Origin of the sequence: Saccharothrix deserti, from assembly GCF_009769385.1 — a bacterium.
GTDB classification, from domain to species: Bacteria; Actinomycetota; Actinomycetes; order Mycobacteriales; family Pseudonocardiaceae; genus Actinosynnema; species Actinosynnema deserti.
Window position 1 is genome coordinate 1 of record NZ_VKAB01000001.1, and the last position, 56,795, is coordinate 56,795.

General features: G+C 69.8%; 55 protein-coding genes and 1 tRNA gene (1 of these 56 running past the window's edge). 31 read left to right on the forward strand and 25 right to left on the reverse strand.

Annotated elements, in window-relative coordinates; translation table 11 throughout:
• Nucleotides 1–105 precede the first annotated feature (105 nt).
• On the reverse strand, nt 106–507 hold the full coding sequence (locus tag FM051_RS11425; protein ID WP_238412325.1) for a DUF5131 family protein: 402 nt from the start codon (nt 505–507) through the stop codon (nt 106–108).
• A 950-nt stretch (nt 508–1,457) separates the two neighbouring features.
• Between FM051_RS11425 and FM051_RS11430 the strand changes: the two genes are divergently transcribed.
• Both FM051_RS11430 and FM051_RS11435 read left to right on the forward strand, forming a co-directional pair.
• A complete protein-coding gene (locus FM051_RS11430; protein WP_158842906.1) occupies nt 1,458–1,916 on the forward strand; it encodes a GntR family transcriptional regulator in 459 nt (152 codons plus the stop codon).
• 52 nt (nt 1,917–1,968) lie between these two features.
• Nucleotides 1,969–2,538, forward strand: coding sequence for an NUDIX hydrolase (locus FM051_RS11435; RefSeq protein WP_158842907.1), 570 nt, complete (start codon nt 1,969–1,971; stop codon nt 2,536–2,538).
• Here the strand turns inward: FM051_RS11435 and FM051_RS11440 are convergent.
• Nucleotides 2,524–3,639 carry an NsdA family TPR-like regulatory protein gene (locus FM051_RS11440; protein WP_238412326.1) on the reverse strand — a complete coding sequence of 372 codons (1,116 nt, stop codon included), beginning with the start codon at nt 3,637–3,639 and terminating at the stop codon, nt 2,524–2,526. The two genes, FM051_RS11435 and FM051_RS11440, sit on opposite strands and share 15 nt — an antisense overlap.
• Nucleotides 3,640–3,863: 224 nt before the next feature.
• Here FM051_RS11440 and FM051_RS11445 point away from each other — a divergent pair, with 224 nt between their 5' ends.
• The 13 genes from FM051_RS11445 (at nt 3,864) to FM051_RS11510 (ending at nt 14,668) form a co-directional block, all read left to right on the forward strand.
• The gene (locus tag FM051_RS11445; RefSeq protein WP_158842908.1) at nt 3,864–4,190 is read left to right on the forward strand and encodes a WhiB family transcriptional regulator; all 327 of its coding nucleotides are present in this window, start codon (nt 3,864–3,866) and stop codon (nt 4,188–4,190) included.
• Nucleotides 4,190–4,603 carry a hypothetical protein gene (locus FM051_RS11450; protein WP_158842909.1) on the forward strand — a complete coding sequence of 138 codons (414 nt, stop codon included), beginning with the start codon at nt 4,190–4,192 and terminating at the stop codon, nt 4,601–4,603. Before FM051_RS11445 ends, FM051_RS11450 begins: the two co-directional genes overlap by 1 nt.
• The gene (locus FM051_RS11455) at nt 4,603–5,052 is read left to right on the forward strand and encodes an RRQRL motif-containing zinc-binding protein (RefSeq protein WP_158842910.1); all 450 of its coding nucleotides are present in this window, start codon (nt 4,603–4,605) and stop codon (nt 5,050–5,052) included. The genes FM051_RS11450 and FM051_RS11455 overlap by 1 nt, the downstream gene beginning before the upstream one ends.
• Nucleotides 5,052–5,429, forward strand: a complete 378-nt coding sequence (locus FM051_RS11460; protein WP_158842911.1) for a hypothetical protein — start codon at nt 5,052–5,054, stop codon at nt 5,427–5,429. The genes FM051_RS11455 and FM051_RS11460 overlap by 1 nt, the downstream gene beginning before the upstream one ends.
• A complete protein-coding gene (locus tag FM051_RS11465; protein ID WP_158842912.1) occupies nt 5,429–5,644 on the forward strand; it encodes a hypothetical protein in 216 nt (71 codons plus the stop codon). The genes FM051_RS11460 and FM051_RS11465 overlap by 1 nt, the downstream gene beginning before the upstream one ends.
• Complete coding sequence (locus tag FM051_RS11470; RefSeq protein WP_158842913.1) at nt 5,641–5,907, forward strand: hypothetical protein; 267 nt, start codon at nt 5,641–5,643, stop codon at nt 5,905–5,907. Before FM051_RS11465 ends, FM051_RS11470 begins: the two co-directional genes overlap by 4 nt.
• Entirely contained in the window at nt 5,904–7,022 is a 1,119-nt protein-coding gene (locus FM051_RS11475) for a hypothetical protein (protein WP_158842914.1), read from the forward strand. The genes FM051_RS11470 and FM051_RS11475 overlap by 4 nt, the downstream gene beginning before the upstream one ends.
• The gene (locus FM051_RS11480; protein ID WP_158842915.1) at nt 7,019–9,211 is read left to right on the forward strand and encodes an FtsK/SpoIIIE domain-containing protein; all 2,193 of its coding nucleotides are present in this window, start codon (nt 7,019–7,021) and stop codon (nt 9,209–9,211) included. The genes FM051_RS11475 and FM051_RS11480 overlap by 4 nt, the downstream gene beginning before the upstream one ends.
• A gap of 139 nt (nt 9,212–9,350) precedes the next feature.
• Complete coding sequence (locus tag FM051_RS11485; RefSeq protein WP_158842916.1) at nt 9,351–9,662, forward strand: hypothetical protein; 312 nt, start codon at nt 9,351–9,353, stop codon at nt 9,660–9,662.
• Between the two features lie 26 nt (nt 9,663–9,688).
• Nucleotides 9,689–10,684, forward strand: coding sequence for a bifunctional DNA primase/polymerase (locus FM051_RS11490; RefSeq protein WP_238412327.1), 996 nt, complete (start codon nt 9,689–9,691; stop codon nt 10,682–10,684).
• 17 nt (nt 10,685–10,701) lie between these two features.
• Nucleotides 10,702–13,053, forward strand: coding sequence for a YfjI family protein (locus tag FM051_RS11500; protein WP_238412378.1), 2,352 nt, complete (start codon nt 10,702–10,704; stop codon nt 13,051–13,053).
• 5 nt (nt 13,054–13,058) lie between these two features.
• Complete coding sequence (locus FM051_RS11505; protein WP_158842917.1) at nt 13,059–13,247, forward strand: helix-turn-helix transcriptional regulator; 189 nt, start codon at nt 13,059–13,061, stop codon at nt 13,245–13,247.
• A complete protein-coding gene (locus FM051_RS11510) occupies nt 13,247–14,668 on the forward strand; it encodes a tyrosine-type recombinase/integrase (RefSeq protein WP_158842918.1) in 1,422 nt (473 codons plus the stop codon). The genes FM051_RS11505 and FM051_RS11510 overlap by 1 nt, the downstream gene beginning before the upstream one ends.
• A gap of 137 nt (nt 14,669–14,805) precedes the next feature.
• Here the strand turns inward: FM051_RS11510 and FM051_RS11515 are convergent.
• Nucleotides 14,806–14,879: transfer RNA gene (locus tag FM051_RS11515), tRNA-Leu, on the reverse strand.
• Between the two features lie 84 nt (nt 14,880–14,963).
• Nucleotides 14,964–15,245 (reverse strand): metal-sensitive transcriptional regulator, encoded by a 282-nt coding sequence (locus FM051_RS11520; protein ID WP_077006260.1) that lies wholly within the window; start codon nt 15,243–15,245, stop codon nt 14,964–14,966.
• Between the two features lie 273 nt (nt 15,246–15,518).
• Between FM051_RS11520 and FM051_RS11525 the strand changes: the two genes are divergently transcribed.
• Nucleotides 15,519–15,860, forward strand: a complete 342-nt coding sequence (locus FM051_RS11525) for a histone-like nucleoid-structuring protein Lsr2 (RefSeq protein WP_015104119.1) — start codon at nt 15,519–15,521, stop codon at nt 15,858–15,860.
• Between the two features lie 65 nt (nt 15,861–15,925).
• Here the strand turns inward: FM051_RS11525 and pabB are convergent, their stop codons facing one another.
• The 3 genes from pabB to FM051_RS11540 all read right to left on the reverse strand — a co-directional run bounded on the left by pabB (nt 15,926) and on the right by FM051_RS11540 (nt 19,521).
• Nucleotides 15,926–17,989 (reverse strand): aminodeoxychorismate synthase component I, encoded by a 2,064-nt coding sequence (pabB, locus tag FM051_RS11530; protein WP_158842919.1) that lies wholly within the window; start codon nt 17,987–17,989, stop codon nt 15,926–15,928.
• 117 nt (nt 17,990–18,106) lie between these two features.
• Nucleotides 18,107–19,021, reverse strand: a complete 915-nt coding sequence (locus FM051_RS11535; protein ID WP_158842920.1) for a hypothetical protein — start codon at nt 19,019–19,021, stop codon at nt 18,107–18,109.
• Nucleotides 19,018–19,521, reverse strand: a complete 504-nt coding sequence (locus FM051_RS11540; RefSeq protein ID WP_158842921.1) for a SigE family RNA polymerase sigma factor — start codon at nt 19,519–19,521, stop codon at nt 19,018–19,020. The genes FM051_RS11535 and FM051_RS11540 overlap by 4 nt, the downstream gene beginning before the upstream one ends.
• Before the next feature lie 114 nt (nt 19,522–19,635).
• Between FM051_RS11540 and FM051_RS11545 the strand changes: the two genes are divergently transcribed.
• From FM051_RS11545 to FM051_RS11560, 4 genes are all read left to right on the forward strand, one after another.
• Complete coding sequence (locus FM051_RS11545) at nt 19,636–20,856, forward strand: metallophosphoesterase (RefSeq protein ID WP_238412328.1); 1,221 nt, start codon at nt 19,636–19,638, stop codon at nt 20,854–20,856.
• Nucleotides 20,857–20,954: 98 nt separating this feature from the next.
• Nucleotides 20,955–22,139, forward strand: coding sequence for a type III PLP-dependent enzyme (locus FM051_RS11550; protein WP_158842922.1), 1,185 nt, complete (start codon nt 20,955–20,957; stop codon nt 22,137–22,139).
• Nucleotides 22,140–22,194: 55 nt separating this feature from the next.
• Nucleotides 22,195–22,608, forward strand: a complete 414-nt coding sequence (gene speD / locus FM051_RS11555; protein WP_158842923.1) for an adenosylmethionine decarboxylase — start codon at nt 22,195–22,197, stop codon at nt 22,606–22,608.
• Complete coding sequence (locus FM051_RS11560) at nt 22,605–23,447, forward strand: spermidine synthase (protein ID WP_158842924.1); 843 nt, start codon at nt 22,605–22,607, stop codon at nt 23,445–23,447. The genes speD and FM051_RS11560 overlap by 4 nt, the downstream gene beginning before the upstream one ends.
• A 52-nt stretch (nt 23,448–23,499) precedes the next feature.
• Here FM051_RS11560 and FM051_RS11565 read toward each other — a convergent pair whose 3' ends face one another.
• On the reverse strand, nt 23,500–25,560 hold the full coding sequence (locus FM051_RS11565) for a prolyl oligopeptidase family serine peptidase (protein ID WP_158842925.1): 2,061 nt from the start codon (nt 25,558–25,560) through the stop codon (nt 23,500–23,502).
• 201 nt (nt 25,561–25,761) lie between these two features.
• On the opposite strand from FM051_RS11565, the gene FM051_RS11570 reads away from it, so the two are divergent.
• Nucleotides 25,762–26,430, forward strand: coding sequence for a hypothetical protein (locus tag FM051_RS11570; protein WP_158842926.1), 669 nt, complete (start codon nt 25,762–25,764; stop codon nt 26,428–26,430).
• A gap of 291 nt (nt 26,431–26,721) precedes the next feature.
• Here FM051_RS11570 and FM051_RS11575 read toward each other — a convergent pair whose 3' ends face one another.
• The 9 genes from FM051_RS11575 to FM051_RS11610 all read right to left on the reverse strand — a co-directional run bounded on the left by FM051_RS11575 (nt 26,722) and on the right by FM051_RS11610 (nt 34,338).
• Nucleotides 26,722–27,327, reverse strand: coding sequence for a malonic semialdehyde reductase (locus tag FM051_RS11575; protein ID WP_158842927.1), 606 nt, complete (start codon nt 27,325–27,327; stop codon nt 26,722–26,724).
• A 126-nt stretch (nt 27,328–27,453) separates the two neighbouring features.
• Complete coding sequence (gene glyA, locus FM051_RS11580; RefSeq protein WP_158842928.1) at nt 27,454–28,719, reverse strand: serine hydroxymethyltransferase; 1,266 nt, start codon at nt 28,717–28,719, stop codon at nt 27,454–27,456.
• A gap of 13 nt (nt 28,720–28,732) precedes the next feature.
• Complete coding sequence (gene gcvT, locus FM051_RS11585; protein WP_420803587.1) at nt 28,733–29,833, reverse strand: glycine cleavage system aminomethyltransferase GcvT; 1,101 nt, start codon at nt 29,831–29,833, stop codon at nt 28,733–28,735.
• Between the two features lie 160 nt (nt 29,834–29,993).
• A complete protein-coding gene (locus FM051_RS11590; protein WP_158842929.1) occupies nt 29,994–30,296 on the reverse strand; it encodes a DUF3817 domain-containing protein in 303 nt (100 codons plus the stop codon).
• A 15-nt stretch (nt 30,297–30,311) separates the two neighbouring features.
• The gene (locus tag FM051_RS11595) at nt 30,312–30,713 is read right to left on the reverse strand and encodes a hypothetical protein (protein ID WP_158842930.1); all 402 of its coding nucleotides are present in this window, start codon (nt 30,711–30,713) and stop codon (nt 30,312–30,314) included.
• Nucleotides 30,714–30,817: 104 nt separating this feature from the next.
• Complete coding sequence (locus FM051_RS11600; protein ID WP_158842931.1) at nt 30,818–31,306, reverse strand: helix-turn-helix transcriptional regulator; 489 nt, start codon at nt 31,304–31,306, stop codon at nt 30,818–30,820.
• A 191-nt stretch (nt 31,307–31,497) separates the two neighbouring features.
• Nucleotides 31,498–31,659, reverse strand: a complete 162-nt coding sequence (locus FM051_RS50480; protein WP_202918804.1) for a hypothetical protein — start codon at nt 31,657–31,659, stop codon at nt 31,498–31,500.
• A 415-nt stretch (nt 31,660–32,074) separates the two neighbouring features.
• Nucleotides 32,075–33,214 (reverse strand): CaiB/BaiF CoA transferase family protein, encoded by a 1,140-nt coding sequence (locus FM051_RS11605; RefSeq protein ID WP_158842932.1) that lies wholly within the window; start codon nt 33,212–33,214, stop codon nt 32,075–32,077.
• Nucleotides 33,214–34,338 carry an acyl-CoA dehydrogenase family protein gene (locus FM051_RS11610; RefSeq protein ID WP_420803588.1) on the reverse strand — a complete coding sequence of 375 codons (1,125 nt, stop codon included), beginning with the start codon at nt 34,336–34,338 and terminating at the stop codon, nt 33,214–33,216. Before FM051_RS11610 ends, FM051_RS11605 begins: the two co-directional genes overlap by 1 nt.
• A 129-nt stretch (nt 34,339–34,467) precedes the next feature.
• Here FM051_RS11610 and FM051_RS11615 point away from each other — a divergent pair, with 129 nt between their 5' ends.
• From FM051_RS11615 to FM051_RS11625, 3 genes are read left to right on the forward strand one after another with little or no spacing between them, the layout of a single operon-like run.
• Nucleotides 34,468–34,911 carry a GNAT family N-acetyltransferase gene (locus FM051_RS11615; RefSeq protein ID WP_158842934.1) on the forward strand — a complete coding sequence of 148 codons (444 nt, stop codon included), beginning with the start codon at nt 34,468–34,470 and terminating at the stop codon, nt 34,909–34,911.
• Nucleotides 34,912–34,967: 56 nt separating this feature from the next.
• Nucleotides 34,968–36,170 carry an acetyl-CoA C-acetyltransferase gene (locus FM051_RS11620; protein ID WP_158842935.1) on the forward strand — a complete coding sequence of 401 codons (1,203 nt, stop codon included), beginning with the start codon at nt 34,968–34,970 and terminating at the stop codon, nt 36,168–36,170.
• Nucleotides 36,170–38,233 carry a 3-hydroxyacyl-CoA dehydrogenase NAD-binding domain-containing protein gene (locus FM051_RS11625; protein WP_158842936.1) on the forward strand — a complete coding sequence of 688 codons (2,064 nt, stop codon included), beginning with the start codon at nt 36,170–36,172 and terminating at the stop codon, nt 38,231–38,233. The genes FM051_RS11620 and FM051_RS11625 overlap by 1 nt, the downstream gene beginning before the upstream one ends.
• A 60-nt stretch (nt 38,234–38,293) precedes the next feature.
• On the opposite strand, the gene FM051_RS11630 is transcribed toward FM051_RS11625, so the two are convergent.
• The 3 genes from FM051_RS11630 to FM051_RS11640 all read right to left on the reverse strand — a co-directional run bounded on the left by FM051_RS11630 (nt 38,294) and on the right by FM051_RS11640 (nt 43,706).
• Nucleotides 38,294–41,788, reverse strand: a complete 3,495-nt coding sequence (locus tag FM051_RS11630) for a phosphodiester glycosidase family protein (protein WP_238412329.1) — start codon at nt 41,786–41,788, stop codon at nt 38,294–38,296.
• A gap of 114 nt (nt 41,789–41,902) precedes the next feature.
• The gene (locus FM051_RS11635) at nt 41,903–42,895 is read right to left on the reverse strand and encodes an AraC family transcriptional regulator (protein ID WP_158842937.1); all 993 of its coding nucleotides are present in this window, start codon (nt 42,893–42,895) and stop codon (nt 41,903–41,905) included.
• 253 nt (nt 42,896–43,148) lie between these two features.
• On the reverse strand, nt 43,149–43,706 hold the full coding sequence (locus FM051_RS11640; protein WP_158842938.1) for a DM13 domain-containing protein: 558 nt from the start codon (nt 43,704–43,706) through the stop codon (nt 43,149–43,151).
• 119 nt (nt 43,707–43,825) lie between these two features.
• On the opposite strand from FM051_RS11640, the gene FM051_RS11645 reads away from it, so the two are divergent.
• The 7 genes from FM051_RS11645 (at nt 43,826) to FM051_RS11675 (ending at nt 49,262) form a co-directional block, all read left to right on the forward strand.
• On the forward strand, nt 43,826–44,221 hold the full coding sequence (locus tag FM051_RS11645) for a hypothetical protein (RefSeq protein ID WP_158842939.1): 396 nt from the start codon (nt 43,826–43,828) through the stop codon (nt 44,219–44,221).
• Nucleotides 44,218–45,318 (forward strand): winged helix DNA-binding domain-containing protein, encoded by a 1,101-nt coding sequence (locus FM051_RS11650; RefSeq protein ID WP_158842940.1) that lies wholly within the window; start codon nt 44,218–44,220, stop codon nt 45,316–45,318. The genes FM051_RS11645 and FM051_RS11650 overlap by 4 nt, the downstream gene beginning before the upstream one ends.
• 72 nt (nt 45,319–45,390) lie before the next feature.
• Entirely contained in the window at nt 45,391–45,771 is a 381-nt protein-coding gene (locus FM051_RS11655) for a hypothetical protein (protein WP_158842941.1), read from the forward strand.
• Nucleotides 45,772–45,854: 83 nt separating this feature from the next.
• Entirely contained in the window at nt 45,855–46,988 is a 1,134-nt protein-coding gene (locus tag FM051_RS11660; protein WP_158842942.1) for a GNAT family N-acetyltransferase, read from the forward strand.
• A gap of 38 nt (nt 46,989–47,026) precedes the next feature.
• Nucleotides 47,027–48,058: a LacI family DNA-binding transcriptional regulator gene (locus tag FM051_RS11665; protein ID WP_158842943.1), complete on the forward strand. Its 1,032-nt coding sequence runs from the start codon at nt 47,027–47,029 to the stop codon at nt 48,056–48,058.
• Between the two features lie 23 nt (nt 48,059–48,081).
• Nucleotides 48,082–48,762: a hypothetical protein gene (locus tag FM051_RS11670; protein WP_158842944.1), complete on the forward strand. Its 681-nt coding sequence runs from the start codon at nt 48,082–48,084 to the stop codon at nt 48,760–48,762.
• 68 nt (nt 48,763–48,830) lie between these two features.
• Nucleotides 48,831–49,262 carry a PPOX class F420-dependent oxidoreductase gene (locus tag FM051_RS11675; protein ID WP_158842945.1) on the forward strand — a complete coding sequence of 144 codons (432 nt, stop codon included), beginning with the start codon at nt 48,831–48,833 and terminating at the stop codon, nt 49,260–49,262.
• A gap of 47 nt (nt 49,263–49,309) precedes the next feature.
• Here FM051_RS11675 and FM051_RS11680 read toward each other — a convergent pair whose 3' ends face one another.
• From FM051_RS11680 to FM051_RS11700, 5 genes are all read right to left on the reverse strand, one after another.
• Nucleotides 49,310–50,728: a GH1 family beta-glucosidase gene (locus tag FM051_RS11680; RefSeq protein WP_158842946.1), complete on the reverse strand. Its 1,419-nt coding sequence runs from the start codon at nt 50,726–50,728 to the stop codon at nt 49,310–49,312.
• 7 nt (nt 50,729–50,735) lie between these two features.
• Nucleotides 50,736–51,551 carry a carbohydrate ABC transporter permease gene (locus FM051_RS11685; protein WP_158843454.1) on the reverse strand — a complete coding sequence of 272 codons (816 nt, stop codon included), beginning with the start codon at nt 51,549–51,551 and terminating at the stop codon, nt 50,736–50,738.
• Nucleotides 51,552–51,589: 38 nt separating this feature from the next.
• A complete protein-coding gene (locus FM051_RS11690) occupies nt 51,590–52,504 on the reverse strand; it encodes a carbohydrate ABC transporter permease (RefSeq protein ID WP_238412379.1) in 915 nt (304 codons plus the stop codon).
• Nucleotides 52,505–52,569: 65 nt separating this feature from the next.
• Entirely contained in the window at nt 52,570–53,853 is a 1,284-nt protein-coding gene (locus FM051_RS11695) for an extracellular solute-binding protein (protein ID WP_238412331.1), read from the reverse strand.
• Between the two features lie 451 nt (nt 53,854–54,304).
• On the reverse strand, nt 54,305–56,795 hold the 3' portion of the coding sequence (locus tag FM051_RS11700; protein WP_158842948.1) for an ABC transporter permease. The gene runs 38 nt beyond the window's last position; the window shows 2,491 of its 2,529 coding nt (coding positions 39–2,529); its start codon lies beyond the right edge, outside the window — the gene reads right to left on this strand; the stop codon is at nt 54,305–54,307.

A 56,795-nucleotide genomic window follows, 5' to 3' on the forward strand; every position in this document is an offset into this window, starting at 1 on the left:
CGCGCACCGACCCCACCCAAGCTACCCAAATCCGCCTGGATCAACGAACCACCCCAAGAAAACGAGGAGACAGAACACGAAACAGAACAAGCAGCCTGAACTGTCTCAACACCATTGACAGGTTCCGATGCGACGAAGCCTGAGGGCGCGCTTGGTCAGGATCTGGTAGGTGTGTCGTGGAGTGGCGGCCATGACGTCGAAGACCTGCTGGATGAAGTCGAGCGGGATCTTCGCGTGGAAGAGGTCGCTCATCGAGTTGACGAAGACCACGCGCGGTTCGCGCCAGCGGAACGGCTCCGCCAGGGAGGTCATGTGTGTGGCCACACCGAAGCCCGGGCCGCTCGTTCGTGGGTCGCCGTCAGTCTGGTACTTGGCTGACCCCATTGCCTTGAGGCGCTTGGCGAGTGTGAGGGCGTAGCAGTTGTCGCATCCGGCTGAGACTTTGTCGCACCCGGTGGTCGGGTTCCACGTTGTCTCAGTCCACTCGATGCTTGATCTCGTGCTCATAGCCCCTCCTTCTGGCCAGTTCGACACCGTAGGGCACGGCGTCCTGTCTCGAACGAGTGCTACCTCGCTAGTACCTCGAACTGCTGTTCGAGTCAATGGGCCACGCCAGCGACGTCACAACTTGTCGGTGCGAGACAGTGCCTTGAGGTGTCACTGGCCTGCAAGCGGCAGGCCATCTTGCCAACGTTAGGGCGGCCTGTCTGCTTCGGCTCCGAAGTTCGTGGAACGGGTTGCCCCCTCGGGTGGTGACCACTCCCCGGCGAGTTTGAGAGCTGCTTAGCCAGGTGACAACAGGGGCGGGGCGCACCTAGCGGCGTTCTCGCAAGACGGGCGGCTGCCACCTGCTCTGACATGCGCAAACAGGTTCTTGGTGTATCGGCGTTGGCTGAAACTTGGCCGAACGTCGGGCGCCGTGGCAAGCGGCTGCGGCGTGTGGCAGGAGATGGGGCACCGTGCCGTCCGGGTTGTCAACGCTGGTTGACGCCGAGTGGTCGGGACGCGTGCCACGAAAACACGAAAAGGCCGTTAGGGCACTGTGGACAGCCTCCTACCAGCAGTGATACGAAGAGATTGGCGTGGCAAGGCCGCTCCACGTTATGTCACGACATGCCCCGAAAACCCCTCCGATCTAGGCGACCCACGTGACCTCATAGCCGCTACGGCAGCTGGTCTGCGGTCTGTTGCCCCCGCCGGGCGCGTGGAACGGGCTCAATCGCACCAGCTCGCTGGGATTTTCGGTGCACGTCGTGGCATAACGTGGAAGGGGTACGCCACGGCGTCGGGTGGACATCGTGCCTGGTAGGCATTTGTCCACAGTGGCCTAACGTGCTTTTTGTGTTTTCGTGGCACGTGTCTCGACCATCCAGCGTCAACCAGCGTTGACACGCTGGCCGCGCCACGTCGCGGCGGGTGTCGCTTCCGATAGGTTCACGGACGGAGGTGGGAGCACGATGGCGCAGCGTGGGACGTACCTGACGATCGCGGACCAGATGGTCAACAAGATCGAAGGCGGTGACTGGCCGCCAGGTGCCCCGGTTCCTTCCGAGGCCGCCCTGACGGACCAGTTCAAGGTTGCTCGTGGCACCGTGCGGTCCGCGCTTCGGGTAGTCGAGGAACGCGGGCTGATCGAGGTAAAGCCGGGCCGCGGTCGCTTCGTCGCGGCGCGCAACGGCGCACAGTTGCCAGCAACCACCACCCCGACTGCCGCGTACGAGCTTGTCGCCCAAGCCGTGCTGAAGCTGATCGAAGAACAGTCACTACCCGCGAACACTCCCCTTCCGAGCGAAACCCGCCTGATGACGGAACACGGCGTGTCCCGGACTACCGTCCGCCGCGCATACAGGCTGCTACAGGACAGGGGCATCGTCTCCGTTCGCCAGGGCGCGGGTGCGTACGTCGCTCAACCATGATCCGAACGACTGGCCGCTGTGGCGGCTGCCTGTTCGAGATATCGTCTTCCGCATGACCTCACCGGAGTCCGAAGACGACCGCTGGATTGTCCACAGCGAGCGCCCGATCTACGAAAACGAGTGGATCACGGTCAGTATGGCGGACATATCCGTGCCCTCGGGTGAGCGCTTCGAACACCACGTAGTTTCTATGAAGCCCGCAGCTATGACTGCCGTGCTCGATGAGTCAGGCGAGAATGTCCTATTGGCGTGGCGACACAGATTCCCCTCGGACGTATGGAACTGGGAACTTCCGGGAGGTCTCATCGACGGCGGCGAGGATGCCGAGCAGACCGCCATTCGCGAGATCGCAGAAGAAACCGGATACCGCCCTCGCACGGTCGAACATCTAGTCACCTTCGAGCCGATGATTGGCATGGTCCGCAACGCTCACCACGTTTTTCTCGCGAGGGGTGCAGAACGCATTGGAGAGCCTACCGAGCAGAACGAGGGCCGTTTCGAATGGGTTCCGCTCGCTGAAATTCCAAAGCTGATTGCGCAGGGAAAGATACTCAACTCTGGCACCCTTGTGGCACTTCTCCACGTGCTAGCGATTAGCGGCCATCCATCAGCTAGCAAGTAGCTTCGCGATCCTGACGCGCTGTCGAGTTGAGCCAGCATGACCGGCCAGCTCGGCGGCGCGTTTTGCGTTTTGCTGAGCAGCTGCGACATCGCCTCTCGCAGCAAGTGCAGTGGCAAGATCGACCAGGAGTCCGGTCTGCGCACGCACGGAGTCGCCAGCAGCATCAAGCGCCCTGGTGAGATCAGTCACCGCTTCACTGTCACCGAGTCGCGCCAGGCAGTGCCCCCGCCAACGGGCAAGATGCGCTTCGTTCAACATCAGAAACGGCAATTCCTCATCTACCGAGTCTGTGGGCAACAACTTCTCTGCTTGACGTAACGCAGTGCGAGCGCCGCCGCCATCACCTGCCGCCGACCTCGCCTCAGCCTCTGCTGCAAAGAGCCAGGCGCGAAGCAGTGCAGGCAGCGAGCGCGCATTTTCGCGGTGAGTATGAGAAATGAGCGTTACTGCTTCTTCGTTATGCCCGCTATCCAGGAGCGCGTAAGCCTGTTGAGCGGTTACGTGTGCCAGCACGGCCGCTATCCCGCTTTCCCTCGCCCCGCTTTTGGCTGTCTCGTGGAGCCGCCACGCCGCTTTAATATCTCCCATGTCAAGAGCTTGCCACCCGGCAAGTGCGGCAGCTTCCGCCAATGCCGCCGCGATGCCCGCCCGATTAGAGCCAGGCATCGAATCCCGTAGGACATCCTCCATCTGGGCGACGTGTAATTTCGTCTGTTCTGACAGGCGAGCTGCGCCCACCTTGCGATCGAGAAGACGGAAGTTCTGTGTTTGCTGCTCGAACAGGTCAACCATCTCTGCATCAACAGTTACGAAGTTGAAGCGCGCTGCCAACTCGGGAATCGCGAAGTTGGACACAGGTTCCTCTTCGAAACCAAGCGTCGCCGGAGTCCGGTTGTAAATTTCGCAGAGAAGTTCCCGGTAGAGAGGATCGGTGATCTTCCTGCCGTCGTTCTCCCAGTAGGCCCACATGCGAGCCAGGCTCGCCCCTTCGGGGACTCCGCGACGTCGGCGCTTGGCCGCCGCGATGAAGGCGCGCATCGCAGCCGCCTTCGTCATCCCCAGTTCTTCACGCACCGCCTTGAGTGCCGTCAGTGTTCCCACCCCCCGTGACTACCCCGCCACCATGCTCCGTCTGACCTGCTCTTTTCAACCCTGACGCCGACCAGTCATCCCGTTAGTCAGGTAGTCGTCATCTGCCGCGCGAGCACGGCCGCCGGGAAGGTAGTCACCAGCAACCACGAACGAACGCTTGACGAGAGGGCAACTCGTCTCTAACTTGTTCAACATCAGTAGTGAACATGTTAGGTACATGTACAGGAGGCGAAGTGAAGCGGTTCCAGCTCACGCCGGTACCGGCCAGGTGGGAGGACCGGCCCTGTCTGGACACGGGCGTCGAACTTTGGTTCGGCCCGGCGGACGACGTGCCGCCGCCCTTGCAGGAGACCCCGGAGGACCGGCGCTACCGCGAGGAGACCGCGAAGGCGGTGTGCGGGGCGTGCCCGTTCGTGAAGCGCTGCTTGGAGGACGAGCTTCAGCACGGGATCGGAGAGCAGTGGGGCGTACGAGGTGGCATGACCGCCGCCGAGCGTCAGCAGTTGATCCGCGATCGGCGCGACCGGGCGGTCGCCGAGTTCATGGGAGAGGTGGCGTGATGAGCCTGGCGAAGAACGCGGCGGTTGCCGCGCATCTGTTGGAGTCGCACGAGGAGTTGTCCGCGGTTGTGGCGCACGTCCACATCTCCAGCGGAAGCCTCGTCGCCACCGACGTGCAGTTGCAGCTCAGGACTCGGCTGGACGCTGACGCGTTGGTGACGTTGGCGGGGTGTTCCCACGTCATGGGTGCCGGACAGATCGAGTTGCAGCCCGCGTCCGGTTACGTGAAGGCGCGGGTGAGCCACGAGGTGACCACCCCGGCGGGCGTGGCCGAAGTCGAGGTGTGGACGCACCTGGACGTGTGGACGGCCCAACGGATGACGTCGCAGTTTGAGGTGACGTTGTCGAAGGACGCCGGTCCGGTGTTCATCGACACCGCGCACGTGCTGCGGGTGCTGGGGGCGGTGGCGTGATGGGCCGCCGTACGCAGTTGGCCACGGTGGTGTTGCCGTGGAACGGGATGACGGTGTTCTGCCGGGGAGAGCGGGACGGGTTGCCGGTGTTCGGGTGGGGGACCAGGCCGGGCGGGGTGCCCAAGGGTCTCTGCACCCGCCGGCAGTTGCGGGCGAAGGGGTTGCGGCCCGGTGGGGCCGATCCGGACGCGTTGTTGGTGTTCCGGCACCGCATCGCGGCGCGCGCCGAGGAGGTGTGCGAGCTGTGGCGGGAAGAGGTCGCGGTTCCGGTCCGGGCGATGACGCCGGGCAGGTGGAAGGCGCACGACGCCGCGATGCGCGCGCGCCGTTTCTGCCAGGACCCCGGCCACCTGGCCGAGGTCGACCACGTGGTGCGCGGTCCGCGCAAGCAGTGCCTGCCCTGCTTCTTCGCCGACACCACCGACGACTACGAGGGAAGGGCCGCCTGATGTTGACCACGACGACGTGCGTGACGGTCACCTGCGACAGGTGCGGCGAGAAGTACCGCGACGAGGAGTGGGAGACCACGGTCCACTTCGGCACCGAGTCCGAGGCGCTGGAGTGGTTGGCGCGGTCGGGTTGGCACGTCACCGACGACGGGCGGGCGTTGAGCTGCGAGCAGTGCGTGGCCGAGCGGTTGTGCGCCGAGCAGGGCCACGTCGTCGAGTACTGGCACGACTGCCGGTGCCGTCCCGACCTCGGTCACCGCCGTGACGCCGAGGGTCGGTGCACGCGGCAGTTCGCCTGGTGCGACCGGTGCCAGGAGACCACCCGCCGTAACCGTCCCGCCGGGCAGACCACGCCCGTCGACAAGGCGGTCGCGTGATGACCGCCGCCTCCCTGATGACCATGCCCGGACCGGCGGCCTACTCCCGCCAAGAAGCCGCCGCCGGTCCGGCCCGACCCGACCCGTACGAGACGACTCGGGAGACCACCAGCATGTCGGACACGGCATCGCACGACCACACCAACCATCGGGACATGGTCCTGGGGCAGACCACGATCACCGCCACGCCGCTGCTGTGCGGGGGTGTCCGATGACCAGTGACCTGATCACCACCTACCCCCTGCCGTTCGTGCTGCTGGGAACGATGGCCGCCCTGTTGGCGGTGCTGCTGTGGCGGCTGGTGCTGTCCGCCGCGCTGGTCGCGGGGGCGCTGTGGGCGGTCGCCGCGTCGGGCGGCAACGACGCCGTGGCGGTGCTCGCCCTGGCCGCGGTCGTGTCGGCCGCGTTCGTCCTGCTTCAGCCCGGTCAGACGTCGCGCCGGCCGGTGCGGCTGCGCGTTGAGGAGGTGGCCCGATGAGCACGTGGGCGGAGAACCGGCGGGCCGACCGGCAGGCGGCGGCGGCCGACGAGCGGGCGCGTGCGGCGTTGTTGTTCGAGCAGCGCCGCGCCGACCGGGAAGCCGACGCGAAGCTCAGGCAGGAACGGCAGGACGCCGTGCGTGCCCGCCGGGCGCAGTCCCGTGCCGCGTTGGCCGGGTGGCTGCGGGCGCACACGATCGACCTGTTGTTCGTGCCGGTGATCGTGGTTCCGGCCGTGTTGGCGTGGACCGCGATGGCCGATTACGGCCGTGAGGTGTTCGGGCCGGTCGGCACGTTGCTGCCGTTGTTCAGTGAGGCCGCGATGTGGGCGTTCGCGTTCGCGGTGCCGATGGCACAGCGCGCCAACCGGTCCACGGGATGGCTACACCTGGGTGTGTGGGTGTTCGCCGCCGTGGCAGCCGCGCTCAACTTCGTGCACGGTCTGGCCGGTGACCACGGTGGCGTCGGTCGCGGCGTGGTGATGGCGCTGGTGTCGGTCGGTGGCGTCGTCGTCCACCAGCTCGTCACCGCCGCACCGGGCAAGCCGCGGCTGTCCCGCGCCGAGCGGGACGCGGCCCGGTTGCAGCGCCTGGCCGCGCGGCGGGTGCTGGCGGTGCGGCGGACCGCGCTGCGTCAGGCCGTGGCCGACCTGTCCCCGGACGGCACCGCCACCCTTGTGCACCGGCCCGGCCTGGTCGGGTTCCGGCGCCGTTTCCTGCGGGCGCGGCTGGTGCCGGTGACCCTTCCCGGTCTGCCGGTCACCGGTCCCGACACGGTCGGCGACGACCTGGCCGCCGAGATCGGCGAGTACCTCACCGCGCTTCCCGCACCCCGACCCGCCACCGACATCCGCACGGGCGGGAACACGTCGGGAAATGCGGAAACGCCGCACGCGGCGTTGCTGGCGGAGGTCCCGGCGAAGATCGCGGACAGGGTGCCCGGCTACGTCGCCCGCGTCCGCGCGGCGATCGACTCCGGCGAGCTGCCCGCCCACCCGAGTCAGAACGCCGTCCGCAAGTTCCTGCACATCCGGGGCGAGGTCGCGGCCGTGGTGTGCCGCGTGCTGACCCACGACCCCGGTGACGACGACCCCCGACAGGCGGTGACCACATGAGCACCACGACCACGGTCGGAACCCCCGACCCGAACGAGACCCCCGACCCGTCCGAGGGCGGCAAGGTCCTGCCCCTGCGCCCGGCGGTGGCGGAAGCCGCGGTTGCCGTGCCCGCGTCGGTGGACGGCGAGGTGATCGAGGGCGAACTGGTGATGGTCGACCAACCCGACTTCGCGGTGCGGCCGGTGTGGGAGCGGCTGCGTGGTCAGCAGCGGCGGCCGTTGGTCGCGTCGTGGTTGCGGTCGTGGGAGGAGTTCAACGCCACCGCCGTGTGGGTGTGCAGGCACTACGCGCACACCGCCGCGTTCCACCTGCTGCGTTCCCCGCTGTACGCGCTGCGGCTGCTGGCCCGTGCCCCGCGCGGGTTGGGTCGGGTGCTGGCCGCGATGGGCCGGTGGATCATCGACGCGGAGGCGCGGCCGTTGCGGGCTGCGGCGGTGCGGGAGGAGAACGCCGGGGAGTACCTGCGGTTGTCGGCCCAGCGCAACCAGCGGGTGGCCGTCCGCGTGGGGTTGGCCGGTGCGGCGCTGGTCGGGGTGCTGGTTGGGTGGTTCCTGCTGCCGGACCCGATGCCGTGGTGGCTGCGCTGGTCGATGTGGGCGTTCGTGGCCGGCGGCCTGGCCGCTCTCGGTGTGGCTGGTACCCCGGCGGACAAGCCGCTGGCCTCGCGTGCGGTGGTGGCCGCCCCGGTGGCCAAGCTGACCAGCGACATCGTCATCCGTGCCCTGTCGTCTCTGGGTATTGCCGCGATGAACCCCACAAGGGGTACCGCGATCAGCTTCCCCGCGCCGATCGTGCGCGACGGCCCCGGCTGGCGCTCCGATGTGGACCTGCCGTACGGGGTCACGGTGACCGACATCATCGAGCGCCGCGACCGCTTGGCGTCCGGTCTGCGTCGGCCGCTGGGCTGTGTGTGGCCGGAACCGGCGTCGGAGGAACACGCCGGGCGGTTGGTGCTGTGGGTCGGTGACCAGCCGATGAACAAGGCCAAGCAGCCCGCCTGGCCGCTGCTGCGCGGCGGTGAGGCCGACGTGTTCAAGCCGCTGCCGTTCGGCAACGACCAGCGCGGCCGGCTGGTGTCGGTGCTGCTGATGTTCGCCAACATCCTGATCGGTGCGATGCCGCGCTACGGCAAGACGTTCGCGTTGCGGGTGCTGCTGCTGGCGTTGGCGCTGGACCCGCGTGTCGAGATGCGGGTGTTCGAGCTGAAGGGCACCGGGGACCTGTCGCCGTTGGAGAAGGTGGCACACCACTACGCGTCCGGCGCGGATGACGCCACGATCGCGTCCTGTGTGGAGTCATTGCGCGAGGTGTACGGCGAGTTGGAGCGCCGGGCAAAGACGATTTCCAAGCTGCCAAAGGACATCTGCCCGGAGAACAAGGTCACGCCGCAGTTGGCGGCCAACCGCAAGTTGGGGTTGTGGCCGTTGGCATTCGCCGTGGACGAGTGTCAGGAGGCGTTCTCCCACCCCACCTACGGCAAGGAAGCCGGGGAACTGGCCACCGCGATCATCAAGCGCGGCCCGGCCATGGGGATCATCCTCATCCTGGCCACCCAGCGGCCGGACAAGGACTCCCTGCCCACCGGGGTCAGCGCCAACGTCGGGATCCGGTTCTGCCTGCGGGTGATGGGACAGATCGAGAACGACATGGTGTTGGGCACCAGCGCCTACAAGAACGGCATCCGGGCCACCATGTTCACCCAGTCCGACAAGGGCATCGGCTACCTGGTCGGCGCGGCCGACGACCCGCAGATCGTGCGCTCGTCCTACCTGGACGGCCCCACGTCGGACCGGATCGCCGACCGTGCCCGTGCCCTGCGGGCCACCGCCGGGACGCTCACCGGCCACGCCATCGGCGAGGACACCGCCGCAGCTGCGGAGTCCGGTCACGACCTGATCGCCGACATCGCGGCCGTCGTCGCGGCCGACGAAACCAAGGTGTGGTCCGAGTCCGTCGTGGACCGGCTGACCGCGCTGCGCCCGGCCGTCTACGGCCAGTGGGCCGAACTGGACGGCACCGGCAAGGCCACCGCCCTGTCCGCCGCCCTCAAGCCCTACGGCATCGGCACCGGCCAGGTGTGGGGCACCGACCCCACCACCGGCAAGGGAGCCAACCGGCGCGGCATCGACCGCGCCCACATCACCGACTTGCTCGCGGAGCGTAACCGCGACCGGTCGGCGAGCTGACCGCGTCGGGGCGCTGGGTCTAGCACCCCGGCCCGCTAGACCTAGCGCCCCCGCTAGCAACCCGCACACCTGCTGATCAGCGCCCTAGCAACTAGCGGCGTCGGTGCCGCACACCCAAAAACAGCCCCGGAGGGCACCCGTGACCCCCATCGTCACCCGCACCCGCGTCATCGTCGCGGCGCTCATGGTGCTCACATTCAGTGACATCACGCCCGGTCTGACCCGACTCGCCGGAAGCTGCCTCGCCGTGCTGGCCGTCGGCTACGTCGTCGCCGTCCTGGCCTTCCCCTACCGCAGGTGCCGTGCCTGCAACGGCATGGGCCGCCACACCTCCGGTCTGTTCGGCGGCATCCGCCTGTGCACCCGATGCGACGGCGAAGGGCTCCGACTGCGCGCCGGACGCCGCGTGCTCAACCGCTTACGGCGCAACCACCGCGCCACCCGCCGCTGACCGGGCACCACCAACCGGAGGTCACCATGACTCGCCACACCAGCGAGCGGCACCGCGACGCCATGCTCGCCGTCGCCCTGGACGCCGTGGCGCGCGGCTGGTACGTGTTCCCGCTGCGCCCGCACTCCAAGAAGCCGCCCGCCTTCCACGGTGAGGACCACTGCCCGGCTACCGGCATCTGCGCCACCACCCACCAGGGATGGGAGCAGCGCGCGACCAACGACCCGCGCGAGGTCCGCTGGTACTGGGAAAGCCGGCGCTACGGCGGCTGCAACGTCGGGATCGCCACCGGGCGGAGCGGGTTGCTCATCGTGGACCTGGACACGGCGGACTCGCCCGATGACCGGCCACAGGACGGCTCTAGACGAGGGGAGGTCCAGGGCGGGCTGGACATGTTAGTCCTGCTCTGCGAAGAGGCCGGCCAACCCATACCGATGGACACGCTGACCGTCGAGACCCCGTCCGGCGGCTGGCACCTGTACTTCCGCGCCCCCGCCGGAGTCCGACTCGGCAACACCCAGGGCAACCGTGGACTCGCCCTCGGGTGGAAGATCGACACCCGAGGTCAGGGCGGCTACGTCGTCGCACCCGGATCGACCACTCCGGACGGCCCGTACCGGCTTGCGGACGACCGGCCCGTGGCCGATCTGCCCGCCTGGTTGGTCCAGCGCCTCACTGTTCGCCCGCCCACGGCCACTACAGCGCCCGTTCAGATCGCCGTGGACCGGTTGCCCGCCTACGTCGAAGCGGCACTCCGGGGTGAGGCGGACCGCGTCGCCAGGGCACAAACGACCGCGCACAACATCGTGCTCTACACCGCCGCCGTCGCCCTCGGGCAACTCGTCGCCGGGGGACTGCTCCCCTCGTCTAGAGCCGAAGAAACCCTCTACGCAGCCGCCACCCACATGATCACCGGCGACTGCGGCTGCACCGACCGCGAAGTCCGCCGCGTCATCGACCGAGGCATCCAGGCCGGCCGCGACAAGCCCCGCACCGCGCCCGCACGGCGAGGTGCCGCGTGACCACCAGACATGTGGTGATGTGGTCGGGCGGGATCACCAGCTGGGCCACCGCCAAACTCGTCGCCCAACGCCACGGCACCGACAACCTGGTGTTGCTGTTCGCCGACACCCTGGTCGAGCACCCCGACCTCTACCGGTTCAACGACGAGGCCAGCGCCGAACTCGGTGTCCCGATCACCCGCGTCGCCGACGGCCGCACGCCGTGGCAGGTGTTCAACGACGAACGGATGATCAAAATCCGGAAGTTCGCGCCCTGCGCCAAGTACCTCAAGCAGATCCCCTGCCGACAGTGGCTGGAAGCCAACGCCGACCCGGCGAACACGGTGCTCTACGTCGGGCTGGACTGGACCGAACCCGAACGCGCCCCCGGCGTCGAAGCAGGCTGGGCACCCTGGCCGGTCGCCATGCCGCTCATCGACCCGCCCTACTACCCCAAAGACCACTGGCTGGACCAGGCCCGCAAAGCCGGAATCGAACCCCCGGTCATGTACGCCCAGGGCTACCCCCACGCCAACTGCGGCGGAGCCTGCGTCAAAGGCGGCCAGGCCCAATGGGCACGCCTCCTACGCACCGACCCCGACCGCTACGCCGACAACGAACGCGAAGAACAAGCCTTCCGCGACGCCCTCGGCAAGGACGTCGCCGTCCTGCGCACCCGCAAAGGCGGCACCACCCGCCCCCTACCGCTCACCGTCCTGCGCACCCAGGTCCAGGGCACCAACGCCTTGCAGCCCGGCTTCGACCAGGACGACTGGGGCGGCTGCGGCTGCATGACCGACATCGCACCCGCCCCGGACAGCATCACCGAGGACGCCATGACCACCGCAGAGTCAGACACCGCAATCGCGGAGAATTCGGTGCGCTTGCACCTGGTGCCGGGTGGTGAGCCGTGGGAAACACCGGCGCCGCTCACCGGGCGTGCTGCCGCCGGGTTGCCCGCATTCCCGCTGGACGTGCTGCCCGGTTGGCTTGCCGACCAGGTGGCCGGAATCGCCACCGAAACGCAGACACCGCCGGATCTGGCGGGGTGCATCGGGCTGGCTGCCCTGTCCACCGCCGCCGGCGGGCGCGCTGAAGTCGCGGTGCGTGGCTTGTGGCGTGAGCCCGTGAACCTCTACGTCGTCGTCGCACTGCCGCCGGGTGCACGCAAGTCGCCGGTGTTCTCCGCGATGACCTCACCGCTGTTGCAGGTCGAGCGGGAGTTGGTCGAACGGACCACACCACTGATCGCTACCGCCGAACTGGAACGCAAGATCGCCCACGCCCGGGCGGAGAAAGCCGCGGCTGCCGCCACCCGGGCCGACGCCCTCCAGCAGCACGAAGCGGTCGCAGCAGCCACCGACGCCGCCATGGTCGCCGAAGCCATCACCGTGCCGGTGCTCCCCCGGTTGATCGCCGACGACATCACCAGCGAAACCGCGGCTTCCCTCATGGCCGAACAAGGCGGCCGGCTGGCAGTGCTGTCAGCGGAAGGCGGGATCTTTGCCACGCTCGCCGGGCGCTACAGCGGCACGCCCAACTTCGAGGTGTTCCTCAAAGGCCACGCCGGTGACCTGCTGCGCGTCGACCGTCAGAGCCGCGAAGCCGAGCACATCGAGCGACCCGCGCTCACGCTCGGTCTGGCGTTGCAGCCCTCCGTCATCCGCGACCTGGCCGACAACGCCGGGTTCCGCGAGCGCGGACTACTCGGACGCATCCTGTTCTCCCTGCCCGTCGACCTGGTCGGCAACCGCGTCATCGGCCCCGACCAGATCAGCCCGGATGTCGTTGCCACCTACAGCGACAACCTTCGCGCGCTGGTGTGCGCGTTGGCCGAATGGACCGACCCGGCTGTGCTGACGCTGACCAACAAAGCAGCCGATCTGGTGCTCGAACTGGAACGCGAAGTCGAACCAAAGCTGCGCATGGGCGGGGCATTCGGCCACATCCGCGACTGGGCAAGCAAGTACGTCGGCGCAACGATTCGACTCGCCGGCCTGCTGCACCTCGCGGACAACCCCACGACCGGGTGGGGCCGCCCAATCGCCGGCGACACCATGACCCGCGCCGTCAGACTGGGTCGCTACTTCGCCGCACACGCCTTGGCGGCGTTCGACCTGATCGGCGAAAACGACACGATCGAGAAGGCACGCCTGATCCTGAACTGGATCGAGCGCACGAAGCCCTCCCGCTTCAGCCGCAACGAACTCGCCAAAGGTGTCTCCCGTTCGCAGTTCAAGACCGTGACGCAGCTGGACGAGCCGCTGAACCTGCTTGAACAACACGGCTACGTCCGCCGTGAACCCGAGCCCGAACGGCGCGGCCGTGGTCGCCCTCCGTCGGCCGCCTACCTGGTTCACCCGCAGTTCCACGCGAACGGGGGGAGGTGAACGAGATGAGCAAGCCGCACGAGCAACTGACGATCGCGGAAGTGTGCGCCGAGCTGAAGATCTCCCGCAGCACGTTCTACGAGTGGAAAGCCAAGGGCAAGGCACCTCGCAGTCGGAAGCTCCCCAACGGCGAGATCCGCGTCAGCCGCACCGCGCTCAACGACTGGTTGGAATCCCTGGAGGAAGCAGCCTGATGGCTACCACGTTCGACGTCCGCATCTGGAAAACCGAGGTGTGGCAAGGCAAGACGACAACCACCTACACCGTGCGGTGGGCGGTCGCGGGCGCGCGGTTCAAACAACCGTTCAAGACCTCGGCGTTGGCCGACAGCTTCCGGTCGAAACTGGTCGTCGCGGCCAAGGGCGGTGAGGCGTTCAGCGTCGAAACCGGGTTGCCGGTCTCGACGCAGCGAGCCGAGAACAGCATGACCTGGTTCGCATTCGCGTGCGCCTACGTGGACATGAAGTGGGATGAGTCGGCGGGCAACTCGCGCAAGGGCGTCGCGGAGATGCTGACGAACGCCACCAGCGTCATGCTCTCCACGACGCGCGGCAAGCCGGACGACAAGGTGATCCGGCGGTCGTTGAACGGCTGGGCATTCAACAGGAACCGCCGCGACAGCGCGGCACCGACCGAGGTACGCACGGCGCTGAAGTGGTTGACCGCCAACACCAAGCAGGTCTCAGCGCTTCAAGATCCGACCGTGATGCGCGCGATGCTGGGACGACTGGCCAAGAAGCTCGACGGCACGCGCGCCGCGCCGTCCACGATCAGGCGTAAGCGCGCTGTGCTCTACAACGCGATGGAGTACGCCGTCGAGTTGAAGCTGCTCGACAAGAACCCGATCCCGGCCCTCAAGTGGAAGGTCCCGAAACCACCCAAGGCCATCGACAAGCGAACCGTGGTCAACCCGACCCAAGCGCGGCAACTGCTCGACGCCGTGCGGGTCCAGCAGCCGAGCGGTCCGCGGCTGGTCGCCTACTTCGCGACGATGTACTACTCGGCGGCGCGTCCTGGAGAAGCCGTCAACCTTCGCAGACAGGACGTGCTGATCCCGGATGCCACGTGGGACGAAAGCGGGCAACGATGGGTGCTCCCGGATGGCGTGGACGACGACGGCGGAGAACTGCTGCTGTCCGAATCTGCCCCGGAAACCGGCGCGGCGTGGAGCGAGACCGGGATGCGCCGGGACCGTCGGCAGCTCAAGCACCGGGAGAAGGGCGAGACCCGGCCGGTGCCGTGCCCACCGCAACTCGCCGTACTGCTCCGTGACCACCTGCGCCAGTTCGGCACCGACCCGGACGGCTTCCTGTTCCGGGGCGTACGTGACCGCGGCTTGTTCTCCGAGTCCACCTACAGCCGCGCCTGGCGCAAGGCACGCGAAGCGGCGTTCACCGAGGAGGACTACGCCTCACCTCTGGCACGACGCGCCTACCAGCTGCGCCACGCCGCCGTCAGCACCTGGCTCAACGGCGGGGTGCCGCCACAGCAGGTGGCCGAATGGGCAGGCCACTCCTTGGAAGTCCTGTTCAAGATCTACGCGAAGTGTCTGTCGGGCCAAGAGGACGCGGCGCGCCGCCGTCTGACAGACGCCTACAAGACCGACGACAGCTGACCCGAACCATCTCGGCACGCATTCGGCACAGACAGCCGTAGACCGCAGGTGACAGCCGGACACCACCGGACGGAACAAGATCGGCCCCTGACCTGGTTCACGCAGGTCAGGGGCCGATCTTGTGTGGTCCAACTACGTGCCCCCGGTGCGACTCGAACGCACACTGGACGGATTTTGAGTCCGCTGCCTCTGCCGATTGGGCTACGGGGGCCGGCGGGAGCACTCTACTGGATCAGGTTGCCCGGCCGCCGTGCGGCCCCCTTGTTCCGGGGGACGGCGGCCGGGGTCCCGGGTGTCAGGAGCGGACCAGGCGGCCGATTGCGGCGGAGGCTTCGGCGATCTTCTCGTCCGCCACCTCGCCCCCCTCGGCCACGGCCTGCGCCACGCAGTGCTTCAGGTGCTCGTCCAGCAGACCCAGGGACACCGCCTGCAACGCCTTGGTCGCGGCGGAGATCTGGGTCAGCACGTCGATGCAGTAGTCGTCGTTCTCCACCATCCGCTGGAGGCCGCGGACCTGCCCCTCGATGCGGCGCAATCGCTTGAGGTACGCGTCCTTGTCCGCCGTGTAACCGTGCATCGCTCCCGACCTTCCCTACCCTGGGCGGGTATCCGACTCCAGGATAGGCCACTCGACCGGGTGTGACCGGCACCACGGGGTGACCCCTTCGGCGGCCTCACATTTCGGCCGGTGCCGTTTAGGGCGTGAAATGACCCGTCCGGGGGCATCAGTCACATTTTCATCGCGAAAGGTTAGGCGATATTCCTCTCGTGCACTATGGTGTCGAACCAAGCGTGTGGCGCAGAACAAGTCGAGGGCAGCACGCGCTATGCGAGCACACACGGAGGAACAGTGGCACAGCAGACCGTCGTCCAACTCATCGACGACCTCGACGGCAGCGAAGCCGCCGAGACCGTGACCTTCGCGCTGGACGGTGTGGAGTACTCCATCGACCTCTCCAAGGACAATGCGGACAAGCTCCGCGAGTCCCTGGCCGACTTCGTCGCCAAGGCGCGCCGGGCGGGTGGCCGCAAGCAGCGCAAGGGCACCGGTAAGAGCACGGTAAAGGCTGGTGACAAGGCCCAGGCCCAGGCCATTCGGGACTGGGCGCGCGCGCAGGGCCACCAGATCTCCGACCGCGGCCGCATTCCCCAGGGCCTGGTCGTGCAGTTCCAGGAAGCGCACGCTTCCTGACTCGCGTCGTTTTCCCCTGCGGTGGACCACACCTACCGCAGGGGAAAACCGCAGGTCAAGAGCCTTCACGCCATTCTGGTGCGCCCCGGGAACTCGGCGTCCAGCAGCTTGAGCAGGGCGGTCGCCTTGACGGCGGTCTCCTCGAATTCCTCCGCCGGGTCGGACAGCGCGATGACCGCGCCCCCGACCCCGAAACTCACCTTGTCGCGGTCCACCACCAGCGTCCTGATGACGATGCTGAAGTCGGCCGTTCCGGACAGTGAGAAGTAACCGAGCGCCCCGGAGTAGACACCCCTGGGCCCGGCTTCCAGCCCGTCGATGATCTGCATTGTCCGGATCTTGGGGGCTCCTGTCATGGACCCGCCCGGGAACGCCGCCCTAACCACGCGTGCGGCGGAACTACCGGAACGCAGTCGGGCCCGAACGGTGCTGACGAGCTGGTGCACTGTCGCGTAGCTCTCCACCTCGAAGATCCTGGGCACCTCGACGCTGCCGACTTCCGCGCAATGGCCCAGATCATTGCGGACCAAGTCCACGATCATGAGGTTCTCCGCGCGGTCCTTCGCGCTGGTAGCCAAGGCCGTGCGCAAAGCCGCGTCCTCGGCGGCGGTCGCGCCGCGGGGTCGTGTCCCCTTGATTGGCTCGGATTCGACGACACCCTGTCGGTCCACCCGGATGAACCGCTCGGGTGAAGTGCTGAGCACCGAGAGCGCGCCGAAACGGAGCAACGCCCCGAACGGAGCCGGGCTTTCCGCGCGGAGGAACCGGTAGGCGTCCCAGGGGTCGACCGCGCCACGCCACGTCACCATGTTCGTCAGGCACACCTCGTAGCTCTCGCCCGCCGTGATGGCCTCCTGACAAGCCGCGACCAGCTTCAGGTAGTGCGCGCGGCTGTGCCGCGACCGCACGAAGTCGGCACGGGCCGGTGTCGGTGCGGTCGTGGGCGGCGCGGTGAAATCGCGCAGGAAATCGGCCGTTCGGCCCAACCAGTCGTCCTCGTCGGACAACGCCAACAGGTAGACGCACCGGGAAACGTGGTCGAAAACCAGTGCCCGGTCGGCGAACACGAATGCCGCGTCGGGTTGCTCCGAACGGTGCGCCGCCACTCCGCCGCATTCGGCCTTCAGCTCGTAGCCGAGGTAGCCGACCCAGCCGAGCGCGAACTCGAACGGCACGTCCGGCGGCGCCACCCGCCACGCCGCCAGGTCGGCCTCCAGCCAGTCGAAGAACGGCCCGGGGTGCGCCACCCCGTCCACGGTCACCTCGCCGGTCCACACGTCGTACGTGGCCACGCGCGCCAACGGCCCGCCGGCGTCCCCCATCACGGAGAACCGGCCCCGTTCGCCGGCGAGGCTGCTGTCCAGCCAGAACGCGTCACGGGACGCCCCGTACAACGCCGCGTACACGTCCTCCGGTGACGGGTGCACGTCCACGCGCCGCACCAGCACCTCACGAGCGGCAGAAGACACAGCAGAAGGCACACCAGAGGGCACGGCAGCAGGCACACCAGCAGAAGGGGGAACCGGAGCGGCCGGAACCAGGGGCTCGACGGCGGCGGCCTCGGTCAGGTCGCGGAAGTTGGCCAGCAGTTGGTGGCCGTGCGACGTGCACACCGACTCGGGGTGGAACTGCACACCCCAGGCGGGCCGCGACCGGTGCCGCACGCCCATCAGCACGTCGTCGGAGGACGTCCACGCGATCGGCTCGAGCGAAGGGGGCAGGTCGGACACGGCCAGCGAGTGGTACCGCACCACGGGCAGCGGCGACGGCAGGCCCGCGAACACGTCCACTTCGGTGTGCCGCACCAGGTCCACCACCCCGTGCCGGGGCGGGACCAGCCCCACCGACGCGCCGTGCGCGAGGCACAGCCCCTGGTGGCCGAGGCACACGCCGAGCAGCGGGATGTCGGCGTGCTCGATCACCGCCCGGCACAGGCCGAAGTCGGCCTCGTTCTGCGGCCGGCCGGGTCCGGGCGAGATCACCACGTTGTCGAACCGCCGCAGGTCGGCCAGCCGGAACCGCGGGTCGTCGTTGGTGATGACGACCGGCTCGCGCCCGTTCACCTCGGCCAGGTACTGGAAGAGGTTGAAGGTGAACGAGTCGTAGTTGTCGATGAGCAGGGTCCGCATGGCAAACAGCACGGTACCTGCACGAACACCCGGATGGAGTACCCGCCGACGGACTACCCCTATATACCGAAGAGGCCGGGCACATCCGCTGCCCGGCCTCCCCGTCCCTCCCCCGACTCAGTCCAGGCGGAACTCCGGGTTCGCGGCGATCGTCGCGAGCTGCTGCGACGTCAGCGGCGGCTCGGCCATCCCCTGGTGACCGGAGTTCCGGTACACCCTGGACTGCGCCACGATCACCAGCGTGCCGTCGGCGTGCCGGTGGAACGCGGCCTGTTCGAGGTCGCCTTCCGACCCGCCGGTGACCACGCCGACCTGATTGCCGTCGACGTCGACGACCTGGCACGTGCCGTCCACCGGGTACGGCATGGCGGTGGCCGCCGCGCAGGCCTCGCCCGGCCGACGGCTGTTGCCCTTGGTCTCGACCTGGATCCACAGCTTGCCGACACCCGCCGCCTCAGCGCGCGTCACCGGCGTGTAGGCCATGTACTCCCAGACCTCCAGGGCGCCGGCGTAGTCGGCGAACTGCGACTGGGTGCGCGTCATCGGCCCGTAGTCCGGGTAGCCGACCCTGGTCTTGTCCTCGGCCTTCAACCCGCTCGGCAACGCCGAGACCAGGTCGTTGAGCACGGCGACGCTCTTGTCCGCCCGCGGCCCGCTGGTCGCGGTCCGGTCGGTCTGCCCGTTCGGCCACGGCGTGCTGGTGTCGGACGGCACATCGGTGCCGGTCGGCGTCGGCCGGACCGACGGCGGCGGGCTGGCCGTGGCGGTGACCGACGGCGCGCCGGACGCGGACTGCTGCGCACCCACTTGGGCGACGTCGTCGCCGCCGCCACCGGTCATGTTCGGCACCAGCACGGCGCCGACCGCGATGGCGACCACCGCGAGACCGGCGACCGCACCGCCCCACGTGGCCTGCCTGCGCCGCTGCGCTCGGCGTCCCAACTCCACCGCAGCCCTCGGGTCCATGGGTGGCGGCGGGCTGCTCGCCACCATCACATCCTGCATCGCACTCTTCAGGTCGTGCTCGTTCATCGCACCATTTCTCCCTGCTGAGGGGTGATCAGGCCGCGCAGCGTCTGCAGCCCCCGCGCGGCCTGGCTCTTCACCGTTCCTTCGGAACAGTTCAACGCCCTGGCGGTCTCCTCGACCGACAGGTCTTCCCAGTACCGGAGCACGAGCACGGCGCGTTGCCTCGGCGGAACCTTGGCCAGTGCCGCCAGAAGCACCAGCCGGTCCTCCGCCGAACCACGCCCGACGGCGGCCGTCTCGACAGGCGTGTCGCTCACCCGTTCCTTGCGGAACCAGCCCCGACGCAGTTCGGACACGAACGTCCGGACGAGCGTCTGCCGGGCGTAGGCGTCGAGTGCCTCGTGCCGGTTGATCCGTCGCCAGGCCACGTAGAGCTTCGTGAACGTGGCCTGGACCAGGTCCTCGGCACGGTGCCAGTCACCGCACAGCAGGTACGCCGTGCCGCGCATGGCCTCGGACCGCGCCGCGAAGTACTCGGCGAACGCGGTGTCCCGATCACTCATCTGTCCTCCCCCGTGCTGCGGTACGAGGTAATCACGCCTCCGGACGCCCAGGGGGTTGCATGGGAGTTTCGGGATTCGTGGAAACTGGTCTCACCACCACTCGGGAGGCCCAGCTTGTTCTTCTTCGTGCTGTTCGCCGTCGTGATGGGCGCGGCGCACTACTACATCTGGAAGCGGGCCGTCCGGGACACGACCCGTCCCGGTCGCGGCCGCCGGGTCGGGACGGCGGTGGTGCTCTTCCTCTACCTGCTGGTGATGTCCGCCCTGTTCGTGAGCAGGCTCGGGTCGGGGCTCGGCAACGCGGTCGCGTGGCCGGGGTTCATCTGGCTGGCGGGCGCCTTCTACTTCGCGTTGATCCTGGGTGTGCTGGAGATCCCGCGGCTGCTGCTGGTCCGCTCGGCGCGCAGGCACGAGGTGCCGGTGGCCGTCGGCGCGCCGGAGGCGGTCGTGGAGACGCCCGAGGCCACGCCCGCGCCCGAAGAGCAGCCGGTGGACCCGGGTCGACGGCTGTTCATCGCACGGTCGCTCGCGGTCGCGGGCGGGGTGGCCACGGCGGGCGTCGTCACCTACGGCGCCACCGCGGCGTTGGGCGACCCGGTGCTCAAGCGGGTGCCGGTGGCGCTCGCCAAGCTCGACCAGCGGCTGTCCGGCTACCGGATCGCGGTGGTGAGCGACATCCACCTGGGTGCGCTGCTCGGCCGCGGGCACACCGAGCGGATCGTGCGGCTGATCAACGCGCAGCAGGTGGACCTGGTGGCGATCGTCGGCGACCTGGTCGACGGCACGGTGGACCAGCTCGGCGAGGCGGCGGCTCCGCTGCGCGACCTGGTGAGCACGCACGGCAGCTTCTTCGTCACCGGCAACCACGAGTACTACTCGGGCGCCGAGCCGTGGCTGGCGGAGCTGGAACGGCTCGGGGTCAACCCGCTGCGCAACGAGCGGCTGACGATCGAGCGGGCCGGTGCGACGTTCGACCTCGCGGGCGTCAACGACGTCACCGGCGAGGGCTTCCAGGACGGTCCCGACTACGCCCGCGCCCTCGACGGCCGCGACACGTCGACGCCCGTGGTGTTGATGGCGCACCAGCCGGTGCAGGTCCGGGAGGCCGCCAAGCACGGGGTGGACCTGCAGCTGTCCGGGCACACGCACGGTGGCCAGATGTTCCCGTTCCACCTGGCGGTCGGCTTGCAGCAGCCGGTGCGCAGCGGGCTGGAGACGGTCGACGGCACGCAGGTCTACACCAGCAACGGGGTCGGGTTCTGGGGTCCGCCGGTGCGGGTCGGCGCGCCGCCGGACATCACCGTCGTGGAGCTGCGTCACAACTTCGCCGGCTGATAGCGCTTTTTCCGCCTTCACCGCCTAGAGTGGACGGCCGTGCCTGAACATGGTCAGACCGTGCCTGAACACGGTTGCGGAGGGGGACCCCTAGCGAGATGACGACGAGCTTTGCCGATCAACGGCTCCACGAGGCAATGGCTCGTATTCGTCGTTTCCTGGACCATGAGCAACCGGACACGCCCTGTCTGGTGATCGACCTGCCGACCGTGCGCGACCGGTTCACGGCCGTCCGCGCGGCGCTGCCGCAGGTGGGCATCTTCTACGCGGTGAAGGCGAACCCGACGCCCGACGTGGTCGGGTTGTTGGCCGCCGAGGGGTCGAGCTTCGACGTGGCGAGCCCCGCCGAGATCGACCTGTGCCTGGAGCTCGGCGCCGCGCCGGAGGCCATCTCGTACAGCAACCCGATCAAGAAGGCGCGGGACATCGCCTACGCCTACGACCGCGGTGTGCGACTGTTCGTGTCCGACAGCGAACAGGACGTGCGCGCGTTGGCCGAGCACGCGCCCGGCTCGTCGGTGCTGCTGCGGATCCTGGTGAACAGCAAGGGTTCCACGTACCCGTTCGGCAAGAAGTTCGGCTGCTCGCCCGAGATGGCGACGGATCTCCTGCGGTTGGCCGCGGAACTGGGTCTCGTTCCGCTGGGCGTGGCGTTCCACGCCGGGTCGCAGCAGCTCGACCCGAACGGCTGGGACGGCGCGATCGCCGACGCCGCCGAGATCATCCTGAAGCTGCGCGCCGAAGGGCTTTCGCCGACCACGGTCAACCTGGGCGGCGGCCTGCCCGCGGGCTACCTGACGCAGCCGCCGCCGCTGGCCGACTACGCCGCCGCCATCACCGCGTCGATCGCACGTCACTTCGACGAGTTCTCGCCCGAGGTGATGATCGAGCCGGGACGCGCTATCGTGGCCGAGTCGGGTCTGATCCGCTCCGAAGTGGTGCTGGTGTCGCGGAAGTCCTATTCGGACGAACGCCGCTGGGTGTTCCTCGACATCGGCCGCTACGGCGGCCTCGCGGAGACCGAGGGCGAGGCCATCGCGTACCCGTTGGCGACGAGCCGGGGCGGTGTGCTCCACGACGGGGTGCCCGTCGGTCCGGTGGTGTTGGCCGGGCCGACGTGCGACGCGGACGACGTCCTGTACCAGAACACGTGCTACGAGCTGCCGTTGGAGCTGCGCGCGGGCGACCACGTCGATCTGATCGGCGCGGGCGCCTACACGGCCAGCTATTCGTCGGTGGCGTTCAACGGCTTCCCGCCGCTGGCCACCCACTGCGTGCGATGAGCACGCCCCCGCCTGTCCGTTGCAGTGCACCTCCTGAAGATGTTTGGAGTGATTGATGTCCGAACTCCCGTGCGAAACCGAGCCCGTTGGCTTGTTCGCAGGACAGCACGTGCTCGCCGAGCTTGAAGGCGTGAGCCCAGAACTGCTCGACGACGAGCGGTTCCTGCGACACGCGCTGGGCGAGGCGCTCACCCAGGCTGATGCCACGGTGTTGGAGGTGGTCTCCAAGCAGTTCGAGCCGCAAGGGGTCACCGTGCTGGCCCTGTTGTCGGAGTCGCACGCGTCCATCCACACGTATCCGGAAGTCGGAGCGGTGTTCGTGGACGTGTTCACCTGCGGCACGCGCGCCAAGCCCGCGCTCGCGGTGCAGTTGCTGGCCGAAGCGCTGGGAGCTGTGTCGGCACGGACGGACATGGTCAGCCGGGGCCACCGCGTCCCCGCGCTCATCGGTGAGGAGAAGGCATCTTGATCCGCGAACCGCTCGCGGCCGGCATGACGAGGCACTGGGACGTGTCCGAGGTCGTGGTCGACACTCGGACCGAGTTCCAGCACCTGGTGATCGCCCGCACCGCACAGGGGTTGTCGTTGTTCTGCGACGACGACCGGCAGAGCACCGAGTTCAGCCAGTTGACCTACCACGAGGCGCTGATGGTGCCGGCGCTGCTGCTGGCCGACCGCGTCGACCGGGTGCTGGTCATCGGGTCCTCGGAAGGCGTGGTGTGCCAGATGGCGGTGGCGGCCGGCGCTTCGGTGGTCGACCACATCGACATCGACTCGCAGGCCGTGCGGCTGTGCGCCGAGCACCTGCCGTACGGGTACACGCTGGACGAGCTGGCTCTCGCCGAGAAGGGCGAGGGTGCGGTGCGCGTGCAGTACATCGACGGTTACGAGTACATCCGCACCACCTCCGAGCGTTACGACATCGTCCTGGTGGACCTGCCGGACGAGCGCGAGGAGGAGGCGCAGCACAACCGCTTGTACGGCGCGGAGTTCCTGGCCATGTGCAAGGCGCTGCTCACGCCGGGCGGCGTCGTGGTGTCGCAGGCGGGGTGCCAGACGATGTGGCGCAACACCACGTTGACCCGCATGTGGCAGCGGTTCAACGAGGTGTTCGGCACGGTGGCGTACTACGGCTCGGACGAGCACGAGTGGGCTTACCTGTTCGGGCGCGCCGACGAGGTGGCCGACCCGACCGCGCTGATGGTCGAACGCCTGCCCGAGTGCGGCTACCAGCCGGAGACGATCGACGACCTGGCCCTGGTCGGCAACTCGATCCCGCCGTACCAGGTCCGCCACTCCCTGGCCTGACGCTCGACGTGGAACGGGGCCGTCCCCGGCTGGGACGGCCCCGTTTCCCGTGTCAGGTCAGGGAGCGGTGGAGGAAGTCGACCTGGAGCAGGAGGAGGTTTTCGGCCACCTGCTCCTGCGGGGTCATGTGGGTCACGCCGGAGAGCGGTAGGACGGTGTGCGGGCGGCCGGCCGCCAGGAGTGCGCTGGACAGGCGCAGGGTGTGGGCGGCCACCACGTTGTCGTCCGCCAGGCCGTGGACGATCATCAGCGGGCGCTCCAGTTTCGGGGCGTCGGCGATGAGCGAGTTCGTGTCGTAGACCTCCGGCTTGTCGGCCGGGTGGCCCAGGTAGCGCTCGGTGTAGTGGGTGTCGTAGAGCCGCCAGTCGGTGACCGGCGCGCCGGCGATGCCCGCGTGGAACACGTCCGGACGCCGCAGCACGGCCAACGCCGCCAGGTAACCGCCGTACGACCAGCCGCGGATGCCGACCCTGGTCAGGTCGAGGTCGGGCTCCCGGGCCGCGACCGCGTGCAGGGCGTCGACCTGGTCTTCGAGGGTGGCGCCGGCGAAGTCGAACGCGATCTCCCGCTCCCACGCCGGACCGCGTCCCGGCGTGCCGCGACCGTCCACCACCAGGACCGCGAAGCCCTGGTCCGCCAGCCACTGCGACGTCAGGTAGGCGTTGCGCGCCGACACCACGCGCTGCGCGTGCGGACCGCCGTACGGGTCCAGCAGCACGGGCAGCTTCACGCCCGGCACGTGGTCGCGCGGGAACAGCAGTGCCGACCTCAGGTCCCGCTCACCGACGGTCAGCAGCCGCACTTCCGGCGTGAGCACGGGGGTTTCGGCGAACGTGCCGATCTCACCGCCGGTGGACACGGTGACCTTCGAACCGAAGTGGTCCATCGCGGAACGGGCCAGCACCAGCACGCCACCCGCCCGGGTCGCGCTGTGCACACCGTCCTCTGTGGACAGCCGGGTGAGCCCGCTCCCGGTGACCAGGAAGACGTGCGCCTGGGTCGGGTCGTCGGTGGACGCGGTGACCAGGACGCCGTCCTCGGCCACGTCCAGCACCGACCGCACCTGGAAGCCGTCCGGGGTCCACGCGCGGTCGCCGACGACGAGGCGGTTCGCGTCACCGATCGGCAGCACGCGCACCAGTTCGCCGTCCGGCGTCCAGCCCGGCGCCCCCGGAACGATCTCCAGCCAGTGCGGGTCGGTGTCGTCGGCCACCACGTCCGTGGCGCCGGTCTCGACGTCCACCGCGAGCACCTGCATCCGGCGCTGGTCGCGGGACTGGACCTGCAGCAGCGGCTTGCCGTGCGACGACCACGACACCGTGTTCAGGTACGGGAACGCGTCGCGGTCCCACGTCACGTCCACACGGCCGGTGTTGAAGATCGCGAGTTCGACCACGGCGTTGGCCTCGCCGGCTGCCGGGTACGCGATCTCGGCGGCGGGCGTGCCGGGGTTGGCCGGGTCGGCGATGTGCCAGCGCGGCACGGGCGCGTTGTCCACGCGGGCCGCCAGCACGTGCTCGCCGTCCGGGGAGAACCAGTAACCCCGGTAGCGGCTCATCTCCTCGGCCGCGATGAACTCCGCCAGACCCCACGTGACGTCCGGCCCGTCCGGCGAGGCGACCACGTGGTCCGTGCCGGTCTCCAGGTCGACGACGTGCAGCGCGCCGTCGGCCACGTAGCCGACCTTGCGGCCGGTCGGGTCGAGGCGCGGGTCGATGACCGCGCCCGTGACGGGCAGCTCCCGCACCGCGCCGGTGGCGAGTTCGACCACGAACAGCCTGCCGGACAACGCGAACGCCGCCTGCCGCACGTCACCGTCCGTGGCGTAGCCGACGATGCCCGCCGCCGACTCACGGGTGCGCTCGCGCCGTGCCTTCTCCTGCGGGGAGAGGTCCTCGGGGTCGGTCAGCAGGGTGCTCGGGTCGGCCAGCAGCGTCTCGGTCCGGGTGGCGGTGTCGAACGCCCACAGGCCGTTCGCCCGGCTCGTGGCCGTGGCGGTGCGGAGGAAGTACACCTTGGCGCCGTCCGGTGCCACGGTGAACGTCCGCGGCGCACCGAGGGTGAACCGCTGGCTACGCGCTTGCTGGCGCGGGAAGGAGATCTCGTTGCCCACCCGGACACCCTACGGGGTGGAGTCGGGCGCAAGGGGGGCGACGGGGTGCGGAACCCGCAGGTCCGTTCCCCAGAACTCCGGGTGACCGGACGCCGGCGGCCGCCCCCTGTCTTGGCACGCGAATTTCGGCCGACCTGAACCGCACCGCCTAGAGGGCCGTAGTCGTCGGTGGAGCGATTGACGGACCAAGGAGGAGTGAGTGTGATCCGACGAAACCGCATCGCCATCGCCGTCGCGGGCGGCATGGCAGCCGTGCTCGCGCTGGTCATGTGGACTTCCAACGCCACCGGCCTGCAGGGCAAGACGGTCGCGCAGACCGAGCAGGTGGGGGCCGCGGCCCAAGCCGAGGGCGACTACGGAGACGTCCAGGAGCCCTTGGCCCCTCCGACCAGCGAGGAAGCGGCAGCAGAGGCAGCACCCGTCGAGCCCGCCGCCGAAGCGCCGGAGGGCCAGGCAGCGCCCGCGCCGTCCGGTCCGCAGGTGACGCTGGTGGCCAAGAGCGTGCCCAAGATGGGTGACGTGGTCCAGGACGGTGATGGCCGGACGCTGTACCGGTTCGACAAGGACACGCCGAACCCGGCGAAGTCCAACTGCGAGGGTCAGTGCGCCGTGACGTGGCCGCCCGTGCTGTCCAACAGCGCGCCGCAGTTGCAGGGCGTCGACCCCGCGCTCGTTTCGACGGTGAAGCGGGCTGATGGCACCGAGCAGGTCACCCTCGACGGCTGGCCGCTCTACACCTACTCGAAGGACGAGGCGCCGGGCCAGTGGAAGGGCCAGGGTGTCGGCAACACCTGGTTCGTGGTGCAGCCCAACGGCAAGCGCAACCTGGAATGCCTGCCCGCGGGGGTGACCGTACCGCCTGCTGCTTAGTCCACTGTGGAATGCCCTGATCCCCCGGCCTGGGGTTGGCCGGGGGATTTGGGCGTTGTGCAGCAGGACCGGCGAACGACCGACCGACGAACGACGAACGACGACCGCCGAACGACGAACGAACGCTTCGCAGGAGTCCCCGCCAAGGGGACCCCTGCTTTTATCCTGCCAGAGGGGTCCGACAATTTCGGGCCCTGCCAACGGGTTCCGACGTCAACCGGTTCCGACGTCAACGGGTTCCGACGAACTCGAACGCCGCGCGAGTGGTCCGACCGGCCGAGCCCGAGCGGCTCAGATGATGCGGGCGGCCTTGGCGAAGTCCAGGCGCGGGTTGCGCGGGCGGGTGCCGGAGTGGTCCGGGTGGCCGATGTTGACGACCACCAGGGGCAGTTGGTTGGTGCCGACGAAGAACTCCCGGCGGACGCCCTCGGCGTCGAAGCCGCTCATCGGGCCCGCGGCGAGACCGGCCGCGCGAACGCCGACGATGAAGTAACCGGCCTGCAGCAGAGCACTCCTCTTGGCCGCCTCGGCGCGCCGGGCGTCGTCGACGAACGCGCCCTTGGCGCCCGGGAAGTGCGGGAACGTCGTGCTCAAGTGCTCGTGGAAATCGGTGTCGGCGGCCAGGATCGCGGTCACCGGGGCGGACAGCGTCTTGGCGCGGTTACCCTCCGACATGTGCGGCACCAGGCGGGCCTTGGCCTCCTCGCCGCGCACGAACAGCACCCGCAGCGGCTGGCTGTTCATCTCGGTCGGGCCCCACTTGACGAGTTCGTAGACCTCGTGCAACTGCTCGTCGGTCACCGGCTCGTCGGTGAACGCGTTCGCCGTGCGCGCCTCGCGGAAGAGCAGGTCCTGCGCGTCACGCGGCAGCGCGAGCGTGTCGAGTGTCGTCGTCATGTTGCCTCTTTCGGTTGTCCCGTACGCTCCCCTCTCGCACGGGACAACCTCCAGCAACCACCAGCTATTTCGTGGCGTCCTTCACTTCGTGGCGTCCTTCACAGGGTGTCCGTCACAGGGTGTCCGTCACAGGCCGGGGTACAGCGGGTGCTTGGCGGCCAGCACCTCGACCCGCGACCGCAGCTCCGCCAGGTCCGGCGACGCCTGCAACGCCGCCGCGATCACGTCCGCGACCTCGGTGAAGTCCGCCGTGCCGAACCCGCGCGTGGCCAGCGCCGGCGTGCCGATGCGCAGGCCGGAGGTCACCATCGGCGGACGCGGGTCGTTCGGCACCGCGTTCCGGTTGACCGTGATCCCCACCTCGTGCAGCCGGTCCTCGGCCTGCTTGCCGTCCAATTCGGACGCCACCAGGTCCACCAGCACGAGGTGCACGTCCGTGCCACCCGTGAGCACCTTCACACCCGCCGCCGCGGCGTCCGGCTGCGACAGCCGGTCGGCGAGGATCTTCGCGCCCTCGACCGTGCGCCGCTGCCGGTCGGCGAACTCGGGCGACGCGGCGTGCTTGAACGCCACCGCCTTGCCCGCGATCACGTGCTCCAGCGGACCACCCTGCTGACCGGGGAACACCGCCGAGTTGATCTTCTTCGCCAGGTCGGCCTCGTTGGTCAGGATCACACCGCCGCGCGGACCGCCGAGGGTCTTGTGCGTGGTCGTGGTCACGACGTGCGCGTGCGGCACCGGGCTCGGGTGCAGGCCGGTCGCGACCAGACCGGCGAAGTGCGCCATGTCGACCATCAGGTACGCGCCGACCGAGTCGGCGATCCGGCGGAACTCGGCGAAGTCGAGCTGACGCGGGTAGGCCGACCAGCCCGCCACGATCAGCTTCGGCTTGAACTCGGTGGCCAGCCGCTCGACCTCGGCCATGTCGACCCGGCCGTCGTCCTCCGACACGTGGTAGGGCACCACGTTGTAGAGCTTGCCGGAGAAGTTGATCCGCATGCCGTGGGTGAGGTGCCCGCCGTGCGCCAGGTCGAGGCCCAGGATCGTGTCGCCCGGCTGGAGCAGGGCGAACATCGCGCACGCGTTGGCCTGCGCGCCCGAGTGCGGCTGCACGTTCGCGAAACCCGCGCCGAACAGGTCCTTGACCCGTTGGATCGCCAGCCGCTCGATGACGTCGACGTTCTCGCAGCCGCCGTAGTAGCGGCGGCCGGGGTAGCCCTCGGCGTACTTGTTCGTCAGCACCGACCCCTGCGCCTGGAGCACCGACACCGGCGTGAAGTTCTCCGAGGCGATCATCTCCAGCGTGCTCTGCTGCCGGTGCAGCTCGGCGGCGACGGCGTCCGCGACCTCGGGGTCGAACTCCGCGAGGGAGGTGTTGAAGTGCTCGGACATGTGTGGGTCTCCCTTACGAGGTGCGCTTGTAGAAGGGCAGTGCGACGACTTCGACCGGCTCGCGCTTGCCGCGGACGTCCACCGACAGCTCGGTGCCGGGCTCGGCGTTGCCGACGGCGACGTAGGCCATGGCCACCGAGTACCCCAGGGTCGGCGACAGCGCACCGCTGGTGATCTCGCCGATCGGGTTGCCCGCCGCGTCCAGCACCGGGTACCCGTGCCGGGGCGCGCGGCGGGAAGCGGTCTTCAGGCCGACCAGCTTGCGGTCCACGCCCTGTTCGGCGACGGCGGCCAGGGCGTCGCGGCCGACGAAGTCGCCCGGCTTGTCGAGCTTCACCACCCGGCCGAGGTTCGCGTGGAACGGCGTGCGGTCGCGGCCCAGCTCGTTGCCGTACAGCGGCATGCCCGCCTCCAGCCGCAACGTGTCGCGGCAGCCGAGGCCGGCGGGCTTGAGGTCGTGCGGCTCGCCGGCTGCCAGCAGGGCCTGCCAGACGTGCGCGGCGTCGTCCGGCGCGACGAACAGCTCGAAGCCGTCCTCGCCGGTGTAGCCGGTGCGGGCGAGCAGCACCGGCTTGCCCGCCACCTCCGTCGGGTACGACGCGTAGTACTTCACCGCGGCCAGGTCGGTGGGCGTGAGGCCTTCGAGGATCGCGGTGGCCTTCGGGCCCTGCACGGCGAGCAGCGCGTAGTCGGTCGACTTGTCCTCGACGGTGGTGTCGAAGCCCTTCGCCCGCGCCACCAGCGCATCGTGCACCACGGCGGCGTTCGAGGCGTTGGCGACGACCAGGTACTCCTGGTCGCCGGTGCGGTAGACGATCAGGTCGTCGATCACGCCGCCGTCGGCCTCGCAGATCATCGTGTAGCGGGCGCGGCCGACGCCGATCGCGGACGCGTGGCCGACCAGGGCGTGGTCGAGCGCGGCGCCCGCCTCGGGACCGGTCAGCACGATCTCACCCATGTGGGTCAGGTCGAACAGGCCCGCCGAGGTGCGCACCGCGTGGTGCTCGGCCAGCTCGCTGTCGTAGCGCAGCGGCATCCGCCAGCCCGCGAAGTCGGTGAACATGGCGCCCAACGCCTCGTGCTCGGCGTGCAGGGGCGTGCGGCGGCTTTCCATCAGGCGGGTCCTCCCTGGGTGCAGGCGTGCCGGCACGGCCGACCGGTCGGGTCGGCGTGCCGTAGGAAGCATTACACGGCCGGTCGCGCCCGGCGGACAAGGTCAACCCTGGTCACGCGCGCCCCTGCCCGCAGGCGGGTTCGGTCACGCGCAACCGCGGTCACAGGCTCTTCTCGGCCCGGATGCTCTCGACGACCTTGCGCTCGGCGTAGAACGACACGAACGGGATCGTGCCGGCCAGCAGGACCAGGGCCGTGCCCTTGATCGACCAACGGGCCTTGAGCGCCAGGTCGACGGTCAGCACGAGGTACACCGCGTACAGGAAACCGTGGATGGGGCCGACGACCTGCATCATGCCCTCGTTGCCGCCCGCGTACTTGGCGATCATCGCGACCACGAGCAGCAGCAGGCCGACACCGACCGCGTAAGCCATGAACCGGAACCTGGTCAACGCGCCGCTCATCGCCCTACCTTCGCTTCACCGCTGGTCCCGCGCGTTGAGTTCGGCGAGCATGCGGTTGTAGGCCGCGAGCTCTTCGTCCTCGTCGTCGTGCACGGGTGCTCTGACGGGCTCAACGGTAACGACCGGCTTCGACGGCGCGGCCACCGGCTCCGGGGCGGCCTCGTGCCCACCGCCGTCGGCGGCCTCGGCGGCCTCCTCGGCTTTGCGGCGGGCGTCCAGCTTGCGGATGCGCCACACCATGAACGCCGGGAAGAGGCCGAACAGCGGCCACTGGAAGACGTAGCCGAGGTTCTGGAACGTGCCACCGACCGCGGAGAACCGCTCCCACTGCCAGTAGGCCAGGCCACAGCACACGACGAGCGCCGCCAGGCACACGGCTCCGATGGCCAGACGCTGAGGTGTGAAGAGGCCCCGCACGCCTCAAGAGTACTGCGCACGGGCTTGGGCTCCCCGCACAGGAGCCCGTCCCTCGAAGGTGAGGGCTCCTTCGACCACAGGAGCCCGCCCCGACTCGTCCCGACTCAGGCGACGCCGTCCCGGCGTTGCCTCTGCAGCCTGGCAACGCACCAGGCCGCCGCACTACCCCGACGCAGGTGCTGGAGCACCGTCATCGGGCCGAGGCGACGACCGAGGTCGGCGGGCGTGAGCCCGGCCGCCCGGTAGTCCAGAGCACGCTGGTCCAACGGGCTGATGCCCGCGTCCCACCACTGCTCCGCCTCGGACAGGTCGCCGACCAGCTGCCAGTAGCTGGCGGCGGCGGCGAGCAGAGCCTCGGGCACCTCGGGCGCCCGCTTCCGCATCGCCGTCACGTACGCCGGATCCGCCGACTCGACCTTCATCAGGCCACGGGGTCCGCCATTCGCCCGCTGCACCGGGATCCCCGGCGCGGACGGCGGTGCTTCCGCGAGCCACGCGTCCTTGATCCGGTTCACCTCCTGCAGCTCGGCGTCGTCCGAGCGCTCAGCCGCCCACTGCCGCAACAGCTCGTCGACTCCGGAGTCCTCGACCATTCTGCCTCCTCGTCGGTCGAAGATCAGCCAATGCGACGCACCGTATTAGCGGGTACCGACAACCGCTAGACCCTGGTTTGTCAAAAACCCTGTTACCAGGGCGTTATAGCCCTCATTCCACCCGTACGGTGCAACGTCCCCGCCTTGCGATCACTGACCGTGACCGCATCCAGCGGACTTCGTCGGGCCCGCTAGCCGAAGAGGCTGCGGACGAAGGTGATGATCGACTCCGCGCCGGACTGGAGCCACCCGAGCGCGGTCCTCACCGCCTCGGCGGACTCGTTGGGCTGGGTGATCAGGAGGAACAGCACCAGCGCGACCGCCGCCAGCGTCACCACCTTCTTGACGTTCACTGATCGGTCTCCGTCCGTATCACAGGGCAGGGCGGCCGAGCGCCGCTCCGGTCGTGTCACCCGCCATGGTCCCTCATTCACCCGGATGATGACGATGGAACCCACGTTCATCGCCCGACCAGCCGTAGGAACGACCACGCAGCCGTGCTTGAACTGCATCGACTGTCACCCGATCGGACGATCAAGGGGACCCGCGGTCCCGCCGATCACCAAGGTACGGGCCACTCGCCCATCCCCCAGCACGGACACCGAGGTCTTCAGACACCCTCAGCTCTCCGCAGCCCATCACCTGATTGCGCCGACGCACGCACCGAGCGTGACAAAGGCCGATGTCGGCCGCCACTCATTTCCTGTACCCCTTCAGGTGAATTTTCTGTGTCCTTTTCCGATCACCTGTCGGCACCGCGGACACGGGTCATCCGATCACGCCCCACCGCCGCAGGTCGGCTATCTCGTCCTCACCCAGCCCGAGCTCGCCCAGCACCTCGACGGTGTGCTCACCGACCACGGGCGGCGGGCCCGGCACGGACGCGGGCGTCCGCTCGAACCGGGGCGCGGGCGCCGGCTGCGCCACCCCGTCGACCTCGACGAACGTCCCCCGCTCCACGTTGTGCGCGTGCTTGGGCGCCTCACCGGGGGCGAGCACGGGCGCGAGGCACGCGTCCGTCCCCTCGGCCAGCGCCGCCCACTCGTCCCTCGTACGGGTGGCCACCGCCGCGCCGATCCGCGCCCGCAGCTCCGGCCAGTTCGCCGGGTCGTGCCGCTCCGGCAGCCCGGCGTCGGCCAGCCCCAGCACCTCCAGCAGCTCGGCGTAGAACTTCTCCTCCAACGCCCCGACGCTGACGAACCGGCCGTCCGCGGCCTCGTACACGTCGTAGAACGGCGCTCCGCCGTCCAGCAGGTTCGTGCCGCGCCCACCCGACCAGGCTCCCGCCGACGACATCCCGTGCAGGAACGTCGTCAGCAACGCGGCCCCGTCGACCATCGCCGCGTCCACCACCTGCCCGCGCCCGGACCGCTCCCGCTCGTACAGCGCCGCCAGCACACCCATCGCCAGCAGCAGCCCGCCGCCGCCGAAGTCGCCGATGATGTTCAGCGGCACGGTCGGCGGCGCGCCGGCCCGCCCGATCGGCTCCAGCGCGCCCGCCACCGCGATGTAGTTGATGTCGTGCCCGGCGCGGTCCGCCAACGGCCCGTCCTGGCCCCACCCGGTCATCCGCCCGTAGACCAGCCTCGGGTTGCGGGCCAGGCACTGCGCCGGACCGATGCCCAGCCGTTCCGTGACGCCCGGCCGGAAGCCCTCGATCAGCACGTCCGACTCCGCGACCAGCCGGAGCACCAGCTCGGCGCCCTCGGGCCGGCGGATGTCCACGCCGATCGAACGCCGCCCGCGTCCCAGCAGGGGCACGCCCGTGTTGGCCGATCCGGGCGCGCCGCCGATCCGGTCCACCCGGACCACCGACGCGCCGAGGTCGGCCAGCACCATGCAGCCGAACGGCGCGGGCGCGAGCCCCGCCAGCTCGACGACCTTCAACCCCTCCAGCGGCCCCGGCACTAGAGCGACCTCGCGATGATTTCCTTCATGATCTCGTTCGTCCCGCCGTAGATCTTCTGCACGCGCGCGTCCGCCCACGCGCGCGCGATGGGGTACTCGGTCATGTAGCCGTAGCCGCCGAACAGCTGGACGCACTCGTCCACCACCCGGCACAGCCGTTCGGTGGCCCACCACTTCGCCATCGCCGCGGTGGGCACGTCCAGCCTGCCCTCCAGGTGCTCCAGCACGCACTCGTCCACGAACGCCCTGGTCACGCGGGCCTCGGTGGCGCACTCGGCGAGCGTGAACCGGGTGTTCTGGAACTTGATCAGCTCCCGCCCGAACGCCGTCCGGTCCTTCACGTAGGCCAGGGTGAGGTCCACCGCGGTCTCGATGCCCGCGACGGACGCCACCGCGATGACCAGCCGTTCCTGCGGCAGCTGCTGCATGAGCTGGACGAACCCCTGGCCCTCGCCGGCGCCGAGCAGGTTCGCCGCGGGCACGTGGACGTCGTCGAAGAACAGCTCGGCGGTGTCCTGGCCCTTCAGCCCGATCTTGTCCAGCACCCGGCCGCGCCGGAAGCCCGGCGACGAGGCGGTCTCCACCACGAGCAGCGAGATGCCCGTCGCGCCCTGGCTCGGGTCGGTCTTGGCGACCACGATCACCAGGTCGGCCTGCACGCCGTTGGTGATGAACGTCTTCGAGCCGTTCAGCACGTACTCGTCGCCTTGCCGCAGCGCCCGCGTCTTGATGTTCTGCAGGTCCGAGCCGCCGCCGGGCTCGGACATGGCGATCGCGCCGACGTACTCGCCGGACGCCATCTTCGGCAGCCAGCGCCGCTTCTGCTCCTCGGTGCCGTAGGAGTTGATGTAGTGGGCCACGATCCCGCTGTGCACGCTGTTGCCCCACGCGCTGTCGCCGCACCGCGCCTGCTCCTCCAGCAGCACCGCCTCGTGCGCGAACGTGCCGCCGCCACCGCCGTACTCCTCGGGGATGGACAGGCAGAGCAGGCCGACTCCACCGGCCTTGTTCCAGAAGTCCCGGTCCACCTGCTTCTGCGCGGCCCAGCGCTCGTGGTGGGGAACCGACTCCCTCTCGAAGAACGTCCGGGCCAGCTTGCGCAGCTGGTCCAGGTCCTCGGTCATCCATGCGGAACGGCGAGTTGGCATACCCCTGACGTTCCCACCTGGTGAGCCGGTTCGCCATGACCGTGTACGCCAGGGTGACGGCTGCTGATGAGCGCAATTGTCAGGGGGATACGCGAAACTGATCGCATGCAACTCCGGCGGTTGGGTCCCGCGGACTGGGTGACGTGGCGCGACATCCGGCTCACCGCGCTGAGCAGCGATCCCGAGGCGTTCGGGTCCGCGCTGGCGGTCGAGCGCGAGTTCGACGAGGCGTTGTGGCGTGAGCTGCTGCGGCCGGACCGGGGCGTGAAGGTGGTGGCGGAGGCGCCCGAACCGGTGGCGCTCGTGGCCGGAGTACCTCATGAGGAGCACCCGGGAGTGTTGTACCTGTACTCGATGTGGGTGAAACCGGAGTTCCGGCGGCAGGGCATCGGTGAGGCGCTGGTGCGTGACGTACTGGCGTGGGCGCGTGAGCACGGGTGGGAGCGGGTGCAGCTGCGCGTGTTCCAGAGCAACGAGACCGCGCGGCGGCTCTACGCGCGGCTGGGGTTCGTCGGTGATGGCGAGATCATGGATCACCTGCTGAGCTAATAAGTCACCTTCGACGGTCATGGGCAACTGCGGAGTCGCTGCCTACCGTTGAGTACATGAGCGAAGCCTTGATCTTCGACGCGGTGCGCACACCGCGTGGCAGGGGAAAGCGCGGTTCGCTGCACAGCGTCAAGCCGATCACCCTGGCCTCCGGGGTGCTCGCGGCGCTGGCGCGGCGCAACGACCTGGACACCTCGGCGGTGGACGACGTGGTGTTCGGCGTCGTGTCACCGGTCGGCGAGCAGGGCGCGGACATCGCCCGCACGGCGGTGCTCGCGGCCGGCTGGGACCTGCGGCCCGCGGGCGTGCAGCTCAACCGGTTCTGCGCGTCGGGCCTGGAGTCGGTGAACCTGGCCGCGGCCAAGGTGGCGTCCGGGTTCGAGGACCTGGTGGTGGCGGGCGGCGTCGAGTCGATGTCGCGGGTGCCGATGGGCTCGGACGGCGGCGCGTGGATGGCCGACCCGGAGACCAACATGGCGGTCAACTTCGTGCCGCAGGGCGTGAGCGCGGACCTCATCGCCACGCTGGAGGGGTTCAGCCGCGAGGACGTGGACGCGTACGCGTTGCGCTCGCAGCAGCGGGCGACGCTGGCCCGTGACAAGGGGTACTTCGACCGGTCCCTGGTGGCCGTGGTCGACCAGAACGGCTCGGTCGTGCTCGACCACGACGAGGCGATCCGCCCGGAGACCACGCTGGAGGGCCTGGGCAAGCTCAAGCCCAGCTTCGCGTTCCACGGCGACCTGGGGTTCGACGCGGTGGCCATCGACCGGTACCCGGCGGTGGAGCGCATCGAGCACGTCCACACGCCGGGCAACTCGTCGCAGATCGTGGACGGCGCGGCGGCGATGCTGATCGGCAACGCCCGCATCGGCGCGGAACTGGGCCTCACGCCCCGCGCGCGGATCATCGCGACCGCCGTCGTCGGCTCCGAGCCCACGATCATGCTGACCGGTCCCGCGCCGGCCGCGCGCAAGGCGTTGGACAAGGCCCGGCTGACCGTCGAGGACATCGACCTGTTCGAGATCAACGAGGCGTTCTCGTCGGTGGTGCTGAAGTTCCGGCGCGAGCTGGACCTGCCCGACGACAAGGTCAACGTCAACGGCGGCGCGATCGCGATGGGCCACCCGCTGGGCGCGACCGGCTGCATGATCCTCGGCACCCTGCTCGACGAGCTGGAGCGCCGGGACCTGCGGCGGGGTCTGGCCACGCTGTGTGTGGGCGGCGGCATGGGCATCGCGACGATCATCGAGAGGGTCTGATGGCTATCCACTTCGAGCGGGATGACGAGGGGATCGTCACCCTCACGATGGACATGTCCGGCTCGGCGAACGTGATGAACGCCGAGTACCACGCGGCGATGGGCGAGGCGGTCTCCCGGCTGGAGGCCGAGCGTGAGGACATCACCGGTGTGGTGCTGACGTCGGCGAAGAAGACGTTCTTCGCGGGCGGCGACCTGAACGTGCTGATCCGGATCACGCCGGAGAACGCGGCCGAGGCGCTGGGGTACCTGGAGGAGATCAAGGGTCAGCTGCGGCGGTTGGAGCAGCTGGGCAAGCCGGTGGTCGCGGCGATCAACGGCAGTGCGCTGGGCGGCGGGTTCGAGATCGCGCTGGCCTGCCACCACCGGGTGGTGCTGGACGACGACAAGATCAAGCTGGGGCTGCCCGAGGCGACGTTGGGGCTGCTGCCCGGCGGTGGCGGGGTGACCCGGATGGTGCGGCTGCTGGGCGTGCAGCCCGCGTTGCCGCTGTTGATGGAGGGCAAGCAGCTGCGGCCGGCGCGTGCTCTCCAGGCGGGGCTCGTGCACGAGCTGGCGTCGTCGCGCGAGGAGCTGATCGCCAAGGCGCGGGCGTGGATCAAGGCCAACCCGGCGCCGCAGCAGCCGTGGGACAAGCCGGGGTACGCGGTGCCGGACGTGCGGATCGGCGACCCGAACCTGTACGGGCTGCTCGCCGCCGCGCCCGCCGTGCTGCGGAAGAAGACGCACGGCGCGTACCCGGCGCCGGAGAAGATCCTGGCGGCGGCCGTCGAGGGCGCGTTGGTGGACTTCGACACGGCGTTGCGGGTCGAGGCGCGGTACTTCGTGGAGCTGGCCACCGGGCAGATCGCCAAGAACATGATCAACACGTTCTGGTTCCAGCTGAACGAGATCAGCGCGGGCGGGTCGCGGCCTGCCGGGGTGGCGGCGTCGAAGGTTTCGAAGGTCGGTGTGCTCGGCGCGGGCATGATGGGCTCGGGGATCGCCGAGGTGAGCGCGAAGGCCGGTATCGAGGTGGTGCTGAAGGACGTGACGCTGGAGGCCGCGCGGCGCGGCGCCGGTGACACGCCGGGCATCACGCCGACCGACTCGGACGCCGATCTGGCGGGGTGCGACCTGGTCATCGAGGCGGTGTTCGAGAACCGGGAGCTGAAGAACAAGGTGCTGCCGGCGGCGGAGTCCTTCGCTCTGCCGGACGCGGTGATCGCGTCGAACACGTCGACGTTGCCGATCACCGGGCTGGCGTCGGCGGTGGGCGACCCGACGCGGTTCATCGGGCTGCACTTCTTCTCGCCGGTGCCGAAGATGCGGCTGGTGGAGATCATCCGCGGGGAGAAGACGTCGGACGAGACGCTGGCTCGGGCGTTCGACTACGTGTTGCAGATCGGCAAGACGCCGATCGTGGTGAACGACAGCCGCGGGTTCTACACGTCGCGGACGTTCGGCACTTACGTGACCGAGGCCGTGTCGATGGTGGCGGAGGGCGTGTCGCCTGCGTTGATCGAGAACGTGGCGAGGCGTTCCGGCATGGCGGTGGGCCCGCTGGCGGTGTCCGACGAGGTCACCCTCACCCTCCAGCTGAAGATCCGGGACCAGACGCTGGCCGACGACCCTTCTGCCTCGGGCGCTCTGGCCGACCACCCGGCGTTCCGGGTGCTGGAGGAGTTGGTCGCGGAGGGGCGTACCGGCAAGTCCGGCGGGGCCGGGTTCTACGAGTACCCGGAGGGTGGGCGGAAGTTCCTGTGGCCGGGCTTGGCGCGTTATGCGCGGCCCGACGCCGGGGTGACCGAGCGGGACGTCGAGGACCGGTTGCTGTTCATCCAGTCGCTGGAGACGGTGCGGTGCCTGGACGAGGGCGTGCTGACGTCGGTCGGTGACGCCGACATCGGCAGCATCTTCGGCTTCGGCTTCGCCCCGTGGAGCGGCGGCACGCTCCAGTTCGTCAACTCGTACGGCCTGGCCGCCTTCGTCGAACGCGCCGACTACCTGGCCGACACCTACGGCGAACGCTTCCGCCCCCCAACCTCCCTCCGCGACCGCGCCACCCGCGGCGACCAGTTCTGACCACCCGCGTGAGTCCTGCGTTCAGAACGCGAACGCAGGACTCGCGCGGTCCGGAGCGGGTCAGGCCGTGGCTCGACCCCATTGAGGTAGGGCGGTGGTCAGGTCGGCGCGTCGGGTTGCGCCGTTCACGGTTACGGCCAGCGTGATCCGGCCGGGGCGCAGGGCTTTCAGCGCGCCGGTGGTCGGGTCCAGCCAAGCCGCGTGCCAGGGGCGCAAGCCGTGGGCCGGGCCGATGTGCAGGTTCAGGGAGCCGGACCAGTCCGCGGTCACCGGGTAGGCCACTGGGATCTGCCGGGCGCCTTGGGTGAGGGTGGCGGTGACGGTCGCCGGGGTGCCCATGCGGACGACCGTGGGTGCGTCGAGGGTCAGGGTGTCCACGTGGGGGCGGATTTCGGCGGCTAGCCAGTTGTCTCCGCGTCGGGGGTCTACGCCCAGCATCGTCCAGCCGGTGAAGCCGCCGCGGCCGGCCTCGCCGGCTGGCGCCTTGCCCGAGTTGCCGTTGACCAGGTACGGCACGCCGTCCACCCGCGAGGCGTGGAACAGGCCGACGTGCGCGCCGATGAACGCCGCGCCCTTGCCGGTCGTGCGCCGGAAATCGGCCAGCCAGTCCTCGACCACGTCGGCCTCCAGCCGGTCGGACAGCTGGCTGCCCCTGGTCGGGGTCGGGTCGCGCGGCGGGTGGTGCTCCATCACCACGACCGAGTTCACCGCACCGTGGTCGCGCAACGCGTCACGCAGCATCACGGCCTGGTCGAACCCACCGCCGCGCACGGTGCCGGTAGACGAGTCCAGCAGCACGAACCGGGTGCCCCTGTGGTCGAAGACCCGGTTCGTGGCGCCGAACTCGCGCCGGAAGTTGTCGATCGTGCCCGGCCCCATGATCTCGTGGTTGCCCGGCACGTAGTACCAGGGCAGCTCGTCCCCCAACTCCTCGGTCAGCACCCGCCGCGCCAACGCCAGGTCCGCGGGCGACGCCTCGTCCACGAAATCGCCGTTGATCACGACGAAGTCGGGCCGTTGCGCCTTGATCTCCCGCAACGTCCGCCGGGCCGACCGCACCAGGTCGCTGTCCGGGTTGCGCGCCACGAACTGCGCGTCGGACATCACCGCGAACCGCCACGGCCGGTCGGCCACCGTGCCGTCCTGCACCACGAACCGGTCGGCGGGCTCCTCCACCACCGGCAGCTCCACCGCGGGCGGCACCTTGGCCACGATGTCGTCCACGATCACCTCGCCGGTGTACTGCCGGTCCGCCTTGGTCTCGATCGTGTAGAACCTGTTCACCCGCAAGGGGAACGCGAGCCCGGACGGCACCGGCACCTCCAGGTACCGCCACCCCGTCCAGGTGATGTACGGCCCGTAGAGCGACCGGCTGAGCCCCGAGGCGTCGGTGACGGTGAACGCCGTCCACTCGCCGCGGCCGTGCCCGTACACCCACGCGCCCAGCGCCAACGGCTGGCCCTGCACCTCGATCGGCCGCGGCGGGATCGCGTAGGCCGTCCTGGTGCCGGTGGACTTCGAGAAGTCGTACGACATCCGCAGCCCGGCCCCGGTGCGGCCCTCCGCCACCGGCGTCACCGAACCCGAGCCGCGCGCCGAGCCGAACGTCCACGCCGCGCCGTCGTCGAACCCGGCGATCAGCCGTTCCTCCAGCCCGACGGTCACCGGCACGCGCACCACGTGCGCCCCGACCCGTGCCACGACCGTCGTCGCACCGGGCTTCAACGCGGTGATCCGGAGCGAGCCGTCCGCCCCGCCGGCGATGTCGACCACCGTGCGGTCGTACTCCAACGCCAGGTCAGCGGGCTCGACCGGCGCGGTGAACCCGTCGCCGTCCCGGCCGACGACACCGAACCCGCTCGTGCCGCCCACCTCGGGCAGGCTCAGCCGGCTCGTGGTCGCGGACAGCCCGGCCAACGCGCCCAGCACGGTCAGCTCCACCGAGCCGGTCACGCCACCGCGCTGTGCCACGGCTTTCGTCGTGCCGGGCCGATGAGCGCGGAACACGCCGTCCCGGTCCACCCACCCCACGTCCGCACGCGCCGTCCGCCACAGGTGCACGTCGTCGCGCGCCGGCCCGTAGGTCTCGTCGTGCCCGTCGGCCACCAGCCGCCGGGTCAGGCCGGGGAACACCCGCTCCGGGTGACCACCGGGCACGGTGTCCGCACCCGGCGCGCGACGCGGGTCGATCGCCGTGCGCACCCAGAACCCGGTCAGGTCGCCGCTGCCGGCCGGCGCGTACAGCGCGAGCCCGTTGGGCACGGGACGCTCGCCGCCGTCGGACGGGGTGTTCTCCACGACCACCGACTCGGCGCCGGGCGTGCGGGCCAGCAGGGTGGACGAACCGCCGCCGTCGAGGTTGAGGGCGTTGTGCGCGCCCATCTCCTTCAGGATCGCGGCCACGTCCTTGAGGTTCAGCCCGAGCAGGTACGCCCCTTGGCGGCCGTCCACGGTCAGCAGGAACATCTTCTTGCCGTCGGCGGAGAACCCGACCGCCGTGCGCGGGTGCAGCGGGTCGTCGGGCGCGACGACCACACCGTCCTTGAGCAGCAACTGGTTCCCGCCGATCGCGGCACGCAGCGCGCTGCCGTCACCGGCCTTCGTGGTGTGCTCGACGCCGATCCGCTGCCCGACGGCCAGCGTGGCGAGCGCGTCGGCCCCCGCCTCGCGACCGACGAGCACCTGGCCGTCGGCGGGGATCGGGTCGTCGCCCGCCCGGTCGCGCAGTTCGGCGACCACGCCGGCGCGCACGACGACCTCGGTCACGCGGGAAGCCCCCTGCACCGCCCGCGCCCGGCTGTACGAGCCCCAGATCGGGTCGAACAGCCCGACACCGCCCGCTTCGACGGCGGCGCTGTTGAGCTGGTCCAACCGGATCGAGGTGCCGTCCTCGCGGGTGATCCGCCCGTCGAAGAACACCTCCATCACCCGGCCCACGCCCGCCGCGTCGAGGCCGACCGCGCGGCGGTGCCCGGCGGCGGGCGACTTGACCGTGCGGCCGTCCTGGACGCCGACGCCGCGCGGCGCGTTGGAGTTGTTGATGTCGAAGAAGTCGCCGTTGACCGCGGCGACCGCGCGGGTCCGGTCCGCCTGCGCGGACAGCGGTTCGGCGGCGGTCACCCGGCCGGGGTGCAGGTAGTCGACCTTCGTGCCGGCGGTCAGGTCGACGCTGAGCGCGTCACCGCGGATCCACCCGCCCGCGCCGCCCGGTTCGTACCAGTCGAACGAGCTCAGCGACACGCCCGGCGCGACCGGACGGGTGGTGCGCGTGGTCTCGATGCGGCGGGCCGGGTCGACGGCGGGCGCGACCGCGACGCCCGGCAGGTCGACGACGGGCGGCGGCTCGGTGGCCGCCGGCTCGGTGGGCACCGGCTCGGTGGGCACCGGCTCGGTGGGCACCGACGACGCGAGCCCGGCGAAGGCCGAGGTGTGCGGCGCGGAGGTGTGGGCGGTGGGTGTTGCGTGTGCCGCAGGGGTCAGGGCCGGCCCGAGGGCCAGGACCAGCGCCACGGCCAATGCCGGGGCCAGGGCGGAGGAGCGAGGGCGGAGGGACACGGGGACTCCCGCAGGGTGGGTGAGAAATTACGCGATAACAGTCCACCGTGTTGGAGATTCGCCGGACACGGCCGTTCGGCCGCAGTTCCCGGCCCGGTCGACAGCCGACGCCGATCAGTTAGCAGGTCCACCCCGGTAGGTACCAGGACTGCTGCCCGTCCACCGCTTGAACGCCCGGTGAAAAGCACTCGCCTCGGAGAACCCCAGCCGCAGCGCCAACTCCTCCACCGACTCACCACCGCGCACCAGGCTCGCCACCGCCTGGTCCCGCAGCAACTGTTCCCGCACCTCGCGGAACGACGTGCCTTCGGCGGCGAGCTTCCGCCGCAACGTCGGCGCGCTCACCCCGAGCCGCGCGGCCACGTTCTCCAGACCCACCACACCGCTGCCGAGCATCCGCCGGACCTGGCTGGACGCGTCCGCCCCGTAATCACGCCGGGACAGCAGCTCGGCGGGCGAGTTCCGCAGGAACCGCCGTAACGCGGCCTCGTCCTGCACCACCGGCATCCGCAGGAACCGCGCGTCGAACGTCAACCTCGTCGCGGGCGCGTCGAACCGCAGCGGCGCGCCGAAGATCAGGTGGTACTCCGCGCCGTGCGCCGGCTCCGGGTACGCCAGGTCGACCCCGCGCAGCGGGATCCGCCGCCCGATCAGCCACGACGAGAACCGGTGCCACAGCACCAGCAGCGACTCCACCAGGAACCGGTCCGGGTCGTCCACACCCTCCGTCGACAGGGTGAACGTCGCGACGCCCTCCCGCTCGGTCAACGTCATCACCGGCCGCACGTCGAACAGCGCGTAGAATGCGAGCCCGCGCCGCAGGGCGTCCTCCAGCGACGCGCAGTGCACGGCGAGCAGGCACATCGTCGGGAACGTGCCGCGCTTGCTCGGCTGCGGCCCCAGGCCCATGAACTCGTCGTCCAGCACTTCCCACAGCGTCTGGACGAGCTTGGTGTACTGGGCGGGCGTGACGCGGGCGCGTTCGTCCGCGAGCAGGGCCTCGCTGATACCTGCCGACGCGAGGAGTTCGGCGACGTCGTGACCTCGGCGCGCGGCACCGCGCAGTGCGGCGGTGACGTAGTGGATGGCGATGGTCCTGGTGAGCATCACTCACAGTGTGCATCACAACGTGGATCAAAGCCGTGAGCGGCGGCGCGGTGTGGGAGAGAGAGAAGTACCGCGCCGCCGCCAACGGTGGCCCACCCCAGTGAGCCGGCTCCTCGTCGATGGGGCATCCGCCCGCCCACCAACGAGGGACGTTGGTTATGCACATGACTATATGTGGTCTAGACCAGATACGTCAATACCTCAAAAAGGCCCCATATGGCCTAGACCATTGTCGATATGTTTCGGCTGTGTGTCAGCCCTGTTCCAGGGGCGCTACTCCGAAACCCTCGGAAAACCTTTCGCACCAGATCACGACGCTGCGGACCGTCTTCAGGTCGATCCCGGCGGGCACCTCGTAGACCTGGTTGCCCTGATTCGCCTTGAGTTTGCCGAGGTTCGTGAAACCGGAGTCGAACGCGGCCTCGGGCGAGTCCGACGGCTTGTCCGACAGGTACACGTAGAGGTCCGGCCCGTCGCTCGTGTCGAGCGCCTCGAACTGGACGGCGAGCTTGCCGTCGGGCAACCGGACCAGTGTGGCGTTGCCGGTCGTGGTGTAGTCGAGCGAGCGGAACGGCCCGGTGGCCAGCGCGACCGGGCCGGTGGGCGCGGCCGATGTCGTGGTGGTCGCGACCGCGCTGGACTCCTTCGTCCGAGTCGCGGCGGCCGACGTCGTCGTCGGCGCCGGCACCAGCAACGCCTCGTCGGCCGTCCGGTCGGTGACCAACCGCCACGGCTGGAACAGGTACAGCCCCACCACCAGGGCGACCACCAGCACGCCTGCCACCCCGATCACCACTACCCGTTTGGACATCTCACGCCTTCCGAAGTCGTCTTCTCCCGACAACTCTGACGAATCGGACGCCGGGTGGCGGCCGAAATCGGGTTACGAAGTTCTGACGCCTTCGCGGCCGGCGTTGTTAGGGTCGCCGCGTGGGTGAACAGGCCGGGCTGGCGATCGTGTGCGCGCTGATGGTGGGCTGCGCCGCGTTCGGACCGTTCCCGCACCCGGTGCCGCTGCTGTTCGCGATCGCCGCGGTCGGCGCGGCCAACGCCGCGTTCCCGCTGATGCGCACGTTCGGGTCCGCCCTGCTCGGCGGGGTGGCCGCGGCGAGCATCGGGCTGGCCGCCGTCCCGTACGTGACCTGCTCCTCGGAGAAGTTCACCGAAGTGTTCACCTGCACGGGTGATGCACCCACCTGGCACATGACCGGGGCGGTGCTGGTGGCCGGGCTGTCCGGGGCCGGCCTGGTGCTGGCCCGGGTGCTGGGCACGGCGGTGTTGGAGCGCAGGCTGGCGGCGGTGGAGCGGCGAGGGGACCGCGAGTGAGCGTGACCTGGCGGCAGGTCGCGGCCTGGCGCACCCGCAAGCACAGCCTGGACGTGCGACGACCCGCCGGTGACGCCCTCGACGTGGTGTCGGAGCTGTGCGGGCTGCACGCGCAGCTGATGTCGTCGGCCGGGGCGACGTTGCGCGCGCGGGTCGACGGGCTCGCCGACGACGCCGTCGAACGGGCCTTGTGGACCGACCGCACGCTGGTCAAGACGTGGGCGATGCGCGGCACCCTGCACCTGCTGCCCGCCGCCGAGTACCCGCTGTGGCAGGCCGGGTTCGCCACCTACCGGCACTACCTCAAGCCGGTGTGGCTGCGGAACTTCCACATCACCGCCGAGGAGCTGACCACGCTCATGGACGCCGTGGGCGAGGTGCTGGAAGACCGTGTGCTGACCCGCGCGGAGCTGGCCGGCGAGGTCGCCGCGCGCACGTCCGCGCACATCGGCGAGAAGCTGCGGGAGAGCTGGGGCGCGTACCTCAAGCCGGCGGCGTTCCGGGGCGGGCTGGTGTTCGGGCCCGGTGAGGGGCAGTTCGTGCGGTTCACCAGGCCGGACACGTGGCTCGGGGTCGATCTCGGCGTGCCGGGGGGCGCGGTGGAGGAGATCGCGCTGCGGTTCCTGGCCCAGCAGGGGCCGGCGACCAGGGAGGACTTCGCGCGCTGGTGGGGTGTGAGCCCGGCCGACGGCGGGCGCGCGTTCAAGGCGTTGGGCGATCGGATCGAGCCCCTGGACGTCGAGGGCGAGACTTATTGGGCGCGGGCGGAGGACGTCGCCGATTTGCGCGCGGCCAAATCCGTGAAAACGGTTCGCCTTTTGCCGGCGTTCGACCAATACGTCATCGCGGCCACCCGACATGCACCGCAACTTCTCGACGGAGGGACGCCTGACCGGGTGTACAGGCCGCAGGGATGGCTTTCTCCGGTACTCGTGGTGAACGGATTGATGGCCGGGGTCTGGTCTCAGGAACGCAAGGGCGGCAAGCTGACCGTCACCGTCGAACCGTTCCGCTCGTTGTCCGTGACGACACGGAAAGCCGTGCTCCGAGAGGTGGACCGAATGGCCGACTCGGTCGAGGTGCACTGGGCCGATTGAGAACGGCCCGGAGGCGGTACTGTTCAGCCGCTCACCGTTGCGCGACAAGTGCGTTCTGTTAGGAGGCTTGCTGTGCGGGTGCTGTGGGCCACGTGCGGTCTGGCCATCGCGGCCTCGGCCCTGACGGGTGTCCTCATCGGGGTGTACCTCGACGGGGTGAAGGACGAGCAACAGGCCGATACGCCGGCCTCGACGTGGATCACCGATCGGCCGTCGACCAGCAGCTCCACCCCACCGCCGAGCAGCTCCACCACCGAGGCGGTGTCCGCGCCGGCGAGCACGACCACGACGACGAAGTCCACCACGTCGTCGACGAAGACGTCCGCCCCGCCGCCTCCGCCGCCGCCGACCACCGAGGTGCCGCCGACCGCCGCCACGACCACGTCCGTGCGGAGCACCGAGTGGCCGTGCAGCCCGCTCAACCTGTTCCCGCCGCCGTACTGCAACGACTGAGCGCCCCGGAACGACCGGGCCGTTCAACCGAGCCGAAACCCTCGCGTCCCCGCGTGGCAACGTCGGGCGAGCAGCCTGGGCGTATGGACACCACACCGAAGACCTGGAGACTGCGCGTCGAGCTGGACGACAGTCCCGGCGCCCTGGCCCGGGTGACCATCCGGCTCGCGGCGCAGGACTGCAACGTGCTCGCGCTGTCCGTGATCCCGGTGCCGGACGGCGTCATCGACGAGCTGGTGGTGCGCGCCGCGCCCGGCCTGCTGCCCGCGGACCTGGTGGACGCGGTGCGCGCCGAGGGCGGCCGGTGCGTGGGCATCACGGCCGCCGACATGCGCGACCTGGTGGACGGGCCGACCGCCGCACTGCGCGCAGCCGGGCACGCCATGCGCGACCCAGGCGCCGTGTGCGACGCCCTGCGCGCCGTACTGGCCGCCGACTCGGTGGTGATCGAGCCGGACGCGTCGGTCGTGCCCAACGCGTCGGACCTGTCGGACGACGCGACCTCGCCCGCGACGCCGGAGGCGGCGCGATCCAATACCTCCCGGCTCGTGACGCGGGACGGGATGGTCGTTCTCGCGCGCCGCGGCTGGGCGCCGTTCACGCAGGTCGAGCTGGCCCGCGGGCAGGCGTTGATCGACCTGCTGTCCGACGAGGGCGTGGCGACGCCGCAGCCGACCGCGCTGCTGACCGACGACGGCATGGCGGTGGTCCTGCGGCCGGGACGCGCGGGCGACGAGGAGGCGGTGGCCGAGCTGCACTCCCGGTGCTCGATGGGCACCCTGTTCAACCGCTACCACTCGGGTATGCGGACCGTGCCGAGGCGTTGGCTGCACCGGCTGCTCAGCCCGCCGCGCGGGACCACCGTGGTCGCCCAGTGCGCGGACCGCGTGGTGGCGATGGGTCAGCTCATCCCGATGTCCACTCCGGACAGCGCCGAGGTGTCGTTGCTGGTCGAGGACGGCTGGCAGGGTCGTGGCGTGGGCACCGCGCTGCTCGGCGCGCTGGCCGGCGCGGCACGGGCGGGCGGACACCGCGAACTGGTCGGCTGGTGCCTGCCCGCCGAGACCGGTCTGGTGCGCACCGCGGCCCGCGCCGGACTGCCGACCTCGGTGCGCCGGGAGGACGGGTTGCTGCGGGTCTCGATCACTCCCGGTGGTCCGCGGATCGCTGTCCCCGGTCGGGTTGGGAGCGCTCCCCGACAGATTGCCTCCGGCTAAGCTGGGTCTCGTATGGCGATCGTCGAGGAGTGGTGCTCGTGTCCGTTCAGTCGCACCCAGGCGCACGGCCCACGCTGGAGGACGTAGCGGCGAAGGCCGGCGTTTCCCGTGCGACGGCGTCACGGGTGCTCAACGCGTCACCGAGGGTGAGCCCGGAGGCCCACGAAGCGGTGACGGCGGCGGTGCTGGAGCTGGGTTACCAGCCGAACCAGGCCGCGCGGGCGCTCGTGACGAAGCGGTCCGGCGCGGTTGCGGTGTTGTTCTCCGAGCCCGAGCCGAAGATCTTCGACGATCCGCACTTCGCCTGGCTGATCCGTTCGGCGGCCCGGTCGCTGGCCGACGCGGACGTGCAGATGGTGCTGATGCTGGTGCACTCCCCGCAGGACCAGGCGCGGGCCGAGCGGTTCCTGGCCGGCGGGCACGTGGACGGCGCGATGTTGTTCGCGCCGCACAAGGGCGATCAACTGCCGACGATCGCCCGCAAGCTGCCGCTGCCGGTGGTGTACGCGGGGCGGCCGTGGGGTTCGCTGCGCGGGCTGCACCTGGTGGACCACGACAACGAGGGCGGCGGGCTGCTCGGCACCGAGCACCTGATCTCGTTGGGGCGCAAGAGGATCGTGTCGATCACCGGGCCGTTGGACGAGCACTCGGCGATGGACCGGCTGTCCGGGTGGCGGACGGCGGTCGGCGCGGACGACGAGATGACGGCGTTGCTGACCGAGGACGGCGGCTTCTCCCGTGACGGCGGGAAGCGGGCGATGGAGAAGCTGCTCGCCAGGGTGCCGGACCTCGACGCGGCGTTCGTGGCGTCCGACCACATGGCGGCGGGCGTGCTGGACGCGTTGCGCGAGGCGGGCAAGCGGGTGCCGGAGGACGTCGCCGTGGTCGGGTTCGACAACCACCCGATGATCGCGCCGCACACGTCGCCGCCGTTGACCAGCGTGCAGCAGGACACGAGCGCGCAGGTGCGGCACATGGTGACCCACCTGCTCCGGCTCCTGCGCGGCGAGACGATCCGGGCGCGGCGAGAGGTGCTGCCGACGGTGTTGGTCCGCCGCGAGTCCGCGTAGCGGCGTCCCACGACCACGGCGTCGTGGCGAAACTCAAGGATCAACGGGCGCGCCGGATCACCGCCGACTGGGCGGCGCTGTTCCCGGAGTTCTCGGTGTGGCGGCCGTTGCGGCTGCTGCGCCGGATCGGGCCCGTGCTGCAGGGGATCTCCCTGGAACGGACCGTATCGGCCGAGCGGTACAGCCCTACCGCGCACGTGCACTCGCTGGCGCGGGAGTTCCCGGTGATCTCGCTGTCGTTGGCGCATCACCTGCACCCGACCGTCCAGGGCCGGGACGAGATCGACGTCGACCGGCACGAGCTGGAGTTCCGCGCGGCGGCGGTCCGTCTCGAAGAGCGGAGCACGCTGCCGCTGCGGCGGTGGCCCGATCTGGCGGAGATCGTGCACGCGTACCGGGCGGCCGCGGTCGGAGCCCGGCAGGGACGGCTGCCCGCGGGGGTCGTGGAACTCGAAGACTGCGTGCTCGTGCCGGCGGCGGCCGGTGAGCGGGCGCTCGCAGGCGAAAGCCTGCGGTTCGTGGTGGAGACAGCGCGGCGGTGGTCCAAGTACGAGGCTCCCACCGGGTGGTCGGACACGCGGGAGTGGCTGGACTGGCTGGAGGCCCGCGTCGACGATCCGACCGACCTGATGGCGGTGGTCGACGAGCAGGTGACCGGACATGGGCTGTCGGGGGTCGGCACGACCGGCCTACGCCGTGCGTGAACGTCGGCTCCGCCCAGAAGCGCTTCGGCAGCGGAATACGGTGCGTCCCCTCACAGGTTGTCGCCGACATGACCGACACTCTCTTCGACCCGTACGCGTTACTCGCGCGAAGCCGGATCGGCGTGCTCGCGACGATCAAGTCCGACGGCCGCCCGCAGCTCTCACCGGTCATGCCCGCCTTCGACCGGGACGCCGGCGTCATCCGCGTGTCGACGACCGAGGGGACCGCCAAGGTCGCGAACCTGCGCCGGGACCCGCGGGCCACGCTGGAGGTGACCAGCGCGAACGGCTGGGAGTGGGCCACCGTCGAAGGCGTGGCCACGCTCGTCGGGCCGGGAACCGACCCGAACGGCCCCGAGGTCCAGGCGCTGGTGGACTACTACCGCGTCGCCGCAGGCGAGCACCCCGACTGGGACGAGTACCGGTCGGTCATGGTGTCCGATCGGCGGGTGTTGATCACGATGACGGTCGACAAGGTGTACGGCTCCAAGGTCGGCTGACGGGTGCGCGGCGGTCGGGGGCGGACCGTGCCCCCGACCGCCACCGGTCACGTCACGTCGTAGCCGCGGGCGGGAACGGCGTTGGCGCCGATCACCTTCGCCAGCGTCCGACCGCTGCGCTTCACCGTCCGCACCTGCGTGTCGTAGTCCACGTGCACGATGCCGAACCGCTGGCTGTACCCCGCCGCCCACTCGAAGTTGTCCAGCAGCGACCACGCGAAGTACCCGCGCACGTCGACCCCCGCCGCGATGGCCTTGTGCACCGCGCGCAGGTGGTCGACCAGGTACCTGGTCCGCGCCTCGTCCACCACCTCCCCGTCCTCCACCACGTCGGGGAACGCCGAGCCGTTCTCGGTGATCACCAACGGCAGGCCGACATCGCGCTGGAGCCGTTCCAGCAGCTCGGTCAGCCCCCGTGCGTCGACCTCCCAGCCGAACCCGGTGACCTCACCGCGCGCCGGCAGGAACTCCACGCCCCGCAGGCCCGGGAACGGCCCGCCGGTCACCACCGACGGATCGGCGGCGACCGCGACACGGGTCGGGCTGTAGTAGTTCACGCCCATCCAGTCGATCGGCGTGGCGATCACGTCGAGGTCGCCGTCCCGCACCACCGACGTCCAGTCGCCCAGCCACGCGGTGTCCTCGATGACGTCCTGCGGGTAGCCGCGGCCGCCCAGCGGGTCGAGGAAGAGCCGGTTCTGCAGACCGTCGACCTTGCGGGCCGCGTCCAGCGACGCGTCGTCGTCCACCCAGATCGAGCAGAAGTTCAGCACGATGGAGAACCGGTGGTCGGCAGGCGCCTGCGCGCGCATCGCCTGCACCGCCAGGCCGTGCCCGAGCATGAGGTGGTGCGCGGCCTCCAGCGACGCCTTCGGGTCGACCACCCCCGGCGCGTGGATGCCGTTGGCGTACCCGAGGAACGCCGAGCACCACGGCTCGTTCAACGTGGTCCACAGCTGCACCCGGTCGGCCAGGTGCTCGTGCGCCAACGCCGCGTACTCGGCGAACCGGTACGCGGTATCGCGGTTGCGCCACCCGCCGTTGTCCTCCAGCGCCTGCGGGAGGTCCCAGTGGTACAGCGTGGCCACCGGCTGGATGCCGCGACCCAGCAGCTCGTCCACCAACCGGTCGTAGAACGCCAGTCCCCTGGGTTCCACGCGGCCCGCGCCGAGCGGCTGGATCCGCGGCCACGCCAGCGAGAACCGGTACGCGCCCAACCCCAGCTCCGCCATCAGGCCGACGTCGTCGGGGTAGCGGTGGTAGTGCTCGCACGCCGGGTCGCCGGTGTCGCCGCCGAGCACGGCCCCCGGTTTCGCCGCGAACGTGTCCCAAATGGACGGTCCGCGACCGTCCACAGTGGTCGCACCCTCGATCTGGAAGGACGCCGTCGCCGCTCCCCACAGGAAATCCGGCGGGAAGCGCAGCAGGTCCCGCCCGACCTCGGTGTCCGGGTCGGTTGTCGTCATAGCGAAGTCACCCCTTCACAGCGCCCTGCATGATCCCGCCGACGATCTGCCGTGCCAGCAGGATGAAGATCCCCACCACCGGCAGCACCGCGAGCGACGCGCCGGAGAGCATGAGCGAGTAGTCCGTGTAGTAACCGCTGGCCAACGTCGACAACGCCACCTGCACCGTGGGGCTGTCGTTGGGGTCCAGCACGATCAGCGGCCAGAAGAAGTCGTTCCACGCGGTCATGAACGTGAACATGCCCATCACCGCCGCCTGCGGTCGCACGGCCGGGAACGCCACGTGCCAGAACGTGCGCAGCACCGAGCAGCCGTCCACCCGTGCCGCCTCGATCAGCTCGTACGGCACGGACTCCTCGCACGCCTGCCGCATCCAGAACACCGAGAACGCGCCGATCAACGCGGGCACGATCACCGCCTGCAGCGTGCCGTACCAGTCGAGGTCGGACATCAGCATGTACAGCGGGATGACGCCCAGCTGCGTGGGCACCATCGACGTGCCGACCACGATCAGGAACAGCGAGTTGCCACCGCGGAACCGCAGCCGGGCGAACGCGAACCCGGCCAGCGTGCCCAGCACGACGTTGCTCAACGCCACCGTGCCCGCGACCACCAGCGAGTTCTGCATGGCGAGCCAGAAGTCGACGGTGTCGAACACCCTGGTCAGGTTGTCGATCAGGTTCCCGCCCGGCACCAGCGACGGCACCGCGTCGCCCAACGCCGAGTTGTCCTTGCTGGCGATCAGGAACGAGTAGTACAGCGGGAACACCGAGGCGAGCAGGATCACCACCAGCACCGCGTAGGCGAGCGGCCCGGCGTGCATCAGCCGTTTCGACGCTCGTTTCGACGTGAGCACGCGCCTCACCCCTTCGACGCGATGCGCCGCGCCACCGTGAAGTTCACGACCGCGACCACGAGGATCAACAGGAACAGCACCCACGCGATGGCCGACGAGTAGCCGGCGTCGAACAGCCGGAAACCCTTCTCGTACAGGTACATCACCAGGGTCTGGAACTGCCGGTCGTCACCGCCGGTGCCGGTGGCCGTGCCGCCCGGGTCGAACAGCTGCGGCTCCACGAACAGCTGCATACCGCCGATCGTCGACACGATGACGGTGAACAGGATCGTCGGCCGGATGCTGGGCACGGTGATCGACCAGAACACCCGCCAGCGCGAAGCGCCGTCCAGCATCGCCGACTCGCACATGTCCTTGGGCACCGACTGCATCGCGGCCAGGTAGATCAGCGCGTTGTAGCCGGTCCACCGCCACATGACCATCGAGCTGATCGCCAGGTGGGAGGCCCACGTCTCGGCGCGCCAGTCGACCGGGTCGATGCCGACCACGCCGAGCAGGGCGTTGACGACGCCGAAATCGCGGCCGAACAGCTGCGCGAACACCAGCGCCACCGCGGCCACCGAGATGACGTTGGGCAGCAGCACGCCCGCCCGCCAGAACGCCCGGCCGCGCAGGCCGCGGTCCAGCAGGGCGGCCAGGCCGAGCGCGGCGAACAGCTGCGGGACGGTGGACAGCAGGAACAGGCTGACCGTGTTGCCCAGGGCGTTCCAGAAGTTCTTGTCGGACAGCAGCTCGGTGTAGTTGTCCAGGCCGGTGAAGCCCTGGTCGCCGTCGATGAGCTGCCACTCGTGCAGCGACACCCAGGCGGTGAACAGCAGCGGGTAGAGCCCGAAGACGCCGAACACCACGAAGAACGGCGCGATGATCAGATACGGCGTGTACTTCGTGTCCAATCGACCGAGCTTGTCCCGCCACGACAGGCGCTCCGCCGACGGCGGGACGGGCTGCGTGCCCCGTCCCGCCGTCGTCCGCTCCGGTGCGACCGTCACTTGGCCGCGTCCCGCGCTTCCCGGAGGGCCTGGTCGAAAGCGTCCGATGTGGACTGCTTACCGCTCTCGACGCGCGACAGGGCGTTGTTGAAGACCGGGGTGACCTTGGAGTCCTTGGTGCCGCGGTAGGTGGGCTTCAGGTTCTCCGCCGAGTCGCCGAAGATCCGACCGACCGGCGCGGAGTTGAAGTACTCGTTGGTCGTCGCGGTGACCTCGGGGTCCTTGTACGCGGCGGGCTCGCTGGGCAGGTTGCCGGTCTCCTTGAAGATCCGCTTCTGCTGCTCGGGCGCGGTCAGCCACCGGGCCAGCTCGTAGGCCTCCTTGGGGTGCTTGCCCTGCTTGGGCACGGCCAGGAACGAACCGCCCCAGTTGCCGCCGCCACCGGGTGCGGCGGCCACGTCCCACTTGCCCGCGGCCTCGTCGCCGGCACCGGCCTTGATCAGCGCGAGCGCCCAGGCGGGGCAGGTGGTGGTGGCGAAGGACGCCTGCTTGAGGGCGACGTTCCAGTCCTGGCTGAACGGGGCCAGCGCGCTGGTCTGCTTCTTCTCGCCGAGGCTCGCGGCGAGCGTGAAGGCTTCCTTGACCTTGTCGTTCCTGTCCGCGATGAACGAGTCGTCGGACTTGGCGAAGTAGCCCTCCTCGGTCTGGTCGAGGATCGCCTTGTAGACGTTCTGGGCGGTGTCGGCGAACTTCACGTTCGGCGTCTTCCGGGTGAAGGTGTCGGCGACCTCGAGGTACTCGTCCCAGGTCGGCCACAGCTTGCCGACCTCCTCGCGGTCGGTGGGCAGGCCGGCGGCCTGGAACAGGTCGCGGCGGTAGCAGAGCGCGAGGCTGCCCATGTCGGTGCCGAGGCCGAGCACGAAGTCCCCGCCGTCGGTGGTGCCCTGGTTCCACTTCCAGGCGGCCCACTGGCTTTCGAGGTCCTTGGCGCCGTGGTCCGCGAGGTTGACGAACTTGTCCTTGGACTGGCGGAACTGCGCGATGTTGCCTTCCTCGATCGCCACGATGTCGGCGGCGCCCCGGCCGCCCGCGAGTTGGGTCGCGAGCTGCGTGTGGTGCTGCTCCATCTTGACCGTGCGCTGCTCGATCTCGATGTTCGGGTGGGACGCCTGGTACTCCTTGATCAGGTCGGTGTAGCCGAAGTCGGAGAAGACCCCGATCGACAGCTTCACCTTGCCGCCGTCACCCGCGTCACCTCCCCCACCACACGCGGCCACCAGGGTGGCCGCCATCGCCACCGCGGTGATCGCCGTCGTCCGGCCGACCAGAGTCCTGCTCATCCGTCCTCCTCGACGCACTCGCCGGGTTCGACCCGACGTCATGAGAGCGCTCTCACAGTTGTGACTGACAACGCCCGCTGTCAACCCGCCGTCGACCGGTCGACACCGTTCCGCAACATTCTGAAGCGCTTTTGCGCACAAGCCGTGACGTCCGGCGACAGTCCGTGAGTCCGGCGACGGGACGTGCGCGAGTGGCGCTGAGACAGGGTGGCCCGGCCCTCGCCCGGGCCACCCCGCCCCCTGTTAGAGGGCTTTCCGCACCGGATGTGACGCGCGGCCGTCAGAAATTCTGTGACCCACGTCGCACCCGATCGAACCTCCGGCCTTGAACCGACCCGGCGACGCGAAGAGGGCGCCGAGCCGGTCCAAAGACCGCTCGACGCCCTCGACGTGGATCAGGGGACCCGGTGGCCCGTTCCTCCCCCGAAGAAGAACGGGCCACCGGGTCCTTTCACGCCTCGGCCATCCCCGCGACGACCGAGGTCCGGGCGGCGCGCCGGGCGGGCAGCGCCGCGGCCAGGACGGCCGCCGCGACAGCGCCCGCCAGCATCACGCCGATCTGCCCGAACGGGACGACCAGGTCGACCGCCATGGTGTCCGTGGACAGCGCCTGCGTGATCACCCAGCCGAAGCCGACGCCCAGCAGCAACCCGAGCGCCGCGCCCATCATCGCCATCAGCACCGACTCGACCACCAGCATCAGCCGCAGCTGACCACGGGTCAGGCCGAGCGCACGGAGCAGCGCCGACTCGCGCGTCCGCTCCAGCACCGACAGCGTCAACGTGTTGGCGATGCCGAACAACGCGATCACCACGGCCAACCCGATCAGCGCCCAGATGAACGCCAGCACCTGGTTGAGCTGCTGGTTCAGCTGTTCCTTGGTCTCCGCCGCGCTGTCGAGCACGGCCAGCGGCGAGGGGTCGGTGACCTTCTCCACCGCCGCACGCCCGTTCGCGACACCGTCCTTCAGCTTCACCAGGATGCTGTCGTAGCCCTCGACGGCCTGCGGGAACCGCAACGACGTCTCCAGCGTCATGATGCCGTCGGACAGCCGCTGCCCCTCGACGACCGCGACGACCTTCAGCCGCTGCGGCGTCCCTTCCTGCGGTGCCACCTCCACCGTCGAGCCGACCGACACGTTCTGCCGCTTGGCGTACTCCGCGTTCACCGCGACCGTGCCGTCACCGAGGTCCGCGAGCGAGCCGCTGGTGACGGTCGGCCGGAACAGGTCGCCGATCGCGTCACGCGGGATGCCGGTGAAGTACGCGCGCTCCCCGTAGACCACCGTGGTCGGGGCGACCTTCGCCACCTCCGGCACGGCGGCCAGTTGCGCGGCCAGTTCCTTGGGCAGCGGCCGGTCGTAGACCACGGAGGACACCGTGTAGTCGGCGGGCATGCGCTGGTCGATCTCGGCGTTGGCGGTCTCCTTGGCGCTGTTGGCGACCACGGTCACCAGCGCCACGATGGTCACGCCGATCATCAACGCGGCGGTGGTCGCGGCGGTGCGCTTGGGGTTGCGGCCTGCGTTGGCGGAGGCGAGCTTGGCGGGCACGCCGAACAACGCCCGGGGCAGCGCGCCGAGCACCCGGTTGACCGGGCCGACCAGCAGCGGGCCGAGCACGAGCACCATCGCCAGCAGTGCCATCGTGCCGGCGCCGCTGACGACCATCGCCGTTTCCTCGTCGTCGATGCCCATGCCGAAGACGATCGCGCCGACGCCGATCACCCCGAACAGCACGGCGGTCAGCACGCGCAGCACACCCGTGCGGGCGACTTCCTCACCGCTGTCCGGCTGGCTGCGCAGCGCGGCCACCGGCGCGACCCGGGTCGCCTTGCGGGCGGGCAGCACGGCGGCGAGCACGGTGACCAGCGTGCCGACCGCGAACGCGGCGAGCACCGTCGTCCCGGACACCGGCAGGCGGACCACGCCCTCGCCGCCGTCGAACGAGAAGATCACCCGTTGCAGCAGCGCGGACACCCCGATACCGCCGAACAGGCCGATCACCGACGCGGTCAGGCCCATCACCAGCGCCTCGGCCAGCACGCCGCGGAACACCTGGCCGCGGCTCGCGCCGACGCACCGCATCAGGGCCAGCTCGCGGGTGCGCTGGGCGACCAGGATGGTGAACGTGTTGTAGATGACCATGGCCGCGACCACGAGCGCGATGAGCGCGAACGCCAGCAGCACCGTGGTGAACTCGCCGGCCTGGGAGCTGACCTGCGCCATCGTCTGCCGGGTCACCTCCTCACCGGTCTGCACCTGGAACCCGGCGCCGACGGCGTTGCGGATGTTGTCCACGAGCTGCTGTTGGGTGACGCCGGGCGCGGCGGTGGCGACGACCTCGTACGGCAGCTGGTCCGGTTGGAGCGCCTGGAACGCTTCGGGCGTCAGTCCGATGTGGTCGCCGCCGGACAGCGAGACCGAGTTCGTGCCCTGCTGGTAGGTGCCGACGAGGGTGAACGTGAGCCGCTTGTCGTCCTTGCCCAGCAACACGACCGGTTGGCCGATGGTCAGCTTGGCGGTGGTGGCGGTGCGCTTGTCGACGGCGATCTCGTCGGCCGCGGTCGGGTAGCGCCCGTCCACGACGTCGAACTCGCGCAGTTTCTCGTTGCTCGCCAAGGGAACAGCCATCGCGGGCTTCGCCTTGCCGTTGGACGCGAGCAGCGGCACCTGCTGGAAGTCGCGCGGGTCCGCGCCCGCCACGCCCGGCGTCTGCCGGATCTTCGCCAACATCTCCGGGGAGATCCCCGTGGGTCCGTCGGACGAGTCGGAGGACGAGGAGGAGGACGAGCGGTCCAGCGTGACGGAAGCGTCGACGTTGCGCGCGCCCTTGGCGAACTCGTCGCGCAGGCTCTCGCTCATGCCGTCGCCGAGCACCAGTGTGCCGGTCACGAAGGCGACGCCGAGGGCGATCGCCACCGAGGACAGCACGAGCCGCGCG

Bases quoted from the DNA above. Each gene is read 5' to 3' on its own strand.
- FM051_RS11425 (WP_238412325.1), bottom strand. From the start codon at position 507: ATGAGCACGAGATCAAGCATCGAGTGGACTGAGACAACGTGGAACCCG.
- FM051_RS11430 (WP_158842906.1), top strand. From the start codon at position 1,458: ATGGCGCAGCGTGGGACGTACCTGACGATCGCGGACCAGATGGTCAAC.
- FM051_RS11435 (WP_158842907.1), top strand. From the start codon at position 1,969: ATGACCTCACCGGAGTCCGAAGACGACCGCTGGATTGTCCACAGCGAG.
- FM051_RS11450 (WP_158842909.1), top strand. From the start codon at position 4,190: ATGAGCCTGGCGAAGAACGCGGCGGTTGCCGCGCATCTGTTGGAGTCG.
- FM051_RS11455 (WP_158842910.1), top strand. From the start codon at position 4,603: ATGGGCCGCCGTACGCAGTTGGCCACGGTGGTGTTGCCGTGGAACGGG.
- FM051_RS11460 (WP_158842911.1), top strand. From the start codon at position 5,052: ATGTTGACCACGACGACGTGCGTGACGGTCACCTGCGACAGGTGCGGC.
- FM051_RS11465 (WP_158842912.1), top strand. From the start codon at position 5,429: ATGACCGCCGCCTCCCTGATGACCATGCCCGGACCGGCGGCCTACTCC.
- FM051_RS11470 (WP_158842913.1), top strand. From the start codon at position 5,641: ATGACCAGTGACCTGATCACCACCTACCCCCTGCCGTTCGTGCTGCTG.
- FM051_RS11475 (WP_158842914.1), top strand. From the start codon at position 5,904: ATGAGCACGTGGGCGGAGAACCGGCGGGCCGACCGGCAGGCGGCGGCG.
- FM051_RS11480 (WP_158842915.1), top strand. From the start codon at position 7,019: ATGAGCACCACGACCACGGTCGGAACCCCCGACCCGAACGAGACCCCC.
- FM051_RS11490 (WP_238412327.1), top strand. From the start codon at position 9,689: ATGACTCGCCACACCAGCGAGCGGCACCGCGACGCCATGCTCGCCGTC.
- FM051_RS11500 (WP_238412378.1), top strand. From the start codon at position 10,702: ATGTGGTCGGGCGGGATCACCAGCTGGGCCACCGCCAAACTCGTCGCC.
- FM051_RS11505 (WP_158842917.1), top strand. From the start codon at position 13,059: ATGAGCAAGCCGCACGAGCAACTGACGATCGCGGAAGTGTGCGCCGAG.
- FM051_RS11510 (WP_158842918.1), top strand. From the start codon at position 13,247: ATGGCTACCACGTTCGACGTCCGCATCTGGAAAACCGAGGTGTGGCAA.
- FM051_RS11520 (WP_077006260.1), bottom strand. From the start codon at position 15,245: ATGCACGGTTACACGGCGGACAAGGACGCGTACCTCAAGCGATTGCGC.
- pabB (WP_158842919.1), bottom strand. From the start codon at position 17,989: ATGCGGACCCTGCTCATCGACAACTACGACTCGTTCACCTTCAACCTC.
- FM051_RS11535 (WP_158842920.1), bottom strand. From the start codon at position 19,021: ATGAACGAGCACGACCTGAAGAGTGCGATGCAGGATGTGATGGTGGCG.
- FM051_RS11540 (WP_158842921.1), bottom strand. From the start codon at position 19,521: ATGAGTGATCGGGACACCGCGTTCGCCGAGTACTTCGCGGCGCGGTCC.
- FM051_RS11550 (WP_158842922.1), top strand. From the start codon at position 20,955: ATGACGACGAGCTTTGCCGATCAACGGCTCCACGAGGCAATGGCTCGT.
- speD (WP_158842923.1), top strand. From the start codon at position 22,195: ATGTCCGAACTCCCGTGCGAAACCGAGCCCGTTGGCTTGTTCGCAGGA.
- FM051_RS11575 (WP_158842927.1), bottom strand. From the start codon at position 27,327: ATGACGACGACACTCGACACGCTCGCGCTGCCGCGTGACGCGCAGGAC.
- glyA (WP_158842928.1), bottom strand. From the start codon at position 28,719: ATGTCCGAGCACTTCAACACCTCCCTCGCGGAGTTCGACCCCGAGGTC.
- gcvT (WP_420803587.1), bottom strand. From the start codon at position 29,833: ATGGAAAGCCGCCGCACGCCCCTGCACGCCGAGCACGAGGCGTTGGGC.
- FM051_RS11590 (WP_158842929.1), bottom strand. From the start codon at position 30,296: ATGAGCGGCGCGTTGACCAGGTTCCGGTTCATGGCTTACGCGGTCGGT.
- FM051_RS11600 (WP_158842931.1), bottom strand. From the start codon at position 31,306: ATGGTCGAGGACTCCGGAGTCGACGAGCTGTTGCGGCAGTGGGCGGCT.
- FM051_RS11610 (WP_420803588.1), bottom strand. From the start codon at position 34,338: ATGACCGAGGACCTGGACCAGCTGCGCAAGCTGGCCCGGACGTTCTTC.
- FM051_RS11615 (WP_158842934.1), top strand. From the start codon at position 34,468: ATGCAACTCCGGCGGTTGGGTCCCGCGGACTGGGTGACGTGGCGCGAC.
- FM051_RS11620 (WP_158842935.1), top strand. From the start codon at position 34,968: ATGAGCGAAGCCTTGATCTTCGACGCGGTGCGCACACCGCGTGGCAGG.
- FM051_RS11625 (WP_158842936.1), top strand. From the start codon at position 36,170: ATGGCTATCCACTTCGAGCGGGATGACGAGGGGATCGTCACCCTCACG.
- FM051_RS11635 (WP_158842937.1), bottom strand. From the start codon at position 42,895: ATGCTCACCAGGACCATCGCCATCCACTACGTCACCGCCGCACTGCGC.
- FM051_RS11640 (WP_158842938.1), bottom strand. From the start codon at position 43,706: ATGTCCAAACGGGTAGTGGTGATCGGGGTGGCAGGCGTGCTGGTGGTC.
- FM051_RS11660 (WP_158842942.1), top strand. From the start codon at position 45,855: ATGGACACCACACCGAAGACCTGGAGACTGCGCGTCGAGCTGGACGAC.
- FM051_RS11675 (WP_158842945.1), top strand. From the start codon at position 48,831: ATGACCGACACTCTCTTCGACCCGTACGCGTTACTCGCGCGAAGCCGG.
- FM051_RS11680 (WP_158842946.1), bottom strand. From the start codon at position 50,728: ATGACGACAACCGACCCGGACACCGAGGTCGGGCGGGACCTGCTGCGC.
- FM051_RS11685 (WP_158843454.1), bottom strand. From the start codon at position 51,551: ATGCACGCCGGGCCGCTCGCCTACGCGGTGCTGGTGGTGATCCTGCTC.
- FM051_RS11695 (WP_238412331.1), bottom strand. From the start codon at position 53,853: ATGAGCAGGACTCTGGTCGGCCGGACGACGGCGATCACCGCGGTGGCG.